This window comes from Siccibacter turicensis LMG 23730, from assembly GCF_000463155.2.
Classification (GTDB): Bacteria; Pseudomonadota; Gammaproteobacteria; order Enterobacterales; family Enterobacteriaceae; genus Siccibacter; species Siccibacter turicensis.
Window position 1 is genome coordinate 197,596 of record NZ_AWFZ01000030.1, and the last position, 57,671, is coordinate 255,266.

General features: G+C 59.0%; 47 protein-coding genes (1 of these 47 running past the window's edge). 13 read left to right on the forward strand and 34 right to left on the reverse strand.

The window, feature by feature from the left end; all coding sequences use genetic code 11:
• Nucleotides 1-329, forward strand: a 329-nt coding sequence (locus DW58_RS21375; RefSeq protein ID WP_235810695.1) for an STAS domain-containing protein, incomplete at its 5' end; no start/stop codon positions are given.
• Between the two features lie 88 nt (nucleotides 330-417).
• Here the strand turns inward: DW58_RS21375 and DW58_RS10530 are convergent.
• The 5 genes from DW58_RS10530 to DW58_RS10550 form a co-directional block, all read right to left on the reverse strand.
• Nucleotides 418-2,064, reverse strand: coding sequence for a multidrug ABC transporter permease/ATP-binding protein (locus tag DW58_RS10530; protein ID WP_024562559.1), 1,647 nt, complete (start codon nucleotides 2,062-2,064; stop codon nucleotides 418-420).
• Nucleotides 2,065-2,135: 71 nt separating this feature from the next.
• Nucleotides 2,136-2,792, reverse strand: a complete 657-nt coding sequence (alkB, locus tag DW58_RS10535; protein WP_024562558.1) for a DNA oxidative demethylase AlkB — start codon at nucleotides 2,790-2,792, stop codon at nucleotides 2,136-2,138.
• A complete protein-coding gene (gene ada / locus DW58_RS10540) occupies nucleotides 2,792-3,859 on the reverse strand; it encodes a bifunctional DNA-binding transcriptional regulator/O6-methylguanine-DNA methyltransferase Ada (RefSeq protein ID WP_024548238.1) in 1,068 nt (355 codons plus the stop codon). Before ada ends, alkB begins: the two co-directional genes overlap by 1 nt.
• A gap of 72 nt (nucleotides 3,860-3,931) precedes the next feature.
• Entirely contained in the window at nucleotides 3,932-4,969 is a 1,038-nt protein-coding gene (gene apbE, locus DW58_RS10545) for an FAD:protein FMN transferase ApbE (protein WP_024548239.1), read from the reverse strand.
• Nucleotides 4,970-5,072: 103 nt separating this feature from the next.
• Complete coding sequence (locus tag DW58_RS10550; RefSeq protein ID WP_024548240.1) at nucleotides 5,073-6,206, reverse strand: porin OmpC; 1,134 nt, start codon at nucleotides 6,204-6,206, stop codon at nucleotides 5,073-5,075.
• Nucleotides 6,207-7,046: 840 nt separating this feature from the next.
• Here DW58_RS10550 and rcsD point away from each other — a divergent pair.
• Nucleotides 7,047-9,716: a phosphotransferase RcsD gene (gene rcsD, locus DW58_RS10555; RefSeq protein WP_024548241.1), complete on the forward strand. Its 2,670-nt coding sequence runs from the start codon at nucleotides 7,047-7,049 to the stop codon at nucleotides 9,714-9,716.
• Between the two features lie 16 nt (nucleotides 9,717-9,732).
• Nucleotides 9,733-10,383, forward strand: a complete 651-nt coding sequence (rcsB, locus tag DW58_RS10560) for a response regulator transcription factor RcsB (RefSeq protein WP_024548242.1) — start codon at nucleotides 9,733-9,735, stop codon at nucleotides 10,381-10,383.
• Between the two features lie 48 nt (nucleotides 10,384-10,431).
• Here the strand turns inward: rcsB and rcsC are convergent, their stop codons facing one another.
• Together rcsC and gyrA are read right to left on the reverse strand one after the other, a co-directional pair.
• Nucleotides 10,432-13,281 (reverse strand): two-component system sensor histidine kinase RcsC, encoded by a 2,850-nt coding sequence (rcsC, locus tag DW58_RS10565; RefSeq protein WP_024548243.1) that lies wholly within the window; start codon nucleotides 13,279-13,281, stop codon nucleotides 10,432-10,434.
• A gap of 160 nt (nucleotides 13,282-13,441) precedes the next feature.
• Complete coding sequence (gene gyrA, locus DW58_RS10570; protein WP_024548244.1) at nucleotides 13,442-16,078, reverse strand: DNA topoisomerase (ATP-hydrolyzing) subunit A; 2,637 nt, start codon at nucleotides 16,076-16,078, stop codon at nucleotides 13,442-13,444.
• A gap of 235 nt (nucleotides 16,079-16,313) precedes the next feature.
• On the opposite strand from gyrA, the gene ubiG reads away from it, so the two are divergent.
• From ubiG to yfaE, 4 genes are all read left to right on the forward strand, one after another.
• Entirely contained in the window at nucleotides 16,314-17,042 is a 729-nt protein-coding gene (ubiG, locus tag DW58_RS10575) for a bifunctional 2-polyprenyl-6-hydroxyphenol methylase/3-demethylubiquinol 3-O-methyltransferase UbiG (RefSeq protein ID WP_024548245.1), read from the forward strand.
• 351 nt (nucleotides 17,043-17,393) lie between these two features.
• On the forward strand, nucleotides 17,394-19,679 hold the full coding sequence (nrdA, locus tag DW58_RS10580) for a class 1a ribonucleoside-diphosphate reductase subunit alpha (RefSeq protein WP_024548246.1): 2,286 nt from the start codon (nucleotides 17,394-17,396) through the stop codon (nucleotides 19,677-19,679).
• Nucleotides 19,680-19,837: 158 nt separating this feature from the next.
• Nucleotides 19,838-20,968, forward strand: coding sequence for a class Ia ribonucleoside-diphosphate reductase subunit beta (gene nrdB / locus DW58_RS10585; protein WP_024548247.1), 1,131 nt, complete (start codon nucleotides 19,838-19,840; stop codon nucleotides 20,966-20,968).
• Between the two features lie 6 nt (nucleotides 20,969-20,974).
• On the forward strand, nucleotides 20,975-21,229 hold the full coding sequence (yfaE, locus tag DW58_RS10590; RefSeq protein WP_024548248.1) for a class I ribonucleotide reductase maintenance protein YfaE: 255 nt from the start codon (nucleotides 20,975-20,977) through the stop codon (nucleotides 21,227-21,229).
• Nucleotides 21,230-21,261: 32 nt separating this feature from the next.
• Here the strand turns inward: yfaE and glpT are convergent, their stop codons facing one another.
• From glpT to DW58_RS20915, 4 genes are all read right to left on the reverse strand, one after another.
• Nucleotides 21,262-22,614 carry a glycerol-3-phosphate transporter gene (glpT, locus tag DW58_RS10595; protein ID WP_024548249.1) on the reverse strand — a complete coding sequence of 451 codons (1,353 nt, stop codon included), beginning with the start codon at nucleotides 22,612-22,614 and terminating at the stop codon, nucleotides 21,262-21,264.
• Between the two features lie 281 nt (nucleotides 22,615-22,895).
• Entirely contained in the window at nucleotides 22,896-24,092 is a 1,197-nt protein-coding gene (locus DW58_RS10600; RefSeq protein WP_024548250.1) for a nicotinamide mononucleotide deamidase-related protein YfaY, read from the reverse strand.
• 92 nt (nucleotides 24,093-24,184) lie between these two features.
• Nucleotides 24,185-24,727 (reverse strand): YfaZ family outer membrane protein, encoded by a 543-nt coding sequence (locus tag DW58_RS10605; protein WP_024548251.1) that lies wholly within the window; start codon nucleotides 24,725-24,727, stop codon nucleotides 24,185-24,187.
• Nucleotides 24,724-24,909 (reverse strand): hypothetical protein, encoded by a 186-nt coding sequence (locus DW58_RS20915; protein WP_146145003.1) that lies wholly within the window; start codon nucleotides 24,907-24,909, stop codon nucleotides 24,724-24,726. The genes DW58_RS10605 and DW58_RS20915 overlap by 4 nt, the downstream gene beginning before the upstream one ends.
• 82 nt (nucleotides 24,910-24,991) lie before the next feature.
• Between DW58_RS20915 and katA the strand changes: the two genes are divergently transcribed.
• Nucleotides 24,992-26,443 carry a catalase KatA gene (gene katA / locus DW58_RS10610; protein WP_409371856.1) on the forward strand — a complete coding sequence of 484 codons (1,452 nt, stop codon included), beginning with the start codon at nucleotides 24,992-24,994 and terminating at the stop codon, nucleotides 26,441-26,443.
• A gap of 45 nt (nucleotides 26,444-26,488) precedes the next feature.
• On the opposite strand, the gene DW58_RS10615 is transcribed toward katA, so the two are convergent.
• Nucleotides 26,489-27,904 carry a sensor histidine kinase gene (locus DW58_RS10615; protein ID WP_024548253.1) on the reverse strand — a complete coding sequence of 472 codons (1,416 nt, stop codon included), beginning with the start codon at nucleotides 27,902-27,904 and terminating at the stop codon, nucleotides 26,489-26,491.
• Complete coding sequence (gene tctD, locus DW58_RS10620) at nucleotides 27,891-28,565, reverse strand: transcriptional regulator TctD (RefSeq protein WP_024548254.1); 675 nt, start codon at nucleotides 28,563-28,565, stop codon at nucleotides 27,891-27,893. Before tctD ends, DW58_RS10615 begins: the two co-directional genes overlap by 14 nt.
• A 178-nt stretch (nucleotides 28,566-28,743) precedes the next feature.
• On the opposite strand from tctD, the gene DW58_RS10625 reads away from it, so the two are divergent.
• Genes DW58_RS10625 through DW58_RS10635 form a run of 3 tightly spaced genes read left to right on the forward strand, consistent with a single transcriptional unit; the run spans nucleotide 28,744 to nucleotide 31,691 of the window.
• Complete coding sequence (locus DW58_RS10625; RefSeq protein ID WP_024548255.1) at nucleotides 28,744-29,724, forward strand: Bug family tripartite tricarboxylate transporter substrate binding protein; 981 nt, start codon at nucleotides 28,744-28,746, stop codon at nucleotides 29,722-29,724.
• 11 nt (nucleotides 29,725-29,735) lie between these two features.
• Nucleotides 29,736-30,167, forward strand: coding sequence for a tripartite tricarboxylate transporter TctB family protein (locus DW58_RS10630; protein WP_024548256.1), 432 nt, complete (start codon nucleotides 29,736-29,738; stop codon nucleotides 30,165-30,167).
• A 12-nt stretch (nucleotides 30,168-30,179) separates the two neighbouring features.
• Nucleotides 30,180-31,691 carry a tripartite tricarboxylate transporter permease gene (locus tag DW58_RS10635; RefSeq protein WP_024548257.1) on the forward strand — a complete coding sequence of 504 codons (1,512 nt, stop codon included), beginning with the start codon at nucleotides 30,180-30,182 and terminating at the stop codon, nucleotides 31,689-31,691.
• A 2-nt stretch (nucleotides 31,692-31,693) separates the two neighbouring features.
• Here DW58_RS10635 and menE read toward each other — a convergent pair whose 3' ends face one another.
• The 7 genes from menE to DW58_RS10670 all read right to left on the reverse strand — a co-directional run bounded on the left by menE (nucleotide 31,694) and on the right by DW58_RS10670 (nucleotide 38,319).
• Complete coding sequence (gene menE, locus DW58_RS10640) at nucleotides 31,694-33,061, reverse strand: o-succinylbenzoate--CoA ligase (protein WP_029592878.1); 1,368 nt, start codon at nucleotides 33,059-33,061, stop codon at nucleotides 31,694-31,696.
• Complete coding sequence (gene menC / locus DW58_RS10645) at nucleotides 33,058-34,023, reverse strand: o-succinylbenzoate synthase (RefSeq protein ID WP_024549254.1); 966 nt, start codon at nucleotides 34,021-34,023, stop codon at nucleotides 33,058-33,060. Before menC ends, menE begins: the two co-directional genes overlap by 4 nt.
• On the reverse strand, nucleotides 34,023-34,880 hold the full coding sequence (menB, locus tag DW58_RS10650; RefSeq protein WP_024549255.1) for a 1,4-dihydroxy-2-naphthoyl-CoA synthase: 858 nt from the start codon (nucleotides 34,878-34,880) through the stop codon (nucleotides 34,023-34,025). Before menB ends, menC begins: the two co-directional genes overlap by 1 nt.
• Nucleotides 34,877-35,650 (reverse strand): 2-succinyl-6-hydroxy-2,4-cyclohexadiene-1-carboxylate synthase, encoded by a 774-nt coding sequence (gene menH / locus DW58_RS10655; protein WP_024549256.1) that lies wholly within the window; start codon nucleotides 35,648-35,650, stop codon nucleotides 34,877-34,879. The genes menB and menH overlap by 4 nt, the downstream gene beginning before the upstream one ends.
• Nucleotides 35,647-37,317 carry a 2-succinyl-5-enolpyruvyl-6-hydroxy-3-cyclohexene-1-carboxylic-acid synthase gene (gene menD / locus DW58_RS10660; protein WP_024549257.1) on the reverse strand — a complete coding sequence of 557 codons (1,671 nt, stop codon included), beginning with the start codon at nucleotides 37,315-37,317 and terminating at the stop codon, nucleotides 35,647-35,649. The genes menH and menD overlap by 4 nt, the downstream gene beginning before the upstream one ends.
• Nucleotides 37,318-37,489: 172 nt before the next feature.
• Nucleotides 37,490-37,792, reverse strand: a complete 303-nt coding sequence (gene elaB, locus DW58_RS10665) for a stress response protein ElaB (protein WP_409371868.1) — start codon at nucleotides 37,790-37,792, stop codon at nucleotides 37,490-37,492.
• A 77-nt stretch (nucleotides 37,793-37,869) separates the two neighbouring features.
• Nucleotides 37,870-38,319, reverse strand: coding sequence for a GNAT family N-acetyltransferase (locus DW58_RS10670; RefSeq protein WP_024549259.1), 450 nt, complete (start codon nucleotides 38,317-38,319; stop codon nucleotides 37,870-37,872).
• A gap of 71 nt (nucleotides 38,320-38,390) precedes the next feature.
• On the opposite strand from DW58_RS10670, the gene rnz reads away from it, so the two are divergent.
• A complete protein-coding gene (gene rnz, locus DW58_RS10675) occupies nucleotides 38,391-39,305 on the forward strand; it encodes a ribonuclease Z (protein WP_024549260.1) in 915 nt (304 codons plus the stop codon).
• 49 nt (nucleotides 39,306-39,354) lie between these two features.
• Here rnz and nuoN read toward each other — a convergent pair whose 3' ends face one another.
• From nuoN to lrhA, 14 genes are all read right to left on the reverse strand, one after another.
• Nucleotides 39,355-40,812, reverse strand: coding sequence for an NADH-quinone oxidoreductase subunit NuoN (nuoN, locus tag DW58_RS10680; RefSeq protein WP_024549261.1), 1,458 nt, complete (start codon nucleotides 40,810-40,812; stop codon nucleotides 39,355-39,357).
• Nucleotides 40,813-40,819: 7 nt separating this feature from the next.
• Complete coding sequence (gene nuoM, locus DW58_RS10685; RefSeq protein WP_024549262.1) at nucleotides 40,820-42,349, reverse strand: NADH-quinone oxidoreductase subunit M; 1,530 nt, start codon at nucleotides 42,347-42,349, stop codon at nucleotides 40,820-40,822.
• 237 nt (nucleotides 42,350-42,586) lie between these two features.
• Nucleotides 42,587-44,428 (reverse strand): NADH-quinone oxidoreductase subunit L, encoded by a 1,842-nt coding sequence (gene nuoL / locus DW58_RS10690; RefSeq protein ID WP_024549263.1) that lies wholly within the window; start codon nucleotides 44,426-44,428, stop codon nucleotides 42,587-42,589.
• Complete coding sequence (nuoK, locus tag DW58_RS10695) at nucleotides 44,425-44,727, reverse strand: NADH-quinone oxidoreductase subunit NuoK (RefSeq protein ID WP_024549264.1); 303 nt, start codon at nucleotides 44,725-44,727, stop codon at nucleotides 44,425-44,427. The genes nuoL and nuoK overlap by 4 nt, the downstream gene beginning before the upstream one ends.
• Nucleotides 44,724-45,278 carry an NADH-quinone oxidoreductase subunit J gene (gene nuoJ, locus DW58_RS10700; RefSeq protein WP_024549265.1) on the reverse strand — a complete coding sequence of 185 codons (555 nt, stop codon included), beginning with the start codon at nucleotides 45,276-45,278 and terminating at the stop codon, nucleotides 44,724-44,726. Before nuoJ ends, nuoK begins: the two co-directional genes overlap by 4 nt.
• A gap of 10 nt (nucleotides 45,279-45,288) precedes the next feature.
• Nucleotides 45,289-45,831: an NADH-quinone oxidoreductase subunit NuoI gene (gene nuoI / locus DW58_RS10705; protein WP_024549266.1), complete on the reverse strand. Its 543-nt coding sequence runs from the start codon at nucleotides 45,829-45,831 to the stop codon at nucleotides 45,289-45,291.
• 14 nt (nucleotides 45,832-45,845) lie between these two features.
• Complete coding sequence (gene nuoH, locus DW58_RS10710; RefSeq protein ID WP_024549267.1) at nucleotides 45,846-46,823, reverse strand: NADH-quinone oxidoreductase subunit NuoH; 978 nt, start codon at nucleotides 46,821-46,823, stop codon at nucleotides 45,846-45,848.
• Nucleotides 46,820-49,546 (reverse strand): NADH-quinone oxidoreductase subunit NuoG, encoded by a 2,727-nt coding sequence (nuoG, locus tag DW58_RS10715; RefSeq protein WP_024549268.1) that lies wholly within the window; start codon nucleotides 49,544-49,546, stop codon nucleotides 46,820-46,822. Before nuoG ends, nuoH begins: the two co-directional genes overlap by 4 nt.
• Nucleotides 49,547-49,694: 148 nt before the next feature.
• On the reverse strand, nucleotides 49,695-51,032 hold the full coding sequence (nuoF, locus tag DW58_RS10720) for an NADH-quinone oxidoreductase subunit NuoF (RefSeq protein ID WP_024549269.1): 1,338 nt from the start codon (nucleotides 51,030-51,032) through the stop codon (nucleotides 49,695-49,697).
• Nucleotides 51,029-51,529, reverse strand: coding sequence for an NADH-quinone oxidoreductase subunit NuoE (gene nuoE / locus DW58_RS10725; RefSeq protein ID WP_024549270.1), 501 nt, complete (start codon nucleotides 51,527-51,529; stop codon nucleotides 51,029-51,031). Before nuoE ends, nuoF begins: the two co-directional genes overlap by 4 nt.
• Before the next feature lie 2 nt (nucleotides 51,530-51,531).
• Nucleotides 51,532-53,343 carry an NADH-quinone oxidoreductase subunit C/D gene (gene nuoC / locus DW58_RS10730; protein ID WP_024549271.1) on the reverse strand — a complete coding sequence of 604 codons (1,812 nt, stop codon included), beginning with the start codon at nucleotides 53,341-53,343 and terminating at the stop codon, nucleotides 51,532-51,534.
• Between the two features lie 143 nt (nucleotides 53,344-53,486).
• Entirely contained in the window at nucleotides 53,487-54,161 is a 675-nt protein-coding gene (nuoB, locus tag DW58_RS10735; protein WP_024549272.1) for an NADH-quinone oxidoreductase subunit NuoB, read from the reverse strand.
• A gap of 15 nt (nucleotides 54,162-54,176) precedes the next feature.
• A complete protein-coding gene (nuoA, locus tag DW58_RS10740) occupies nucleotides 54,177-54,623 on the reverse strand; it encodes an NADH-quinone oxidoreductase subunit NuoA (RefSeq protein WP_024549273.1) in 447 nt (148 codons plus the stop codon).
• A gap of 634 nt (nucleotides 54,624-55,257) precedes the next feature.
• On the reverse strand, nucleotides 55,258-56,193 hold the full coding sequence (gene lrhA / locus DW58_RS10745) for a transcriptional regulator LrhA (protein ID WP_024549274.1): 936 nt from the start codon (nucleotides 56,191-56,193) through the stop codon (nucleotides 55,258-55,260).
• A gap of 966 nt (nucleotides 56,194-57,159) precedes the next feature.
• On the opposite strand from lrhA, the gene alaA reads away from it, so the two are divergent.
• A protein-coding gene (gene alaA, locus DW58_RS10750) for an alanine transaminase AlaA (RefSeq protein ID WP_024549275.1) crosses the window boundary here: on the forward strand, nucleotides 57,160-57,671 show its 5' end (the start). Its footprint extends 703 nt past the window's final position; the window shows 512 of its 1,215 coding nt (coding positions 1-512); the start codon lies at nucleotides 57,160-57,162; the stop codon falls past the right edge of the window.

Here is a 57,671-nt window from a genome sequence, read left to right on the forward strand (position 1 = left end):
GATTTGCGATGGTGCTGTTCGCACGCCGGGTGGCGCATGTGGTTCACGCTGAACGCGCGCTGGCTGCAGACGGGCAGAGCGTGCGTTACACGGTGCGCGGCCCGCTGTTTTTTGCCAGCAGCAACGATCTGTTTGAGCACTTCAACTATGCCGACGACCCGTCGCGGGTGATCATCGATTTGACGCATGCTCAGATCTGGGATGCGTCAACCGTGGCAATGCTGGATGCGATTGAAACCCGCTACGCGCGTCATGATGCAACGGTGACCATTGAAGGCCTCGACCTGCGCAGCCGCGACTTCCACGAGCGGTTGACGGGTAAAGTATAAAGATGGGGCGGGACGTTTACCCGCCCCGCCCGGCTGTAGCTGATGCCGCAGGGCGGGTAAGCGTAGCGCCCCCACCCTGTCGACAGGCTTAACTCCCGGTACGCGCCACCGCGTCGCGACTGGCGAGATCGCGCTCTTCGCCGTGCAGCTCGGACAGCTGTCCGCGGCGCATCTCCAGCAGACGATCGGCGTGCACAAAATAGTGATCGTCATGGCTGATGGCGAAAATGGTTTTTCCCATCTCCTGCATTAACGGCAGCAGCACCTGATAAAACTCGCGGCGGAAGTGCGGGTCCTGATCGGCGGCCCACTCGTCCAGCAGGATGATGTCGCGATCCTCGGCCAGCGCCAGCAGCAGCGCCACGCGTTTCTTTTGCCCTTTCGAGAGGTTGAGGTTGAGAATTTTGCCGTTCTCAAGGGCCAGCTTCTCGCTCATTTTCAGACGTGCCAGCCACGCGTCCACCAGCTCAGGCCGCGCCTGCTGACCGCCATGCCCGAGCAGCTGATCGAACAGCCACACATCGGTGAACACCGCCGAGAAACGCGCCCGGTAGTCATCCAGCGAGGCGTCAGTCACCGGTTCGCCATCCACCAGGATGGTGCCTGACACCGGCTGGTACAGCCCGGTCAGCAGCATCGCCAGCGTGGATTTCCCGCTGCCGTTACCGCCAATCAGGAACAGCAGTTCGCCGCGTCTGATGGTGAGGTTTATCGGCCCCACCGCAAAGCTGTTATCCGCATAGTGGAATACCACATCGCGCAGTTCGACCGTCTGCCAGTCGCTTTTTTCACGCACCGCCGGAAACGCGGCGTTGAACGGGGCCAGGTGGAACTTATTGAGCTTGTTGAACGCCACCTGGGCGGTGAGCAGCGTCGGGAGCGCGCCGACCGCCGAGAGCAGCGGCGTACGCAGGAACAGCAGCGTCAGGGAGTAAATCGCCGCCACGTTGGTGTCGGCCCAGCCGAGGCTGTTCGCCATCCAGAACACCAGGCCAATGGCACCGAGCATCATGATATTCGACCAGTTCACCGCGCTCAGGTGGAAAGTGTCGGCGCGAATAATGTGGTGACGATACTCTTTCGCATCCGGGGCGTAGGCATGGTCAAAAATCCAGGCGGCGCGCTCGCGGTTGAGGGTCAGCTCTTTGCGCCCCTCCAGCACCGTCTGATAATCCTTATACAGCTTGTCTTCGGTCTCACGCAGGATCGCCATATGCTTATAGACGCGCGACACCAGCACAAAGCCGCCCCAGATGGTGATCGCCAGCCAGACGGTGGTGACCAGCAGCATTTTGGTTGAGAGCAGCGCCAGGTAAGCGGCGCAGCCGATGCTGAGGATAATCCCCTGCACCAGTTCCGGAAGACGCACGAAGGCAATGGTGATATTACGAATATCGCTAGTAAGTCCGGCCAGCAGCGCGGCGCTGCCCAGCTGCTCGACGCGTTCAACCGGGGTATCCAGGATGCATTTGATAAATTCGCTGCGCAGGCGGTAGACGAAGTGGTGACCGAGCGTGGTGAGCGCAAGCTGCGACCCGAGCGTAATCGCCATCAGCAGCAGCAGCAGCCCGAGAAATTCCGGCAATACCGTCAACGACATATCAACGTTTTCAATCAGGCGCTGATTGATAAACGCAATCAGGCCAATCCCCAGCGCGGCGCTGAGCAGGCTCAGCAGCATCACCATCAAAAACGGCCAGCGGTACTGGCGCCAGACAAGCAGCAAAAGATCCATAAAGCAGGCTACCCAATGAGAAAAATCAGCCCGCAGTTTAAACGGCTCGCGTTCGACGGCAAGAATAATTCTTATTTATAGTCGTTTTTACCCGCGGCACGAAACGTGAGGTTGTAGCGGTACTCGCCGGTCAGCGGATGCACACCCGGCTTCAGCGGCTGAATGCCGTGATAGAACAGCCGCGACGGCCCGCCCCATACCACCACGTCGCCGTGCTCCAGCAGCAGGCGTTTTAGCGGGTCGTTGCGCCGCAGCCCACCAAACTGAAACACCGCCGGCAGCCCGAGCGAGACCGACACAATCGGCGCCCGCAGATCCGGCTCGTCTTTATCCTGATGCAGCGACAGCTTCGCCCCCGGCGCGTAGCGGTTGATCAGGCAGGCGTCCGGGGCGAAGCCTGCGTAGCCCGCGGCGGCGGATGCCGCATCGCTCAGGGCGCGGAACGCTGCGGGCATTGCCGGCCAGGGCTCGCCGGTCCGCGGATCGCGTCCCGCGTAAAGATAGCCGCGCTGGTCGGTAGCCCAGCCCAGCGTGCCGCAGTTGGTCATCGCCACCGACATGGTATGCCCACCCGGCGTCACCATATGCCGAAACGGTGACTGCTCGCTGACCTGCGCGATGCCCTCCATCAGCGCCCCGGCCTCGGCCAGCGCAAAGCGGCGCAGCACCACCGCGCCGTCGGTCAGCGGCTCCTGCCACGGCGCTTCGCCTTCAAACAGATCCAGCATTATGTCTCCTTAAAAAGTGACTCACGCGCCAGCAGGCTCGCTTTACGGTCGCTGCCCCAGCGGTAGCCCGCCAGCACCCCGCTGCTGCGCACTACCCGATGACAGGGGACGATCACCGCCAGACGGTTTGCGGCGCAGGCATTTGCCACCGCCCGCACCGCGTCAGGCTGGCCGATGCGCTGGGCCAGCTCGCGGTAACTCAGCGTATTCCCGGCGGGGACCGCCCGCAGCGCCTGCCAGACCCGCTGCTGAAATGCGGTGCCGCGGATATCGAGCGGCAGATCGCAGGCGGCATGCGGGGTATGAATGCAGGCCACAACCCGTGCGACCTGCTCATCAAAGGTCTTATCGTCCGTCAGCCGTTGGGCATGGGGAAACAGCCGCGCCAGCTCCGCCACCACCGCGTCGTCGTCATCGCCCAGCAGAATCGCGCAGATCCCGCGCTCGCTGCGCGCCACCAGGCAGCGGCCCAGTTCGCACGGCGCGACGCTGTAGCAGACCGCCATTTCACGCCCGCCGCGCCGGTACTGCCGGGGCGTCATCCCGAGTGCCGCATCGGCCTGATGATAGAAGCTGCTGCCGGTCTGAAAGCCCGCGTCCAGCGCCGCGCGCGTCACCGTCTCTCCCCCGTGCAGCGCGTCACGCACCCGCCGGGCGCGCAGCGCCTGCTGCCAGGCTTTCGGCGTCAGGCCGGTGACGGATTTAAACAGCCGGTGGAAGTGCCAGGGGCTCATCGCCACCTCGCGGGCAATGGCATCCAGCGTCAGCGGGGTATCGCTCGCCGCCATGATGCGGCACGCCGTCACTACCCGTCCGGCGCGCTGCTGGTCGGGATGAATCGTCGCCGGCTGGCAGCGCTTGCACGGGCGAAAGCCAGCGGTCTCGGCCGCGTCCGGGGTCGCAAAAAACAGCACGTTCTCCCGTCGCGCACGGCGCGAGCGACACGAAGGTCGACAGTAGATGCCCGTGGTAATCACTGCGAAGACAAAGCTGCCGTCCGCTGCGGTGTCGCGGTCCTGCACCGCCTGCCAGCGCTGCTGTGAGATAAGAGTTTCAGTGGTTTTCATAGCCGGCTCCTGATCAAAGGGTAGCCCTACTCTCGCAGGCTGCCCATCGACCGACACCCGAAATCTTGCGTTTTAATTTTTGCTGTCAACCAGGAAGCTTTTGAACTGGGGAGACATCCACACCGCGAAGCCATCTTGCTCTTTGGTAATCAGGTAAACCGCCAGCCCCTGCTCCAGCGCCACCGCCTTCGCTTTCTCAAGGCCGAGCACCATCAGGCCGGTGTCCCAGGTGTCGGCTTCCAGCGCCGTGGGGGCGATAACGGTCGCGGAAACCAGATTATGAGTAATGGGCTGGCCGGTTGCCGGGTCGATAACGTGCGACACGCGTTTCCCGTTGAGCTCATAGTAGTTGCGGTAGCTGCCCGAGGTACTGATCCCGTGGCCGTTGATATCCACCACCGCCTGCACCGCGTTTTCCCGGTCGGTGGGTTTCTGGATCGCCACGCGCCAGGGTTTCCCTTCCGCGTTCATGCCGCGGCTGGCCAGCGCGCCGCCCACCGATACCAGGTAGCGGCTGATGCCTTCGCGCTCCATCAACTGCGCCAGATGGTCGGCAGCGTACCCTTCGCCCACGGTGGAGAGATCGACAAACAGGTCGGGAATATCTTTTTGCAGCCATTGCGTGCTGGCCGCCGTAATCACCCGCAGATGCTGTAAACCGGTACGCGCGCGCGCGGCGGCAATCTGCCCGGCATCCGGCGTGACGGTTGGCTGCGCCTGCGGCCCGAATCCCCAGAGATTCACCAGCGGGCCGATGGTGATATCCATGGCGCCCTGGGTGTAATGCCCGATCCGCAGCGAGAGGGTCACGATATCCGCCATGGCGGCATCTACCGGCCAGGGATCGGTGCTGGACGAGTGATTAAACTGCATCAGCGCCGAGTCATCCTTCCAGGTGGAGAGCAGACGGTCGTCTTTATCAAGCTGCGCCTGGATTTTACCGCGCAGCTCTGCGCCGCGCCGCGCATCAACCCCGGCCAGGCTCACCCGCCATGAGGTTCCCATGGTTTTCCCTTCCAGCACCTGCGGCGCGTCGGCGTCCGGGCTATCGCACCCGACGAGTAACAGAAGCGAGGCCATCAGGCCGATCAGAGATAAGCGATATCGCATCGGTTTTCCTTATATAAACTGCGCGACAGGGTACACCATTTTTTTACGCCGCCAGAAAAACAAAAAAGGGGCCAGAGGCCCCTTTTTACTGCAACAAACGGGATTAGAACTGGTAAACCAGACCTACACCCACGATGTCGTCGGTACCGATGCCAGCGGCACGGGTAAAGTTGTTGTCGTCCAGCAGGTTGATTTTGTAATCAACGTAGGTGGACATGTTTTTGTTGAAGTAGTAGTAGGTGCCTACATCAACATACTTCACCAGGTCCTGGTCGCCATAGTTGATGGAGCCGTTGCTGATGTTTTTACCGCGAGACTGCAGGTAAGCGATGGACGGACGCAGGCCGAAGTCGAACTGGTACTGAGCAACCACTTCGAAATTCTGCGCTTTATCAGCGTAACCGAACGCGTCAGAACCGCTGTTGCCGCCGAAGCGGGTCGCGTTGTAAGTCTGGGTGTACTGCGCTGCCAGGTAGATGTCGTTCGCATCATATTTCACGCCGCCGCTGTAAACGTCAGCACGATCGCCGCTGCCGTAAATGGCATTCGCTTGACCCGCATTAAGGGTGTTCTGGTCATCGCTACGTTTGGAGCTGGCTGCCGCCGCACCGATGCTGAAGCCTTCGCCGATGTCATAGGTGACAGAACCGCCGAAGCCGTCGCCGTTCTGGTTCAGCACGCCACGACCGGTGTCATCTTCACCACGAGAGCTGCCGTTCTGACCCTGATACTGCAGGGCGAAGTTCAGGCCTTCTACCAGACCGAAGAAGTCGGTATTACGGTAGGTTGCCACGCCGTTAGCACGGGACTGCAGGAAGTTGTCTGCACCGTAGGTGTCGCCGCCGAACTCCGGCAGAACGTCGGTCCATGCGGTTACGTCGTAGATAACGCCGTAGTTACGACCGTAGTCGAAAGAGCCAGCGTCAGCAAATTTCAGACCGGCGAATGCCACACGAGTCCAGGAGTCGTTTTCGTTTTCAGCGGTGTTACCGTTGATCTGGTATTCCCACTGGCCGTAACCGGTCAGCTGATCGTTAACCTGGGTTTCGCCTTTGAAGCCGATACGCATGTAGGTTTTGTCGCCGTCATTACTTGAGTCGTCAGAGAAGTAGTGCAGGCCGTCGACTTTACCGAACAGATCCAGTTTGTTGCCGTCTTTGTTGTAAATTTCAGCCGCGTGAGCGGAGCCTGCTACCAGCAGTGCTGGTACCAGGAGGGACAGAACTTTAACTTTCATTATATTTAACCCTCTGTATATGCCTTTTTATATGCCTTTTTATGTGCCACTGCTTACTGATTAACCCTGCAATCAGTCGGCAAACCCAATTCTTATGAAATTCAGAGGACAAATCCAACGGGAATATGATACGAAAACTTTTAAGATGTTTCATACACTGCAAACGGTGTAACAAAAAGTTAATGGAAGGGAACTTCTTAAAGCACCAATTGCTAAAAATATGCGCACTAAATATCAAAAAATCTCAGTTAGTCATTAAAAACATAAAGATAGGTAGATTTACTGATTACCGCACTGATTGCCAAACCCGATCTCAGGACCGCGACTAGAATTACTCCCGCTATCATCATTAACTTTATTTATTACCGTCATTCATATCTGAATGTCTGTTTACCCCTATTTTGCTGCCGGATGCTTGCATCCGGTATTTTTTTGCCCTTCGCTTATTCCCGGTATTATTTCCCGTTGTAAATGAATTATTGTTAACCGTTTCATGACGATATTATTTCGCGCGCTGTGTTCTTTTTATTCAGCGTTATTTTTGTGCTGCGTGTGGTATTCATCCCGCAGGCTCAGGTTCATCGGCAACCGGTCTGTCCGTGAGAGGAGTAAGCGAGACGCCTGGCAAATCATTCATTTCGCTTTATACTCCTTTTTTTGCGATACTCGCGTAGTAGTACACCACGGTCATACCGCGGCGGACATGACGTCATACCACGGCGCGCCTGACGGTCGTTATCGCACTTGCTCAGGAAGAGCCTACAAAGGCAGCTTCAGCCGCCACATTCTGGTTGAATTCGTCTCTTTTTATGGCGTTGTCAAAGTGAGTTACACACAACAATGAGTCAATCTGACACAATGATCCCCAACAAGTTTTCACTGATGCCGGGTAGCATTACCCGTTTCTTTCTTTTGTTGATCATCGTTCTGCTGGTGACTATGGGGGTGATGGTACAGAGTGCCGTTAACGCCTGGCTAAAAGACAAGAGCTACCAGGTGGTGGATATCAGCAATGCGCTGCACAAGCGCGTTGATACCTGGCGCTACGCCACCTGGCAGATTTATGACAACATTGCGGCCACCACCAGCGGCGGCGCGGCGGGCGGCTTGCAGGAGACGCGCCTTAAGCAGGACGTCTACTATCTGGAAAAACCGCGCCGCAAAACCGAAGCGCTCATTTTTGGCTCCCATGACAGCGCCACGCTGGAGATGACCCAGCGGATCTCCAGCTACCTCGATACCCTGTGGGGTGCGGAAAGCGTGCCCTGGTCGATGTACTATCTGAACGGCCAGGATAACAGCATGATTCTGGTCTCTACCCTGCCGCTTAAAGATCTGGCGTCCGGCTTCAAGGAGTCGACGGTGAGCAACATCGTTGATTCACGCCGCGCCGAGATGCTCCAGCAGGCCAACGCCCTGGATGAACGTGAAAGCTTCTCGCCGCTGCGCAGTCTGGCCTGGCAGAACGGCCACTACTTCACGCTGCGCACCACCTTTAACCAGCCCGGCCATCTGGCTACCGTGGTGGCCTTCGATCTGCCGATCAACGACCTTATTCCGCCGGGCATGACCCTCGACAGCTTCCGTCTCGACCAGAGCGATACCCAGCCCGTTGGCGCGAGCGCGGAAAAGAGCGACCCGGACAGCGTGCGGATTCATTTCAACAGTTCGCGCATTGAGATCAGCTCCCAGGTCGACAGCACTGGCCTGCGCCTGGTGTGGGAAGTCCCGTTCGGCACGCTGCTGATGGATACCCTGCAAAACGTGCTGCTGCCGCTGCTGCTCAATATTGGCCTGCTGGCGCTGGCGATCTTTGGCTACACCACCTTCCGTCACCAGCCGGTGCGTCAGGCTGAGCTGCCGTCAACGATGGCGAACAATAACGAATTGCATCTGCTTCGCGCGCTCAACGAAGAGATTGTTGCCCTGCTGCCTATCGGGCTGCTGGTGCACGATCAGGAAGCCAACCGGACCATTATCAGCAACAAAATTGCCGATCACCTGCTGCCGCACCTTAACCTGCAGAACATTACCAGCATGGCGGATCAGCACCAGGGCGTGATTCAGGCGACGATCAACAACGAGCTGTATGAGATCCGTCAGTTCCGCAGCCAGATCCTGCCGCGCACCCAGATATTTATCATTCGCGATCAGGATCGCGAGATTCTGGTGAATAAGAAGCTCAAGCAGGCTCAGCGGCTCTACGAGAAGAACCAGCAGGGCCGCGCGGCCTTTATGCACCACATCGGCGACGCCCTGAAGCTGCCGGTGAAACAGCTCGCTGACGGCCTGAGCGCGCTCAATACTCCCCAGACCCAGGTGATGGCCCAGCAGGCTGACACGGTGGTACGCCTGGTGGATGAAATTCAGCTGTTGAACATGCTGGAAGATGAGAGCTGGAAAACCAGCCCGTCGAGCTTTGCGATTCAGGATCTGATCGATGAAGTGGTGCCGGAAGTGCTGCCGGTGATTAAGCGTAAAGGGCTGCAGCTCTTTATTAATAACCATCTGTCGCGCAACGAAGAGCGCCACGGCGATCGCGAGGCGCTGCGCAAAATCCTGCTGATGCTGATTCAGTACTCGGTCACCACTACGCACATCGGTAAAATTACCCTTGAGATCAGCGCCGACGAGTCCGCCAGCGACCGCCTCACCTTCCGCATTCTCGATACCGGCGACGGTATCAATAACAACGAGATCGATAATTTGCACTTCCCGTTCCTCAACGACACCAGCGAAGATCGCTACGGTCATGCGAACGGGTTGACCTTCTATCTCTGCAACCAGCTGGCGAGACGTCTTGGTGGGCATCTGAACATCAAATCGCGCCAGGAGCTGGGCACGCGCTATTCACTGCATGTGAAGATGAACGCCGAACCGCAGGATGAAGAGCAGGAAGAGCGCCTGCTGGATGATGTTGTCGCGATGGTTGACGTTACGTCGAATGAGGTACGCAATATCGTTATCCGCCAGCTTGAGCACTGGGGGGCCAGCTGCGTTACCCCTGATGAACGGTTATCAAGTCAAGCCTATGACATCTTTTTAACGGATAATCCGTCTAATCTTACTGCCTCAGGGTTGCTTTTAAGCGATGATGAGAACGGTGTACGTCGTATTGGCCCGGGCCAGCTACGGGTAAACTTCAATATCAGTAATGCCATGCAGGAAGCAGTGTTGCAGCTCATCGAAGAGCAGCTTGCCCAGGAAGCGCTTCCGGAATCCCCGCTCGGGGGTGACGAGAACGCCCAGCTCCACGCCAGCGGCTATTACGCGCTGTTTGTGGACACAGTACCGGACGATGTCAAGAGGCTGTATACTGAATCAGCAACGAGTGACTTTGCTGCGCTGGCACAGACGGCGCACCGCCTGAAAGGGGTGTTCGCCATGCTGAATCTGGTACCCGGCAAGCAGTTATGTGAAACACTGGAGCATCACATTCGTGAGAACGATGCTCCATCGACAGAAAAATACATCAGCGACATTGACGCTTACGTCAAAAGCTTGCTGTAGCAAGGTAGCCTAATACATGAACAATATGAACGTAATTATTGCCGACGACCATCCGATTGTTCTGTTCGGCATTCGCAAATCACTTGAGCAGATCGAGTGGGTGAATGTTGTCGGTGAGTTTGAAGATTCCACAGCGTTGATCAATAACCTCCCAAAACTTGATGCACATGTTCTGATTACCGACCTCTCCATGCCTGGCGACAAGTACGGCGACGGTATCACCCTGATTAAGTACATCAAGCGTCACTTCCCGGCTATCTCGATCATTGTTCTGACGATGAACAACAACCCGGCGATTCTGAGCGCCGTGCTGGATCTGGATATCGAAGGTATCGTGCTGAAACAGGGCGCACCAACCGACCTGCCGAAAGCGCTGGCGGCCCTGCAGAAAGGGAAGAAGTTTACCCCGGAAAGCGTATCGCGCCTGCTGGAGAAAATCAGCGCCGGTGGTTATGGCGACAAGCGCCTTTCGCCGAAAGAGAGCGAAGTGCTGCGCCTGTTTGCCGAAGGTTTCCTGGTTACCGAAATCGCCAAGAAGCTTAACCGCAGCATCAAGACCATCAGCAGCCAGAAGAAATCAGCGATGATGAAACTGGGCGTGGATAACGATATCGCCCTGCTGAACTACCTCTCCTCCGTAAGCCTGACGCCTGCGGATAAAGAGTAATGACTCACACCCCGCCAGGCATCCTTGCCGGCGGGGTTTTCTTTTCTGCTAGACCCGCGTTTTACGCACCCGCTCTGCATACACCGCCAGCGTCTGTCCCAGTACATCCAGCGTGACCGGCTTCGACAGACAGCTATCCATTCCCGACTCAATACAGCGCTGCTTCTCTTCCGCAAGGGCGTTCGCCGTCACCCCTACCACCGGCAGGGTCAGACCGAGCTGACGAATGCGCTGCGTCAGGCGATAGCCATCCATGTTCGGCATGTTCACGTCGCTCAGGACGATATCGATATGGTTCTTGCTCAGCACATTGAGCGCATCTACCCCGTCATTCGCGGTTTTGCAGTGGTAGCCCAATGACCCAAGCTGGTCGGCAAGCAGACGGCGGTTGATCGGATGGTCATCCACCACCAGGATCATCATGTCGTCATTCTGCGCGCCGGACGAGGCGTCTGAGGAGAGCGATGGCGTGCTGCCCGGCACATCCACATCAATGCGGTAGATGCGTCCCAGCAGGGTAATCAGCTCGTGCGGCGACGCCACGCTGTGCAGCCAAAGATTGTCTCCGCGCTCCACCGGCAGGCCGATGTGGCGACGCGAGAACAGGATCGCGGCTTTACCGCTCCAGGAGGTGAAGGCCTCGTCATCGGTGATCAGCACATCATCCTGATCCGGCACTTCGCCGTTGTAGCGCTGGGTGCGGATCCCGCTGCGCTCCAGCATGTTTTCCACAAAGCGCTGCAGCGAGGCGTTACGCACCGCCAGCCAGCAGCGTTTGTTCGCCAGACCGTCAACGTAAGGTTTGCTGCTTTCGCTCGCGCTGTAGAGCGGAATGCGGATGGTGAACTGGCTTCCCATACCCGGTTCGGTATCCACCGCGATGTCGCCGTCCATCATGCTGATCAGCTTCTCGCAGATCGCCAGCCCCAGTCCGGTACCCTGGAAGTTGCGCTGCACGCCGGTGCCCACCTGGAAGAACGGATCGAACAGCCGTACCACCTCTTTCGCCGGGATCCCTACCCCGGTGTCGCGCACCCGGAAGGAGAGATAATCCCCTTCGGTGGAGACATCAAGAATAATGCAGCCGCTGTCGGTGAACTTGATCGCGTTGCTCAGCAGGTTGGAGATCACCTGCTGGAGTCGCATCGGGTCGCCCTGCAGCGTCAGCGGGACGTCAGGCGAGATAAAGCAGTACAGGCCCAGCTGCTTGCGCACCACCAGCGGATGATAGTTGGCGGTGATGTGGCTCATCACTTCGCGCGGGGAAAACTCGCGCGGCTCAATCTTCAGCTGCTCGGACTCGATTTTTGAGAAGTCGAGGATGTCGCTGATGATTTTCAGCAGCAGGCTTGAGGAGTTGTTCATCGCCGTCACCAGGCGGTCCACCCCTTTCGGCAGCGCTTTGGTCTGCAGCAGGTCAAGGTTACCGATAATGCCGTAGAGCGGCGTGCGCAGCTCGTGGCTGACGGTGGCAAGGAACATGGATTTCGACTGACTCGCCTGCTCCGCCGCCTGGGCCATATCCTGCAACGACTCTTCCATCTTCACGCGCGCCGACACGTCCACCAGCACGCAGATCGCCACGTTTTCGTTGCGGTAGCGCGAGTGCACAAAGCTGATTTGCAGGTTGGTCTGGTTGCTGGTCAGCACGTCAACGAAGTTCACCTGCTGGCCGCAGATAATCTGCGTCAGCCGCTGGCGATCCTCATGGGTCAGCATGTTGAGGTAGTTATGCGCCAGTTCGTTACTGAGGATGTTGGTCCCGTCCTGGGTTCGCAGGATGCAGATTCCGACCGGGGCCGAGGCGACGATTTTACGGTTGAACTGCTCATGCTCTTCCAGACGCTGGGCGTCGTTTTCCGCCGGAATAAAGATCCGCCGCTCGTACATCCGCGCCAGGGTAAACAGCACCACGCCGACCAGCACGTTGAGCAGCACCGCATTGAGGATCAGCATGCGGATGCGCTCCAGCACCAGATCCACCGGTACCGAATAGACCACGCTGAGCGATGACGGCGGCAGGCCGCGCTTCAGCACCAGGTCGCGGAACCCGGAGGTGTAGCCAAACCAGGCGCGATCCTGGGTCCAGCGCGGGTCGGGTTCAATGCGCGACTCCGGGCCGGTCAGGGAGATCAGCGGATGGTTATTTTCATCCACGATGGTCACGCCCATCGGCAGGCTGCCCGGGGTGAAGAAGTTTTCCATGCGGATGGTCTGCTCGATACCGAGCAGCGCCTGCAGGCGATTGGCTAGATACACCGGGGTCAGCGTATAGAAGTAGCCCACGCCGGGACGCGGCCCCTGGCTTATCCAGAACAGGCTATTGCCCTGCTCTTCGCGCGGAGCGTTGCGGTATTTCAGGATGCGCTCGTGCAGCGCTTTCAGGGTCTTATCGTGCTCCACCGGCGCTTCACGCAGGCCGAAGTCAGCCATGCAGAGATTGTCGCTGCCAATGAGGAACACGCGGTTGAGATCGTAGGCGGCGGAGAAGTTGTCGCGCCAGTAACGCAAGAACCAGGCCAGGGACTGCAGCGAGTCGCGCCAGGTGTTGCCCAGCATGGAACAGTCAGAGTCGGGGAACAGCGGCTGAAACTCGGGAATGCCCACGCGGCTGTTGTTGCGCGCCAGTCCGGGCAGTACGCCGTTCTCGGCGGTCAGACGGTTTTCAGCAATATACTTCAGCTCTTTCATCACGTCCGACGTGCGCTGGATGTAACGCTGCGCCTGCTCGTAGCTCAGGTTGAACTCCTGACGGATCTCGGACTCTTTTTCATGCAGCGCATTGACGATATAAAACACGGAAAACAGCGCGATCAGCAGCCAGAGCAAAAGCGCCAGGGCGCGGAACAGATAGCGCGACACTTTAAGCGTGGTGCGAAAGGAGACGAAGTATTTCAAAATGACTGAGCCGTCAGCAGGTTAATAGAATGTGCTTTAAAGTAGCGGTAAACGTCAGCGCTCGCAACGTCGCAGCGGCAATAAAAAAGGGCGCACAAGCCGCCCTCTTTTTTGCCCTGCTTGCGGCTGCCCGATCCGGGGATCGAACAGCCCGCTGGCATTACTCTTCAGCGTCGTCCGCTGCGTCGTCATCGCTGTCCACTTCCGGGGCGATCTCGTCATCCCCTTCCGCGACAGTGCCGTCGATAGAGTCAAGCTCTTCATCATCAACCGGCTCTGCGACACGCTGCAGACCCACTACGTTTTCATCGTCCGCGGTACGGATGAGGATAACGCCCTGGGTGTTACGGCCCACAATGCTGATCTCTGATACGCGGGTGCGCACCAGGGTACCGGCATCGGTGATCATCATGATCTGATCGGCATCGTCGACCTGCACGGCGCCAACCACCGGACCGTTACGATCGGTCACCTTGATCGAGATAACCCCTTTAGTGGCACGGGACTTGGTCGGGTACTCTTCCGCTGCGGTACGTTTACCGTAACCGTTTTGCGTTACGGTGAGGATGGCTCCCTCGCCGCGCGGCACAATCAGCGATACCACGCTGTCGCCGTCCATCAGACGAATACCGCGCACGCCGGTCGCGGTACGACCCATGGCGCGCACCGCGCCGTCTTTGAAGCGCACCACTTTACCCTGCGCCGAGAACAGCATGACTTCGTCATCGCTGGTGGTCAGGTTAACGCCGATCAGCTCATCGCCCTCGTTGAGGTTAACCGCGATAATCCCCGCGGTACGCGGACGGCTGAACTCTTTGAGCGCGGTTTTCTTCACGGTACCGCTGGCGGTAGCCATAAAGACGTTAACGCCCTCTTCGTACTCGCGCACCGGCAGGATAGCGGTAATACGCTCGTTGGCTTCCAGCGGCAGCAGGTTAACGATAGGACGACCACGGGCGCCGCGGCTCGCTTCCGGCAGCTGATAGACCTTCATCCAGTAGAGACGACCCCGGCTGGAGAAGCACAGGATGGTGTCGTGGGTGTTGGCCACCAGCAGGCGGTCGATAAAGTCTTCTTCTTTAATGCGGGCGGCAGATTTCCCTTTCCCACCGCGGCGCTGCGCTTCGTAATCCGTCAGCGGCTGATACTTCACGTAGCCCTGATGCGACAGCGTTACCACAACGTCTTCCTGGTTGATCAGGTCTTCGATGTTGATATCCGCGGTGTTGGCGGTGATTTCGGTACGGCGCTCATCGCCGAACTGATCGCGTACCAGCTCCAGCTCTTCGCGGATCACTTCCATCAGACGCTCGGCGCTGCCGAGGATGTGCAGCAGCTCTGCGATCTGCGACAGCAGCTCTTTGTACTCGTCGAGCAGTTTTTCATGCTCAAGACCGGTCAGCTTCTGCAGACGCAGGTCGAGGATCGCCTGTGCCTGCTGTTCGGTCAGGTAGTATTTACCGTCACGCACGCCGAATTCCGGCTCCAGCCACTCCGGACGCGCCGCGTCGTCACCGGCACCGGCCAGCATTGCCGCCACGTTGCCGAGATCCCACGCCTGCGCCACTAGGCCCGCTTTCGCTTCGGCCGGGGTTGGCGCGCGACGAATCAGCTCGATAATCGGGTCGATGTTCGCCAGCGCAACCGCCAGCGCTTCAAGGATGTGCGCGCGATCGCGTGCTTTACGCAATTCGAAAATGGTACGGCGCGTCACCACTTCGCGGCGGTGGCGCACGAACGCAGAAAGAATGTCTTTCAGGTTCATGATTTTCGGCTGGCCGTGGTGCAGCGCGACCATGTTGATGCCGAAAGAAACCTGCAGCTGCGTCTGGGAGTAGAGGTTGTTCAGAACCACTTCGCCCACCGCATCGCGTTTGATTTCAATCACGATGCGCATCCCGTCTTTATCAGACTCGTCGCGCAGCGCGCTGATGCCTTCCACACGCTTATCTTTCACCAGCTCGGCGATTTTCTCGATAAGACGCGCTTTGTTCACCTGATACGGGATTTCGTGAACGATGATCGTTTCACGGCCGGTTTTGGCGTCGGCTTCCACTTCCGCGCGGGCGCGAATGTAGATTTTGCCGCGACCGGTGCGGTACGCCTCTTCAATGCCGCGACGGCCATTGATGATGGCGGCGGTCGGGAAATCCGGGCCAGGGATGTGCTCCATCAGACCTTCGACGCTGATGTCTTCATCGTCGATGTAGGCCAGGCAGCCGTTGATCACTTCCGTCATGTTGTGTGGCGGAATGTTGGTCGCCATGCCTACCGCGATGCCCGACGAGCCGTTAACCAGCAGGTTGGGGATTTTGGTCGGCATTACGTCAGGTATACGCTCGGTGCCGTCGTAGTTATCGACGAAATCCACGGTATCTTTTTCGAGATCGGCCATCAGCTCGTGCGCGATCTTCGACATACGGATTTCTGTATAACGCATCGCCGCGGCGGAGTCGCCGTCTACCGAACCAAAGTTACCCTGGCCATCGACCAGCATGTAGCGTAAGGAGAATGGCTGCGCCATACGGACGATGGTGTCATAGACAGCGGTATCACCGTGGGGATGGTATTTACCGATTACGTCACCAACGACACGGGCAGATTTTTTATAGGCTTTGTTCCAGTCATTGCCCAATACGTTCATGGCGTAAAGCACGCGACGGTGTACCGGTTTCAGGCCATCTCGGACATCCGGCAGCGCACGGCCAACAATGACCGACATCGCATAATCCAGATAGGAGCTCTTCAGCTCTTCCTCAATGTTGACCGGTGTAATTTCTCTCGCAAGGTCGCTCATCTAACCGCTATCCCTCTACTGTATCCCGGATTCAAAGGTCGCAAATTATAACACAAGCCTGCTCAGACCGGTAAGCCTTAAACCGTCCTGCGGGCAGGTTGTTTTGCCGCTTCAGGCCGCACAATCACGCACTTGCAGAAAACCGGCCCGCCGCGGCTAACCGGGAAACATCCTTTATTCGGACCGGCGGCCTGTTATACTTCTTTTTCTTACCAGACAAGGAGTAATCGCCCCCATGAACCCAGAGCAATCCCCGAAGCAGCACAACGTTGACCACAATGAGATCGCGAAGTTTGAAGCGGTAGCCTCGCGCTGGTGGGATCTCGACGGGGAGTTCAAGCCGTTGCACCGTATCAACCCGCTGCGCCTCGGGTATATCAGCGAACGCGCCGGCGGCCTGTTTGGTAAAACGGTGCTCGACGTCGGCTGCGGCGGCGGCATCCTTGCCGAAAGCATGGCCCGGGAAGGCGCGACCGTGACCGGTCTTGATATGGGCGCTGAGCCGTTACAGGTGGCGCGCCTGCACGCGCTGGAGAGCGGCGTGACGGTGGATTACGTGCAGCGCACCGTGGAAGAGCATGCCGCGCTGAACCCGGCGGGTTACGATGTGGTGACCTGTATGGAGATGCTGGAGCACGTGCCGGATCCGCAGTCGGTGGTGCGCGCCTGCGCCGCGCTGGTCAAACCCGGCGGGCACGTCTTTTTCTCTACCCTGAACCGCAACGCCAAATCCTGGCTGATGGCGGTGGTGGGCGCCGAGTACGTGCTGCGCATGGTGCCGAAGGGCACCCATGATGCGAAGAAGTTCATTAAGCCGTCGGAGCTGTTGGGCTGGGTGGACGAGACCTCGCTTCAGGAGCGTCACATGACCGGGCTGCACTACAACCCGCTGACCAACACATTCCGCCTCGCACCGGGCGTGGATGTTAACTATATGTTGCATACACAGGCCAAAAACGACTAACGCCATAGGTTTTTGCTATAAAGATTGCGCGGCGCTGACCGCGCAATTTTGTTGCGTCGTCGAAGAAATCAGCACTCGATCAAATTTTCATTTTTTTTTGCAACTTATTGACATCCCCTACAAGCCTTACGATACGAGGGCTTAGCAATCTGCCCCCTCCGCAAGACCTAAAAACAACGCAAAATCAACTCTTGTTATCAAATGATTCCCAACTAGAATACTCACCATATAGTGATGAACTTATCTCAAACCCCCTATATGTAGTATTTATCCACAGAGTTAGTCACAAAGGGACGGCTGTGTATAAGCGGGGGATATTTTTTCTATTTGTTACGGACGGGTATATTCCTCATGAATCAGAGTCTGCTGGTGACTAAGCGTGACGGCGCCAAAGAGCGCATTAACCTCGATAAAATCCATCGCGTGCTGGACTGGGCGGCGGAAGGGCTGGAAAACGTCTCTGTTTCGCAGGTTGAGTTACGCTCGCACATCCAGTTTTATGACGGCATCAAAACCTCTGATATTCATGAAACCATTATCAAGGCAGCTGCCGACCTTATCTCCCGCGATGCCCCGGATTATCAGTATCTGGCCGCACGCCTGGCGATTTTCCACCTGCGCAAAAAAGCCTACGGCCAGTTCGAGCCGCCGAAGCTGCACGACCATGTCGTGAAAATGGTTGAGCTGGGTAAATATGACAGACATCTGCTGGAAGACTACTCCGTGGAAGAGTTCGAGCAGATGGACGGTTTTATCGACCACTGGCGCGATATGAACTTCTCCTACGCCGCGGTGAAGCAGCTTGAAGGGAAATACCTGGTCCAGAACCGCGTCAGCGGTGAAATCTACGAGAGCGCGCAGTTCCTCTACATCCTGGTAGCGGCGTGCCTGTTCTCCGGCTACCCGCGCGAAACCCGTCTCGACTACGTGAAGCGTTTCTACGACGCGGTGTCGCTGTTTAAAATTTCGCTGCCGACCCCGATCATGTCCGGCGTGCGCACCCCGACCCGTCAGTTCAGCTCCTGTGTTCTGATCGAGTGCGGCGACAGCCTCGACTCCATCAACGCCACCTCCAGCGCGATCGTCAAGTACGTTTCTCAGCGCGCCGGTATCGGTATCAACGCCGGTCGCATCCGTGCGCTGGGTAGCCCGATCCGCGGCGGTGAAGCGTTCCACACCGGCTGCGTACCCTTCTACAAGCACTTCCAGACCGCGGTGAAATCCTGCTCTCAGGGCGGCGTGCGCGGTGGTGCTGCGACCCTGTTCTACCCGATGTGGCATCTGGAAGTGGAAAGCCTGCTGGTACTGAAAAACAACCGTGGTACCGATGCCAACCGCGTGCGTCACATGGACTACGGCGTGCAGATCAACAAGCTGATGTACACCCGCCTGCTGAAGGGCGAGGACATCACCCTGTTCAGCCCGTCTGACGTGCCTGGCCTGTACGACGCCTTCTTCGCGGATCAGGATGAGTTCGAACGCCTGTACGTGAAATACGAAAAAGACGACAGCATTCGCAAGCAGCGCGTGAAGGCCGTGGATCTCTTCTCCCTGATGATGCAGGAGCGTGCCTCCACCGGCCGTATCTACATTCAGAACGTTGACCACTGCAACACCCACAGCCCGTTCGACCCGGTGATTGCACCGGTACGCCAGTCCAACCTGTGCCTTGAGATCGCCCTGCCGACCAAGCCGCTGGACGACGTGAACGACGAAAACGGCGAAATCGCCCTGTGCACCCTCTCCGCCTTTAACCTCGGCGCGATTGAGAGCCTGGACGAACTCGAAGAGCTGGCTACCCTTGCGGTACGTGCGCTGGATGCTCTGCTGGACTACCAGGACTACCCGATCCTCGCCGCCAAACGCGGTGCGATGGGCCGTCGTACCCTGGGTATCGGCGTTATCAACTACGCCTACTACCTGGCGAAGCACGGCGTGCGTTACTCCGACGGCAGCGCCAACAACCTGACCCACAAAACCTTCGAAGCAATTCAGTATTACCTGCTGAAAGCCTCGAACGAGCTGGCAAAAGAGCAAGGCGCCTGCCCGTGGTTCAACGAAACCACCTACAGCAAAGGCATTCTGCCGATCGACACCTATAAAAAGGATCTCGACGCAATTGCCAACGAGCCGCTGCACTTTGACTGGGAAGCCCTGCGCGAATCCATCAAGACCCACGGCCTGCGCAACTCCACGCTCTCTGCCCTGATGCCGTCTGAGACCTCCTCGCAGATCTCTAACGCCACCAACGGCATCGAGCCGCCGCGCGGCCACGTCAGCATCAAGGCTTCCAAAGACGGCATCCTGCGTCAGGTGGTGCCAGAGTACGAGCGTCTGAAAGACCAGTACGAACTGCTGTGGGACATGCCGAACAACGACGGCTACCTGCAGCTGGTAGGTCTGATGCAGAAATTCATCGACCAGTCGATCTCGTCCAACACCAACTACGACCCGACGCGCTTTGCGTCAGGTAAGGTGCCGATGCAGCAGCTGCTTAAAGATCTGCTCACCGCCTATAAGTTTGGCGTGAAGACCCTCTACTACCAGAACACCCGTGACGGTGCAGAGGATGCCCAGGACGATCTGGCCCCGTCCATTCAGGACGACGGCTGCGAAAGCGGCGCATGTAAGATCTGATTATGCGGGGCGGGGAAACCCGCCCTGTTATTGTTAAGGCGGCAGGTGCGCTTCGCTTACCTGTCCTACGAGAATAATCGCAACATCAGGACGTAGGGTGGATAAACGAAGCGCATCCACCGTTAACGCAGAGTTGTTTGCAGACAGGATTCACTCCCATGGCTTACACCACCTTTTCACAGACCAAAAATGACCAGTTGCTCGAACCGATGTTCTTTGGTCAGTCGGTAAACGTGGCTCGCTACGATCAGCAAAAATACGACATCTTCGAAAAGCTCATCGAGAAACAGCTCTCCTTTTTCTGGCGTCCGGAAGAAGTGGACGTGTCCCGCGATCGCATCGATTATCAGGCGCTGCCGGAGCACGAAAAACACATCTTCATCAGCAACCTGAAATACCAGACGCTGCTGGACTCCATTCAGGGCCGCAGCCCGAACGTGGCGCTGCTGCCGCTGATTTCGATTCCGGAACTGGAAACCTGGGTTGAAACCTGGGCGTTCTCCGAGACCATCCACTCGCGCTCCTACACCCATATCATCCGCAACATCGTCAACGATCCGGCGGTGGTGTTCGATGACATTGTGAACAACGAGCAGATCCTCAAGCGCGCGGAAGGCATCGCCCACTACTACGACGATCTGATCGAGATGACCAGCTACTGGCATCTGCTGGGCGAAGGCACCCACAGCGTGAACGGCAAAACCGTTACCGTGAACCTGCACGAGCTGAAGAAGAAGCTCTACCTGTGCCTGATGAGCGTGAACGCGCTGGAAGCGATCCGCTTCTACGTCTCCTTCGCCTGCTCCTTTGCGTTCGCCGAGCGCGAACTGATGGAAGGCAACGCCAAAATTATCCGCCTCATCGCCCGCGACGAAGCGCTGCACCTGACCGGCACCCAGCATATGCTGAACCTGCTGCGCAGCGGCGTGGATGACCCGGAGATGGCGCAGATCGCCGAAGAGTGCAAGCAGGAGAGCTACGACCTGTTCGTGCTGGCCGCGCAGCAGGAGAAAGAGTGGGCGGAATACCTGTTCAAAGACGGGTCGATGATTGGCCTGAACAAGGACATTCTCTGCCAGTACGTCGAGTACATCACCAACATCCGTATGCAGGCGGTGGGCCTCGATCTGCCGTTCCAGACGCGCTCTAACCCGATTCCGTGGATCAACACCTGGCTGGTGTCCGATAACGTCCAGGTTGCGCCGCAGGAAGTGGAAGTGAGCTCCTATCTGGTGGGTCAGATTGACTCCGAAGTGAACACTGACGACCTCAGCGATTTCCAGCTCTGAGTCATGATTAACCGCATTACCTTACGCCTCTCCGGCGCGCAGCTTGAATGTCTGGAAGAGCACCCTTCCCTGCTGCTGGCGCTGGAATCTCATAAGGTGCCGGTGGAGTATCAGTGCCGCGAGGGATATTGCGGTTCGTGCCGCACGCGTCTGGTGTCGGGGGAAGTGACCTGGCTTAGCGAGCCGCTGGCGTTTATCGAACCGGGTGACATTCTTCCCTGCTGCTGTAAAGCGCAGGGCGATATCGAAATCGAACTGTAAAAAAAGGCGGACCTTAGGGTCCGCCTTTTTATTTAGCCGCGCTTCGCGGCAATCTCCTGATGGTGTCGGCGTTCGCCAATCATCACCACAATCAGCAGCAGCACCGCCAGCACGCTTCCGCCAATCATCACGATAAAGCCGCCGTCCCAGCCGAAGAAGTCAACGGTATAGCCGACGATAGCGCTGGCCGCGACCGAGCCACCAAGGTAGCCGAACAGACCGGTAAAGCCTGCCGCCGTCCCCGCCGCTTTCTTCGGTGCCAGCTCCAGCGCATGGAGGCCGATGAGCATGACCGGACCGTAGATCAGGAAGCCGATGACAATCATGCAGATCATGTCGACGTGCGGGTTGCCCGGCGGGTTCAGCCAGTACACCACAGTGGCGATGGTCACCAGCGTCATGAAGAACACTCCCGTCGCTCCACGGTTGCCGCGGAAGACTTTGTCCGACATCCAGCCGCACAGCAGGGTTCCTGGAATACCGGCGTACTCGTAGAGGAAGTAGGCCCAGGAGGATTTATCCAGCGCGAAGTGCTTCACTTCCTTCAGATAGGTCGGTGACCAGTCGAGAATGCCGTAGCGCAACAGATAGACAAACACGTTAGCAATGGCGATGTACCACAGCAGCTTGTTAGGCAGCACGTACTGCATGAAAATCTGCTTCGCCGTCAGCTCTTCTTCGTTTTTGTCGCTGTAATCGTCCGGATAGTCATTCTTATACTCTTCAATCGGCGGCAGGCCGCAGGATTGAGGGGTATCGCGCATCAGCGCAAAGGCGATCAGCGCGACCACAATGGCGGCAAACGCCGGCATGTAGAGCGCCGCTTTCCAGTCGTTAAACCAGGCCATACCGAGCAGGAACAGCAGAGGCGGAATACCGCCGCCGACGTTATGCGCACAGTTCCACACCGACACGATACCGCCGCGCTCTTTCTGCGACCACCAGTGCACCATGGTACGTCCGCATGGCGGCCACCCCATGCCCTGGAACCAGCCGCACAGGAACAGCAGCACGAACATCACCGCAATGCTGGACGTTGCCCAGGGCACAAAGCCCATGAACAGCATCACCGCTGCCGCGAGGATCAGCCCGGCCGGCAGGAAAACGCGCGGATTCGAGCGATCCGACACCGAGCCCATGATGAATTTGGAAAAACCGTACGCAATAGAGATACCCGACAGCGCAAAACCAAGATCGCCGCGCGAGAAGCCCTGCTCGATCAAATAAGGCATTGCCAGGGCAAAGTTTTTGCGTACCAGATAGTAGGCTGCATAGCCAAAGAAAATCCCCATGAAGATCTGCCAGCGCAGGCGACGGTAGAGCGGATCGACCTGTCCGTCTGGCAGTCGCGATTTATGGGGTGCAGGTTGAAAAATACCGATCATTAAGCCTCCGGGGCCATTGTTATTATCGTCAGCGAAAGCGCTCAGTAACACGTCGCTTTTGGTAAACAAAAGCAAGGCAATGTTAGCAAAAGTCAGCGAATGTTACTGTGAAATGACACGCGGAATGTTACATATTTAAGACAAAAGAACAAAAAAGCGCATCAGATCACGCTTTTTGCTCGTAAACGCGCATTAACGAAGGAGCATATGAAAGGAAAAAAGGCGGTAAAAAAGGGAATTGAGGGAATTTCCCGCGCCAGCGCGCGGGAATAGCGGCACGCTTAAAGCGCGAAACGCTCGATAACGCGCACCCAGCCGTGGCCCTGTGTGATGTCGTCGCCGTTGAGCAGGCGACGCAGCATGTTCTGCGCAATCATCGAGGCCACCGCCTGACGAACCGGCAAACGGTGATGGCCCAGGCTGAGCTGCACGCGAATCGCCCTGCTCCCCGCCTCGCTGTGGATCGCGAACAGCAGGGTCTCCTCCTGCTGGGCACCCACCACCAGCGCCAGCGCATCGTCGGCCCCTTCGGAGAGCGCTCGCGCCCGGGCGGCGATTTCCGGTAGGGTTTCGGTGCGCGCCGCCAGCACCTGCGAACTCTCAAGCGGCGCACCCGCCTGGTTCAGCTCCAGCGTCAGCATGCCGCCGGTAAACTGCTCGCTGACCACCAGACGCAGATCGCGCTCGCGCAGGCGGTCTGCCAGCTGCGCCGCCAGCCCTACGGTGCCCTCAAAAATCAGGCTCTCGCCCGCAACCTGACGGACTTCCGGCCATAGGGCCTCCATTTCTGCCCGTTTACTGGCAGGCCCGGTCAGCTTCAGCTCAATGATTGGCATCGACGAGCGGTAGCCCATGACCACGCCTTCAGGCAGGTCGAGGTGATTCAGGCTCTGGGCCAGATCGCTTTCCGACCGGCCAAAGGTGGTGAGACGCAGGCAGACTGGCGGCGCCGGCAGTTCAAAGCGCTGCTGAATACGCGGAAGGATCTCTTTCTCCACCATCACTTTGAACTCGGAAGGCACCCCCGGCGTGAAGAAAAAGGTGCAGCGGTTAAGCCGCAGCGCAAACCCGCAGGCGGTGCCCACCGGATTATCGAGCATCTCACTGCCCGCGGGGATCATCGCCTGCTTACGGTTGCTGGGTGCCATCACCCGACCGCGGCTTTCGAAGAAGCGCGTCATGTGCTCAAGCCAGGACGCCTGCAGCTCCAGCTCAACGCCGGCGGCACGGGCGGCGGCGAGTGCGCTGAGATCGTCGCTGGTAGGGCCAAGGCCGCCGTTGACGATCACCACATCGGCTTCGGTGCTGCGCTCCTGCAGAATGGTAATCAGGCTGTCGAGGGCATCACCGACGGTGTTGCGGCGCGTAAGGGGCAGGCCACGTTCGAACAGGAAATCGGCAAGCCATGCCGCGTTGGTGTCAACGATTTGCCCGTGCAGGACTTCATCGCCGGTGGAGAGCATTTCTACGGTTAACATCGACTTACTCCGCATAGAGTGAAGGCTCTACTATAGCGCAAGGCGACGTCGGGGAAAGGAGAAACCGGCGCGGGTTGCCGCGCCGGGGAAAATCAGAAGGAGACGCTGCCGCCGACATAGGGGCCGTCAGCCACGGCGTTGTCGCGATCGCCATCCTTGCCGGCGAGGTTGATATAGCGATAGCCCGCTTCGATGCTGATAGGACGCATCACGGTCCAGCGCACGCCCGCGTTAGCCTCTTCGTAATCCTTCACGCCGCTTGAGAGAGAATCCGGGGAGTAATAGTACTCGCCGAACAGGCGGAAGCTGTCGGTCAGCGGCCACTGCAGGCCCCCGCCCACCGCGGCGGCATAGCCTTCATCACCGGATTTCGGGTTCAGGTAGATGCCTTTTCCGCCCATGGTCGCCAGCAGCGGCCCCAGCGGCAGGTTCAGTCCCAGACCCAGACCCGCGATGTCGCCATCGTCATCGTTGTGCGCCCAGTTGCCGCTCAGCGCCAGCCCGGTGGTGTCGGTGCCAAAGCCCACGCCGATATTGGTGTACTCTTTGCCCGCCTGAGCATTCACGCTAAGTGCGCTGGCGTAGCCTGAAACAAACAGTAAGCTGGCGACACCAGCAAGCACGACTTTTTTCATTTGGATTCTCTTTTATAAAACTCACGATCAATGTGTGTCGGCATTGTACCGTTGCGCTTGTTCCTTTCAAGACGCGATAAGCGCACTTTACCCGGCGGATTGTAAGGAATTGAAACCTGCGGCTGCGTCTGAAAGGCGGCAGGCATTCCTGTAATAGAAAGAGCCAAATTGCCCTCGATCATGCGGAACGTTACCGTGCTGTGCATAAATTCAAACGGTTCACAGCACTGAGCGATGACGCTCCCTACTCTCCGTCGAGGAACAATGATGAATAAGAAAGGATTAACCACCGCCTCAGGCGCCCCGGTTGCGCATAACAATAACGTGGCAACCGCCGGCCCACGCGGCCCGATGCTGCTTCAGGACGTCTGGTTCCTGGAAAAGCTGGCGCATTTTGACCGGGAAGTGATTCCCGAGCGCCGTATGCATGCCAAAGGCTCTGCCGCCTACGGCACCTTTACCGTGACCCACGACATCACCGCCTGGACCCGGGCGAAGATCTTCTCTGAGGTGGGTAAGAAAACCGACCTGTTCCTGCGCTTCTCCACCGTGGCCGGTGAGCGCGGTGCCGCCGACGCCGAGCGCGATATCCGCGGCTTCTCCATCAAGTTCTATACCGAAGAGGGCAACTGGGATCTGGTGGGCAACAACACCCCGGTCTTCTACCTGCGCGATCCGCTGAAGTTCCCGGATCTCAACCACGTGGTAAAACGCGACCCGCGCACCAACCTGCGCAACCCGACGTATAAATGGGATTTCTTCTCGCACCTGCCGGAGTCACTGCACCAGCTGACCATTGACTTCAGCGACCGCGGCCTGCCGCGCTCGTACCGTCATATGCACGGCTTCGGCAGCCACACCTTCAGCTTTATCAACAGCGACAACGAGCGCTTCTGGGTGAAGTTCCACCTGAAGTCGGCGCAGGGCATTGCCAACCTGATGGATGACGAGGCGAAACGTCTGGTGGCTGAGGATCGCGAGAGCTCCCAGCGCGACCTGTTCGACAGCATCGAAAACGGCGACTTCCCGCGCTGGACCTTCTACGTGCAGATCATGCCGGAAGCGGACGCCTCCCGCGTGCCGTACAACCCGTTCGACCTGACCAAAGTCTGGCCGCACGGCGACTACCCGCTGATTGAAGTGGGCCAGCTGGAACTGAACCGCAACCCGGATAACTACTTTGCCGAAGTGGAACAGGTGGCGATGTCGCCGGCCAACATCGTGCCGGGTATCGGCTTCTCGCCGGACCGCATGCTGCAGGGGCGTCTGTTCTCCTACGGGGACGCGCACCGCTACCGTCTCGGCGTTAATCATCATCAGATCCCGGTGAACAAACCGCGCTGCCCGTTCCATAACTATCACCGCGACGGCGCAATGCGCGTGGACGGGAACAGCGGCAACGGCCCAACCTACGAGCCGAACAGCTTCGGCGTGTTCCAGGAGCAGCCGGACTACAGCGAGCCGCCGCTGTCGCTGGAAGGGGCTGCCGACCACTGGAACCACCGGGAAGACACCGACTACTTCAGCCAGCCGCGTAAGCTGTTTGCGCTGATTGGTGAGGAGGAGCGTCAGCGTATGTACCGCCGCATCGCCGATGATATGAAGTCGATTCCTGAGTTTATTCAGCAGCGTCAGATCGGCCTGTTCAGCGAAGTGGATCCGGCCTACGGCGCCGGGATTGCCGCGGCGCTGGACGCGATTAAAAACGCCCGATAACGGCGAGTGTGACCCGACGGCATGACCGTCGGGTTTTTCTTGTTGTCATCCGCCCGGATAGAGGGCGACACGTACCCGCAATCCCCCCAGCGTCTCGCTTTTAAGCAGCTCAGGCCGCGTGCGGTGCCAGCGCGCAATATCGTTGACCAGCGCCAGCCCCAGGCCAGCACCCGGCTGCTCAATGCCGGTTTCAAGCCGCTGAAACGGCTGCAGTGCCTGCTGCGACAGGGCGCTGTCAATACCAGGCCCGCTGTCTTCAATTTCAAGCCACACCCGCGTGCGATCCGAGGTGACGCGCAGCGTGATGGTTCCCCCCGGCGGCGTGTATTTCAGCGCGTTATCCAGCAGATTGGCGCACAGCTCAGCCAGCAGGATCGGATCGCCCTCCACCATCACCGCCCCGCTCTCGCCTTCATACCCCGCATCAATCCTTTTTCCACGCGCCTCGGCGAAACGTGAGAAGCAGCACTCCCGCGCCAGCGCCGCGATATCCACCGCGACAAACTGCCGCTCCCCCTGCTCTTTCCCCTTAAGCTGCGCCAGCAGCAGCAGGCGCTCGGTCAGCGCGACGGTATGGTCCAGCGTGCGGCTGATGGCGCTCAGGCTCTCGCGCCACTGGGCGGGATCCGGACTGGCCAGCGCCACCGCGGTCTGCATCCTGAGCACCGCCAGCGGCGTTTTCAGCTGGTGTGAGGCATCGGCGCTGAACCGCTCCTGACGGGCGATAAGGGCGCGCAGCCGGTCGATATAGCGATTGAATGCCACCACCAGCAAACGGGTTTCAGACCAGGGCAGCAGGTGATCCGGCAGCGGAGTAAGCACGCCCGGATCGCGGCGCACCATTATCCCGGAGAGCTGCCGCATCGGTTTTAACACCCGTCGCAGTAGCCAGCCTGCCAGCAGCAGCGTGATCAGCACCAGTCCCCCCTGGCTCACCGCCGATGAGAAGAGCAGATGCTGGGCCAGCAGGTGGCGGGACTGCAGCGTTTCCGCGACGGTGATCTCAACCATGCCGGTCACGCTCCCGCTGTTGACCGGCTGGAGCAGGCGGGCAACGCGTATCGCCTGTCCGCGGTAGGTGGCGTGGTAAAACCAGGCCAGCGCCGGGTAGAGCGCGGTGCGCGGCGTGCCGGGCGGCAGCGCGGGCAAATCGTCATACCCGGAAATCACCCGGCCGTTGATGTCCGTCACTTTGTAGTAGAGGCGGTCATTCATATTGAGCTCGACGCTGTCGAGCACCACCCAGGGCACCTCAACCAGAATCTGCTGGTTACGCACCACCAGCCGCTCGGCAACCATCCGCGCCGAGGTCAGCAGGGTTCGGTCGTAGGCCTGGGTGGCGGCCTGCATCGCGCTGAAATAGCTGGTGAAGGCGGAAAACAGCCACAGCAGCAGCAGCGGCAGCCCCAGAAACAGCAGCAGGCGAGAAAAGAGGGACGGCGGCGGCCTATTGCGTTTCATCGCCGCACTCCAGCGCGTAGCCCAGCCCGCGAAGCGTGGTGATGCGCACATTGCTGGCGTGTAGCTTTTTGCGCAGCCGGTGGACGTAAAGCTCGATGCTTTCCGGGCTGGCCTCATCCGACAGATTAAATACCTGATCGAACAGGTGCTGGCGCGATACCGGGCGGCCGCGGCGGTACATCAGCACCGTGAGCAGCGCGCACTCGCGCGGCGTCAGCGCCAGCGGCTTACCGGCCAGCTCAAAGTAGCCTTCATCATGAAACGCCAGATCGCCTAAGCGCTGGGTCTCCTGAATCTGCCCTTCGCTGCGCCTGAGCAGCGCGCGCAGCCGGGCATCAAGCTCCTCCAGCTGGAACGGCTTGGGCAGATAGTCATCCGCGCCCGCATTAAGCCCCTTTACCCGCTCCGCAACCTCGCTGCGCGCCGTGAGCAGCAGCACTGGCAGATGCTGACCGCGCTGGCGCAGACGCTGCACCACCTGTAGCCCATCCATGCGCGGCATGCCGATATCGAGTACCGCCATGGCGTAGCGCTCGCTTTGCAGCAGGTGGTCCGCCGCCTGACCGTCGAACACGCAGTCCACGGCAAACCCATGCTGCACTAGCGCTTTTTCCAGCCAGTGGGCCAGCTCACGATTATCTTCCGCCAGTAAGAGACGCATATCACATCCTGTAAAGTTTCTGTCGCGGTGAAAGGGAAATGAAAGGTTAACGTTTTAACAATCATGCAACCGAATCGCTACAAGGCGGTTCACATAATGAGAAAAACCTCTGCAGGCGCGCTATAAAGCAACGAAAATCGGGCGCGCCCACGTCACTTACCCGTACCGTGAGGACCTTATGAGCACACGTTTCTGTCGTACCTGCATCGCCGCCACCCTGCTGCTGACCGCCTCCCCGCTGCTGGCGGCGGAGCCCCCTTCCCGCACCGAGTGTATTGCGCCCGCCAAACCCGGCGGCGGCTTCGACCTGACCTGCAAGCTGATTCAGGTCAGCCTCCAGGAGACGCACGTGATTGAGAAACCGATGCGCGTCACCTACATGCCCGGTGGCGTAGGGGCCGTCGCCTATAACGCTATCGTGGCCCAGCGTCCTGCGGAGCCGGGTACCGTGGTGGCGTTCTCCGGCGGTTCGCTGCTGAACCTGTCCCAGGGCAAGTTTGGCCGCTACAACGTCAACGATGTGCGCTGGCTTGCCAGCGTTGGTACCGATTACGGGATGATTGCCGTGCGCGCTGATTCGCCGTGGAAAAACCTCAAGGATCTGATGGGCGCGCTGGAGAAAAATCCGGAGAGCGTGGTGTTCGGCGCCGGGGCGTCTATCGGCAGCCAGGACTGGATGAAGACGGCGCTGCTGGCGAAGCAGGCCAACGTTGACCCGCGCAAGATGCGCTACGTCGCGTTTGAAGGCGGCGGCGAGCCGGTGACCGCGCTGATGGGCAACCATGTGCAGGCGGTGTCCGGCGACATGAGCGAAATGGTGCCGTACCTCAAGGGCGACAAGCTGCGTGTGCTGGCGGTATTTTCAGCCGAACGTCTGCCGGGCGCGCTTGCCGATGTCCCGACCGCCAAAGAGCAGGGTTACGATCTGGTCTGGCCCATCATTCGCGGCTTCTTTGTCGGCCCGAAGGTCAGCGACGCGGAGTACCAGTGGTGGGTGGATACCTTCCAGAAGCTTCAGCAGACCGAGGTGTTCAAGCAGCAGCGCGATCTGCGCGGCCTGTTTGAGTTCAACAAAAACGGCAAAGAGCTGGATGCGTACGTGAAGCAGCAGGTAGAAGCCTACCATAAACAGGCCCAGGCCTTTGGCCTGGCGAACTGAGGAGAGGCGCCATGAGCGATCGTATTTTCGCCAGTATATGGATCCTGCTCTGCCTCGGCGGCCTGGTGGTCGCCTGGCAAATTCACAGCGAATACAGCTACGAACCCGTTGGCCCGCGTCCGTTTCCGGTGGGCATTCTGGCCCTGATGCTGCTGTGCGCCGTGCTGCTGCTGTTGCGCCATCCGGATCTGGTGGAGTGGCCGCATAAAACGGTGCTCCAGCGGCTGCTGATCATGGTCATCGCCCTGACGCTCTACGCCTGGGGTTTCGAATGGCTGGGCTTCCCGCTGGCCACCGCGCTGCTGACCGCCGTGTTCGGCATGCTGTTTGGCGCCACCCTTCCCGCCGCGCTGGTTGCCGGGGCGCTGATGGGCGTCACGTTCTGGTATGCCTTTGACTCACTACTTGACGTCACGCTGCCCCTCGGCGCCTGGCTAGGTTAACGGAGAACGATTATGGATACCTGGTTATACCTCTCGCAGGGCTTTGCGGTAGCGCTCACCCCGGAAAACCTGATGATCGCCCTGATCGGCTGCTTCGCCGGCACCATCGTCGGCCTGCTGCCGGGCCTTGGCCCTATCAACGGGGTCGCGATCCTGCTGCCGCTGGCGTTTGCCATGCATCTTCCGGCCACCTCAGCGCTGATCCTGCTGGCCACGGTCTACATCGGCTGTGAATATGGCGGGCGCATCTCCTCCATTCTGTTAAACGTGCCCGGTGACGCCGCAGCGATCATGACCGCTCTCGACGGCTATCCCATGGCTAAACAGGGGCGCGGCGGCGTGGCGCTATCCATCTCCGCCGTCAGCTCCTTTGTCGGGTCAATGATCGCCATTGGCGGCATTATTCTCTTCGCCCCCACCCTGGCGCAGTGGTCGCTGGCGTTTGGGCCGGCCGAGTATTTTGCGCTGATGGTGTTCGCGATTGCCTGTCTGGGCAGCATGATGGCGCAGAACCCGCTCAAGTCATTTCTCTCGGCGCTGCTGGGCCTCGGGCTGGCGACGGTCGGCGTGGATGCCAATACCGGGGTCTATCGCTTCACCTTCGACAGCGTGCACCTCTCCGACGGCATCCAGTTTATCGTGGTGGTGATTGGGCTGTTCTCGGTGTCGGAGATCCTGCTGATGCTGGAGAGCACCAGCAGCGGCCAGACGCTGGTGCGCAAGACCGGACGGATGATGTTCAACGTCAAAGAGGCGGTAAGCTGTACCGGCGCGACCCTGCGCTCGTCGGTCATCGGCTTCTTTGTCGGCATTCTGCCCGGTGCCGGGGCCACCATCGCCAGCGCCATTACCTATATGACCGAGAAAAAGCTCAGCGGTGATAAAGGGACATTTGGCAACGGCGATATCCGGGGCGTTGCCGCGCCGGAAGCGGCTAATAACGCCTCGGCGTGCGGTTCGTTTATCCCGATGCTGACACTGGGGGTGCCGGGTTCAGGTACCACAGCGGTGATGATGGGCGCGCTGACGCTCTATAACATCACGCCGGGTCCGGGGATGTTTACCGAGCAGCCCGATATAGTCTGGGGACTGATTGCCGCCCTGCTTATCGCCAACGTCATGCTGCTTATCATGAACATTCCGCTCATCGGCCTGTTCACCCGTATGCTGACCATTCCGATGTGGTTCCTGGCACCGGCGATTGCAGCCGTCTCGGCGGTGGGGGTCTATGCGGTACACAGCACCACCTTCGATCTGGTGTTAATGGTGGCGCTTGGCGTGCTGGGCTATCTGCTGCGCAAAATGCACTTCCCGATGTCGCCGTTGATTTTAGGCTTCGTGCTGGGGGAGATGCTGGAGCAAAACCTGCGACGCGCGCTCTCGATCAGTAACGGCAACCTGGCGATCCTGTGGGAGAGCGGCGTAACGAAATCCCTGCTGACGCTGGCCGTCGTGGTGGTGGTGGTCCCGCCGCTGGTCAAACTGCTGCGCAAACGCCGCAAGACGGCGCTGGAAGCTGGCTGATATCAGGCCAGCACGCTGGCAACCCACTCCTGAAGCTGACGGCGGGAGATCTTAATCCCGCCGGTTTTCAGCGTCTCCGGCAGCGTCAGCCAGTGCACCGGCTGCTGAAAACGGGCCAGCTGCTCTTTCACCCAGCTGGCCAGACGCTCCGGGATCACCTCGTCGGCGTACTCCACCACCGCCACCGGCCGCTGGCCGAACTCCACGTCCTTCACCGGCACCACGAACACCTGGCTTATCCCCGGCAGTCGGGCAATCACGCGCTCCACCTCTTCGGGCTGAATGCCCTCGCCAGCGCTGAAGAACAGGTTATCGAGCCGCCCCTGCACCGTCAGCCTGCCGTCGGCGATATAGCCCCGGTCACGAGTGGCAAACCAGCCCTCGGCATTGGTCACCGGACGCAGTGCGCCGTCAAGCCAGTAGCCGCTGGCCATGCTGGCCGCGCGGATCCACACCTCATTGTCGACCACTCTCACCTCGCGGCCTGCCAGCGGCGCGCCGACATCCGGCAGCCCGTCGGCGGCTTTCCCACACACCGTTGAGGCCAGCTCGGTCATACCGTAGCCGCAGAAGCAGGAGATGCCGCGCTGCTGGGCCGCGTGGGTTAACTCCACCGGTATTGTCGCCCCGCCCAGCAGCACGGCGCGCAGCCGTTCCGGCACGCCATCGTCGTTGAGCAGTCGCCACAGCTGGGTCGGGACCAGCGAGGCGTGACTGCACCCGGCCAGCGCCCCGGAGAGGCCCATCCCGTCATACACGGCCAGTTGCGCGCCGGCCAGCAGCCAGCGCCAGAGGATCCCCTGGCCCGAGACATGAAACAGCGGCAGCGACAGCAGCCAGCGGTCTTCGCCGCTGAAGGGGATCATCGCCAGTACCCCGGCGGCACTGGCGAGATGCGCCTGCGCCGTATGCACGGCCGCTTTCGGCATTCCCGACGAACCGGAGGTGAGCGTCATGGTGGCGAGCCGCTGGGGATCCCAGGCCGCCGCGCCGTCGCCGGTGGCGTATTGCAGACTCAGCGCGCGCAGGTGAGTGTCGGGCAGCATGCCATCCAGCGTCAGCGAAAAGCGCAGCGTCATGCCGGGCAGCAGCGTTTCCAGCTGGACGGCGGGCAGCGTCGGATTGAGCGGCAGCAGGCGCACGCCACACTGCAACAGCGCAAGCCAGGCAAGCAGCGTATCTGCGCGATTACGGGCACACAGCGCCACGCCATCGCCTTCGCGCACGCCCTGCTGATAAAACCCCGCCGCGAGGGCGTCGATACGCCCGCACAGTTCATGCCAGCTCAGCGGCGTACCGTCGAGCACCAGGGCAACTGCGTCCGGCTGTTCGCGCTGCCAGTGCCGCCAGGGCCAGTCAGTAAACGTCATAGCACCGCCTCCAGCCGTTCGACGCCATACAGAGGGAGCGTGCTGCCGGGCCAGGGGCGGAGCAGCTGGGCCTGCATCAGGGTGAGCGTGTCCAGGCCCGGCACCACGTCAGGCGTGAGCCAGGCGGCGATGCGCGCCAGCTGGGTCAGTCCGAGGCTGGATTCAATGGACGAGCTAATCACCGCCTGCAGCCCGGCGGCATGGGCGGCCTCTACCTGCTCGCGAACCTGTTGCAGGCTGCCGGTCAGCGTCGGTTTGATCACCACCGCCGCGACGCCCGGTTCGGCAACAAAGCGAAAATCCGCTTCGCGAAGGCTTTCGTCCCAGGCAATGGCGATGCCGTACTGCTGCGCAAACGCACGCGATTCGTCCCGGGTGCGGCAGGGCTCTTCGATAAACGCAATGCGATCGCGCCACTGCGGGTTAACGTAGCGGGCAAACTGTTCGGCTTTCAGCGGCGTCCACGCCCGGTTGGCGTCCAGCCGCAGGCGAAGACCCGGCACCGCTTCCAGCAGCAGATTGACCATCATCCCATCGCGCACCGCTTCGTAGAGGCCCACTTTGACCTTGGCGATCTTCTCACCGGGCAGAGCACTTAACATGGCGAACAGCTCGTCGGGATCGCCGGTGCACAGCGGTGCGGCGCGATAATCCGCCGCCCCAGGCAGGCTTTGCTCCAGCTCGGCGCAGGCGCAGCTCAGCCCGAACGCGATGCTCGGATAGCCCGGCAGCGCGGCGTCGTCCCCCTGCTGCCAGCCGTGTAACCACGCCGTTGCCGCCTGCTGGCACGCCTCAAGAGATTCCTGACTGAAGCCCGCCAGCGGGGCGATCTCGCCCCAGCCTTCGCGCCCGTCCTGATTAAGACACACCAGCAGCCCGTCGCGGGTTTTCAGGCGCTGATTGCGCAGCACCACCCCGGCATCCAGGGGCAGCTGATAGCGAAAAAGCCGTGCGCGACGCATTACGGGTTCCGTTTAAACTTGCTGAAATCGGGCTGACGTTTCTGGTTGAAGGCGTTGCGTCCCTCCTGCCCCTCTTCCGTCATGTAGAACAGCATGGTGGCGTTGCCCGCCAGTTCCTGCAGCCCTGCCTGGCCGTCGCAGTCGGCGTTGAGCGCAGCTTTCAGGCAGCGCAGCGCCATCGGGCTGTTCTGCAACATTTCGCGGCACCAGCGCACGGTCTCTTTTTCCAGATCGGCCAGCGGCACCACGGTGTTAACGAGGCCCATATCCAGCGCGGCCTGTGCATCATACTGGCGGCACAGGAACCAGATTTCGCGCGCTTTTTTCTGCCCGACGATACGCGCCATGTAGGCCGCGCCCCAGCCGCCATCAAACGAACCAACTTTCGGGCCGGTCTGACCAAAAATCGCGTTATCCGCGGCAATGGTCAGATCGCACATCATGTGCAGTACATGACCGCCGCCGATGGAATACCCGGCGACCATCGCCACCACGGGCTTCGGGCAGGTACGGATCTGACGCTGAAAATCGAGCACGTTGAGGTGATGCACCCCGGAGTCATCCTGATAGCCGCCGTAGTCGCCGCGGACTTTTTGGTCGCCGCCGGCGCAGAAGGCTTTCTCCCCTTCGCCGGTCAGAATGATGGTGCCGATGCTGTCGTCATAGCGCGCATCCGCCAGCGCCTGAATCATCTCTTTCACCGTCAGCGGACGAAACGCGTTGCGCACTTCCGGGCGGTTAATGGTGATTTTTGCTATGCCGTCGGTGGATTTCTGGTAGCGGATATCGCTGAAACCCTGTGAACAATCGAGCCATTCAACCGGGGCGTAGAGCTGCGTTTCATCGGGATAGATCATAGGTTTTCCTCAGAGGAAGCGTGCAAAATGGAGGTCAGGCAGGCGCAAAACGCCTGCGGGTTCTCCCGGTGGGCATTGTGCCCGGCATCAGGAAGGGTATGGCAGCGCGCGGCGATGGACTGCGCGATAGCCTGAAAGCGGGTATCGCGTTCGCCGCACAGAAAATGGAACGGCACCGGCAGCTTCGCCAGGCGAGCACGCAAATCCGGCTGACGTGCCAGGGAGGTAGCCGTGAGCATCGCGCTGAGTGCCGCCGGATGGTTATCCCGGCGAAGCGCGATAAACCGCTGGCGCTGCGCTTCAGACAGCGAGGCAAACACCGGCTGGCGATACCACTCATCCAGCACCCTCTCCAGCGGCTGGTGCGTAAAGCGCGCCGCCCAGTGGTGGTCCGACGCACGGCGTTCGTCGCGCTCGCGGCCAGTGGTTAGCCCCGGATGCGCACCCTCGGCAATCAGCCCGCGCAGTCCCTCTGGCTGCCTGCAGGCGTGATACATGGCGACGCGGCCGCCGAGGGAGTACCCCACCAGCCAGTAGCTCAGTATGTTGTAATTAATTAGGGTGTTTTGCAGCAGCCGCTGGGTTTGCGCAAAGCCGCTCGTTGATACCGCGTGCGACGCGCCGTGGCCGGGCAGGTCGATCAGCAGCTGGGGGTTGGCGAAGGCGGAGGTTATCTCCTGCCAGTCGCTACCGGCACCAAGAAACCCGTGCAGCCAGACGATCCACGGCAGCGCGCGCTTCCCCGGTATCACCACCGCGTGCAGGCTCACAGCTGGCTGACCTCAGCGAGCAGCTTGCGCAGCGTGTCCACCCCGCCGGTCTCGCTGACCACGGCTTCAACGACGGTGGCGCGCGGCGTCTGCCACGCCTCGTCCAGCGCCGTGCGTAAGGCGGCCAGATCGGCGGGTTGCTGGTACCCCAGACCAAACAGGGCTGCGGCATGGCGAAACTCGACGTGCTGCGGCATGCAGTAGAACCGCTCGCGCACGGCGCTGTCTGTGGGCAACAGCGAGAAAATTTGCCCGCCGTTGTTGTTGATGATCAGCAGCACAAAGGGGGCGCTAACCTCGCGCAGCAGCGCCAGGGCATTGAGATCGTAGAGCGCGGAGAGATCGCCGATAATCGCCAGCGTCGCCCGGCCGGTGGCGCGCTGCACCCCGGCCGCGGTGGAAATCAGGCCATCAATGCCGCTCGCGCCTCGGTTACTGTAGACCGGATAACCGGCCGGAAGCTGCGCCAGGGCATCGATAAGCCGCACCACCAGGCTGTTGCCGAGGAAAAGCTGGCCCTGTTTCGGGAGCAGGCCGGGAAGACGGTGGGCGATCTGCGCCTCGCCGAATGCTGACGTGGCGGCTTCGACCCGATGCTGCGCCTCGCCTGCCAGCAACGCCAGCCGGGGTGCCCAGGGTGAACGCGCCGTTGCCGGGTGCGCGCCAAGCCAGGCGCTGACAGTGGCCACCAGACGGCGACCGCGATGGTGCCCGGGATCGAGCCGCCCCGGCAGGCTATCAATCAGCCAGTAAGCCTGTGGCGTACAGCTGGCCTGCCACTGAAGCAGGCGTTTACCCGTCAGGCTGCTGCCGAACTGCACCACGATTTCCGCGCAGGCCAGCTCACGCTGCGCCTGCGAATGGCTCAGCCACAGGTCGGCACAGGGCAGCGGTTGCCCGGTCTGAGAGAGCGCATCGCCAATCAGCGGCCAGCCAAGCGTCTGCGCCCAGTCGGCCACCTGCTGCCCTTCATCCACGCTCAGACGTCCGGCAATCACCACCCCACGCTTTTCACGCCAGGCTGGCCAGTCCGGCTCCACGCTTACGCCCGACGACTGCCCGGCGCGAAGCCACGGCGTGCGCTCCTGCCACCAGCTGCCGGCCGCCTGAAGCCAGGCTTCGCCGGTGGCGTCCATATCGCCATAGAGCGGTTCGGCGAACGGGCAGTTGATATGTACCGCCCCGCCGTTGTGCGTATTGAGCAGGTTATCAATGGCGGAGAGCAGCCAGCTAACCGGAATATCCGGGGTGGGCCGTGGCAGAGAGAGCGCGGCGGCGGGATGCGTGGCGAAGATGTCGGTCTGGCGAATCGCCTGGTTTGCGCCGCAGTCGATCATCTCCGGCGGGCGGTCCGCGGTGAGCAGAATCAATTTTTCACCGGTCAACCCTGCCTCAATCACCGCCGGATAGAGGTTCGCCACCGCCGTGCCGGAGGTGACAATCACCGCGACCGGCTGCCCGCTGGCTTTTGCCAGACCCAGCGCAAGATGCCCCAGCCCACGCTCGTCGAAGTGGGTGTGGTGGGTCAAGCCTGGATGAGCGGCGGCCGCAAGGGTAAGCGGCGTCGAGCGGGAGCCAGGAGCAATACAGACGTGCTGTACGCCGTGGCGGGTGACCGCTTCGAGGATGGCCGTTGCCCAGCGTCGGTTGAAAGCGCTTATCGACATGATGTTGTCCGGTATCAAATTCACCGGGTCATTATAAGGATCGTGCCAGGGGCTGTTTTGACGTGGGTCGGTATTGTGACTTTCCGGAGGAAATTAGCGGTGCAGACGTACGAGGGAAATGCAGGGTGAAACACGCGGCATCATGCCCTGCGCGGTGCGCAGGGCACAAGGCTTAGCGACGAAGCAGTAAACCCAGTACCAGGCCTGCTGCGGCACCAATACCAATCCCCTGCCACGGTTTTTCGTGCACGTATTCATCAGCACGGTAAGCCGCTTTTTTGGCACGGAAATAGTAGTTGTCGGACGCATGGCTGACGCGATTTTTCACATCGTGCAGCGCCTGCTCTGCGCGGGCTTTCAGCTCGATATACTTCTGGTCAGCCGGGTCGCCGGATGCGCGTAACACTTCTTCAAGCGTATCGCTCAGCAGGGTCAGGTCGTCATCCAGTCGCGGTTCGTAAGGTTGTTCATTCATTGACATAATGGTTCTCCGTTTTCAAACGTTTACTGGTTCGCTAACTATAGACAACATCCCGCCATCCTGCGTAACCGCTATTCGCGCGCCATACCGACGTGCGGGATGCCATCTTCGTCGTAAACGGGCGTCACCGGCTGAAAACCAAACCCGGCGTAGAAAGGTTGCAGATGGGCCTGCGCGCTGAGGTACAGCGCCTTCTGCGGCCAGTGCTGCTGGCAACTGGCCAGCGCACGCGTCATCAGCTGAGCACCCAGTTTTTCACCTCGTACCGACCCCTCGACAATCACCCGGCCAATGCTGACCGGCTCCGGATCGGGCCCATTTTTCAGAATCCTCGCATAAGCAATCAGCCTTCCATCGCGCCAACCGAGGATGTGGCGGTTTTCGCCCACCAGATCCTCGCCGTCGATATCCAGATAGGGACAGGTTTGCTCGACAACAAACACCTCGCAGCGCAGTTGAAGCAGGGCGTACAGCGTCGGGACATCAAGCTCTGAGTGGTGCAGGTCTTGCCAATGAATCATGAGATGCTCCTGTACATGCGTTATCGCCGTTATACTAAAGGCTTTTCCTTCAGACAGGGGATCACTTTCGTATGGAACTGACCTTTTTAGGTACGTCAGCGGGCGTGCCCACCCGAACGCGTAATGTGACGGCTATTACCCTGACTCCGCTTGAGAATAAACCGGATCTTTGGCTGTTCGACTGCGGTGAAGGTACCCAGCAGCAGATGCTGCATACCCAGATCAACCCGGGCAAGCTGACGCGTATCTTCATCACCCATCTTCATGGCGACCACATTTTTGGCCTGCCCGGCCTGCTGTGCAGCCGCTCGATGGCCGGCAGCCAGGTGCCGCTGACCGTTTACGGCCCGGCCGGCATTCGGCGGTTTATTGAGATGTCGCTGGCGCTGAGCGGGTCCTGGACCAGCTATCCGCTGGAGATTATCGAAATCGACGGCGGCGTGGTGCTGGACGATGCCGACGTGCGGGTGACGGCCTACCCGCTGACCCACCCGGTCGAGTGCTACGGCTACCGCATCGAGCAGCACGATAAACCCGGCACGCTCGACGCGGCCCGTCTTATCGCTGCGGGCGTCACCCCAGGCCCGCTGTTCCAGCGGCTCAAAAAGGGGGAAACCCTTGAGCTTGAGGACGGCCGCATGATTCGCGGTGCAGACTTTCTCGGGGAGACGCGTAAAGGAAAAACGCTGGCCATCTTTGGCGATACGGCGCCAACGCCGGCGGGAATGGCGCTGGCCAGCGACGCCGACGTGATGGTCCACGAGACTACCCTGGAGGCGGCGATGGCGGAAAAAGCCAACGGCCGCGGGCACAGCACCACGGTTCAGGCGGCAGAGCTTGCTCGCGCCGCCGGGGTGAAACGGATGATCGCCACCCACCTCAGCTCTCGCTACGATGCCGTGGCGTGCCAGGCGCTGCTGGAGGAGTGCCGGGCGGTGTTTCCGGCCAGCGAACTGGCCCGCGACTTCCTCACTGTGACGGTGTAAGGCAAAAAAAACCGCCCGAGGGCGGTTTTTTTAGTCCAGTCGGGCTGGATTACATCAGCGGCTGCGCCATCTGCACCAGCGTAATCAGCGGCTGTGGCCATACGCCCAGCACCAGCACCAGCAGCGCGGAGATCAGTACCACCACACCACCTGCGCTCCATGCCCAGTCGGACGGCGCATCGCGGTTAAGCTGCTGCGGGGCAGTCAGGTAGAGGCTCACCGCCACGCGCAGATAGTAGTAGAGACCAATCGCGGAACCCACCACCACTGCTGCAGTCAGCCACCACATGTTGCTCTGTACACCCACCGCCAGCACATAGAATTTACCGATAAAGCCAAGCGTCATCGGGATCCCCGCCAGCGACAGCATCATCACCGTCATGACCGCAGAGAGGATCGGACGGTGCCAGAACAGCCCCCGGTAGGAGTAAAGCGAATCGGCGTCCGGCCCGCGGTACGGGCTGGACATCAGGCTCACTACGCCAAAGGCGCCGAGGCTGCTGAACAGGTAGCCCGCGAGGTATACCCCGACGGTTTCCATCGCCAGCTCGCCGCTTTGCAGGGCGATCAGCGCCACCAGCAGATAACCCAGGTGTGAGATGGATGAGTAGCCCAGCAGACGTTTGATGTTGCTCTGGCTCAGCGCCATCAGGTTACCGAACAGGATTGAAGCCACCGCGATAATCCCGAGCACCATACGCACCGCCTCGCTATCGCCTACCGGCGCATAGAGGAACAGGCGCATCACCACACCGAAGATCGCAATTTTGCTCGCGGTCGCCAGGAAGGTCGACACCGGTGCCGGCGCGCCCTGGTAAACGTCCGGCGTCCACAGATGGAACGGTACCAGCGACAGCTTGAAGCCCAGACCCACGATCATCAGACCCAGACCCGCCAGCAGCAGCGGTTCATGCATCATGTTGTCGGCAAGGCTCTTGCCCAGCGCCACGAAGGAGAGATTCCCCGACTGCGCATATACCAGTGCCATACCAAACAGCAGGAACGACGAGGCGGACGCGGAAAGGATGGTGTATTTGATCGCCGCTTCCAGAGAGCGCTTCTGCCGGAAGGCGTATCCCACCAGCCCGAACAGCGGCAGCGAGATCAGCTCAATCCCGAGGAACAGCGCCGCCAGATGGTTGGCGTTCGCCAGAAGGATGCCACCCAGCGCGGCGATTAACACCAGCAGGTAGAACTCTTCCTGGTTATCCGTATAGCCCTGGAGCCACGGATAGGCGAAGGTGCAGGTCGCGAGGCTCGCCAGCAGCACAAGGCCGGTGTAGAGCATCGCAAAACCGTCAACCCGCATCAGCGGGGTGACGTCCATAGGGCCAGCCTGGCCAACAAACCACAGTGAAACCAGTGCAGCATTAAGGCCAATCACCGACAGCGTGGCATTGAGGAAGTGGTCGCGTCGCCATGCAATAGACAGCATCACAACCACTACCGTCAAACCGACGATCAGCAGCGGAAGCAGCGCGATCAGATGTTGAGGAGTTATAGTCATGAGCGAATTACGGCCTTGTAGTAGAAGCAGAATTAACAAACCACTGCTGGATATTGCTCATCGCGGAGTGCGAGGTATCCAGAATCGGCTGCGGATAGATGCCAAGCAGCACCAGAAGCGCTACCAGCAACAGAATGATGAACAGCTCGCGCGCTGACATGCCGCGGATGTCCTGCTTCGCCGCTTCGCTCTTCGCCTGACCGAAGTAGGCGCGGTGGAGCATTGCCAGCGAGTAGACCGAGGCGAACACCAGACCGAAGGTGGAGATAACGGTAATCACCGGTACCACCTGGAAGCTGCCGAACAGGATCATGAATTCACCGACGAAGTTACCGGTGCCCGGCATCCCCAGCGTAGCCACGGCGAAGAACATCGACATTGCCGGTAACCATTTGATCTTGCTCCACAGGCCGCCCATCTGACGCATATCACGCGTATGCAGACGCTCGTAAAGCTGACCGCAGAGAATGAACAGACCCGCTGCTGACAGACCGTGGGCAATCATCTGAATAACCGCGCCCTGGTACGCCAGCTGGCTGCCGGTGTAGATGGCAATCAGCACGAAGCCCATGTGCGATACCGAGGTATAGGCAATCAGACGCTTGATGTCGTACTGGGTAAAGGCCATCCACGCGCCGTAGAAAATACCGATAACACCCAGCCACATGGCAATCGGGGCGAACTCGGCAGAGGCGTTCGGGAACAGCGGCAGCGAGAAGCGCAGCAGACCGTAGGCTGCGGTTTTCAGCAGAATCCCTGCCAGGTCAACGGAACCGGCGGTCGGTGCCTGTGAGTGCGCGTCCGGAAGCCAGCCGTGAAGCGGAACCACCGGCATTTTTACCGCGAAGGCGATAAAGAAGCCCAGCATCAGCAGCCACTCCACGCCATGAGACATCGGCGTGTTCAGCAGCAGTTCATAGTTGAAGGTCCACTGCCCTGTCGCGTTGTAGTGCACAAACACCAGCGCCAGGATGGCGATCAGCATCACCAGACCGCTCGCCTGGGTATAGATGAAGAACTTGGTGGCCGCGGTGATACGCGTCTTCCCATCAGAGGCTTTATGACCCCAGAGCGCGATGAGGAAGTACATCGGCACCAGCATCATCTCCCAGAAGAAGAAGAACAGGAACATGTCGATGGCAAGGAACACACCGATTACGCCGCCGAGGATCCACATCAGGTTCAGGTGGAAGAAGCCCTGATATTTTTCGATTTCGTTCCAGGAGCAGAGTACCGCCAGCACCCCGAGGAAACCGGTCAGCACCACCATCAGCAGTGAGAGGCCGTCCAGCGCCAGGTGAATGGTGATGCCAAAGCGCGGGATCCACTGCATCACAAACTCAGACTGCCACTGCGGAATGCCGGCTGCCTGCGTTAAGGAGTAGCCGCCCTGCAACCAGAGTTGCAGACCGAGCGCCAGCGTCAGCCCCATCGTGATCAGCGCAATCCAGCGTGGAACCTTGACGCCAAAGCGTTCGGTCTGCCAGCAAAGGAAGCCGCCGATGAAGGGGATTAGTATTAACCAGGGTAATAACATAGCTAAGTATGTCCCTTATATTTACTCCTGCTCAGGCTATCTTACTCGCCAGCCGCATCCCGACAGTGCTCGCAATCCTCACGTATTTCACTACGATCCGGTTGCGGTGCGCTGGCGGTATCCGGTCTGACTTCGCCGATGATGCCTGTACTTCAGGAACAGTTACCTAAAATTAATTCTTCGTTAACAGGCCCGGTAAACCTACTGCTACCGGGCGTATTGACTAAGCCAACAAACTCAACGCAATACCATCAACAGGCCCAGCACGACGACCGCGCCGATGCTCATTGAGGCGACATACCAGCGCAGGTAGCCGTTTTCGCTGAACACCAGCCCGCGGCCCGCAAGGCGCGACAGAATGGCCGGCGTGTTCATCACCGAATTCAACGGATCGCGCTTGATAAGCCAGGCAATGCCGAGGAACGGCTTGACGAACACCTTGTCATACAGCCAGTCGAAGCCCCAGGCATGGAACCACCAGGTGCCGAAGAAACGGCCCGGCGCGCTTTTCGCCACGGCGCTGACCAGCGAGCGTTTGCCCAGCCACAGCCATGCGGCGATCAGGATGCCCGCAATCGCGACAACGCCTGAGGTAATCTCCAGCGTCAGTACGCGGTCGTGCGCAAGTTCGGTGGTATCCGGCAGTACGCCCTGCAGCGGCGGCACAATCATCGCACCGACGAAGGTAGAGAGGATCAGCAGCACGATAAGCGGCAGGTGATGGGTAATGCCCTTGCCTGCGTGAGCGTGAATTTGCTCTTTGCCATGGAAGACGATGAAAATCATACGGAAGGTATAAAGGGATGTCATAAACGCCCCGACCAGACCCGCGACCATCAGATTCATGTGACCGTTCGCCATCGCCCCGGCAAGGATTTCGTCCTTACTGAAGAAGCCTGCGGTGATAAGCGGCAGGGCCGACAGCGCGGCGCCCCCTACCAGGAAGCAGGCGTAGACCAGCGGAATCGACTTACGCAGCCCACCCATTTTGAAGATGTTCTGCTCGTGGTGGCAGGCGAGGATCACCGAACCGGACGCGAGGAACAGCAGCGCTTTGAAGAAAGCGTGGGTCATCAGATGGAAAATAGCGGCGTCCCATGCCTGAACGCCCAGCGCCAGGAACATGTAGCCGATCTGGCTCATGGTGGAGTAGGCCAGCACGCGTTTGATGTCGGTCTGTACCAGCGCGGCGAAACCGGCCATCAGCAGCGTAACCGCACCAACGATGCCAACCAGATGCAGCACTTCCGGCGTCATCAGGAACAGACCGTGGGTGCGCGCGATAAGGTACACGCCCGCTGTAACCATGGTTGCGGCGTGGATCAGCGCGGAGACCGGGGTCGGGCCCGCCATCGCATCGGCAAGCCAGGTCTGGAGCGGCAGCTGCGCGGATTTACCCACGGCACCACCCAGCAGCATCAGCGTAGCCCACATCAGCATGTCGTTGCCGGCGGCGAAGTGCGCCGGTGCCAGTTCAACCATTTCGCGGAAGTTCAGCGTGCCGAGCTCGTTGTAGAGGATGAACAGCGCGAACGCCAGGAAGACGTCACCCACACGGGTCACCACGAAGGCTTTCATCGCCGCCGCGCCGTTCTTCGGATCGGTGTAGTAGAAACCAATCAGCAGGTACGAGCACAGCCCCACGCCTTCCCAGCCGAGGTACATCAGCAGCAGGTTATCGGCCAGTACCAGCACCACCATGCTTGCGATGAACAGGTTGGTATAGGCGAAGAAGCGGGAGTAACCCTCTTCACCGCGCATGTACCAGGAGGCGAACATATGGATGAAGAAGCCCACGCCGGTGACCACCGAGAGCATGGTCAGCGACAGGCCGTCCAGCACCAGGTTAATGCCGATATTGAAATCGCCAACCGCCATCCAGGTCCACAGCGGCTGGGTGTAAGGCTGCAAGCCCTGGCTGAAGAAATCAAACCCGACGAATACCGTGGTCAGCGCGGACAGCCCCACTGAACCCATACCGATAGCGGCGGAGAGGTTCTCCGACCAGCGACCGCGGGAAAATGCCAACAGAACGAAGCCAATCAATGGCCATAAAATGGTTAACGCGAGCATGTTCATCCACGCATCTCACTTACTGAATCGATATTCAGATTCTGGCGACGACGATGGAGCTGCAGCAGCAGTGCGAGGCCGATACTGGCTTCCGCGGCGGCTAAGCTAATCGCCAGGATATACATCACCTGACCATCGGTCTGGCCCCAGTAGCTGCCCGCAACGACAAATGCCAGCGCGGCGGCGTTGATCATGATCTCAAGGCCAATCAGCATAAACAGCAGGTTGCGGCGGATCACCACGCCCGTCAGTCCGAGGACAAACAGAATGGCAGCGAGGATCAGTCCATGTTGTAACGGGATCATGCGTGCTCCTCCGGTTTTCTTTTCACGCTTTCAGCCGGGCGGTTGCTCAGCACTTCCCCCGGACGCTCTTCGCGACCGATATGGAAGGCGACCACCAGGCCTGCCAGCAGCAGCATTGATGCCAGTTCGACCGCCAGTACGTAAGGCCCGAACAGGGTAATCCCGACGGCTTTAGCACTGATTGGCGTACCGTCGATGCCCTGGTCATTGATGCCCAGAATGGCGTAAACGATCACCGCCAGCAGGATGGCGGACAAAATGCCCGGGCCAATCCAGATTTGCGGCTTCAGCCACTGACGCTCCTGCTCAATCTCGGAGCCGCCAAGGTTCAGCATCATCACCACGAACACGAACAGCACCATAATGGCGCCCGCGTAAACGATGATCTCCAGCGCGCCCGCGAAGTGCGCGCCGATAGAGAAGAACACGCCGGCAATCGCCAACAGGGAGATGATCAGGTACAGCAGCGCATGTACCGGATTGGTGTGTGTGATCACCCTCAGGGTGGTCAGGACTGCCACAAGGGCACAACTATAAAACGCGAATTCCATTCCTGACTCCTTAAGGTAACAGGCCTTTGACGTCGATAGGCTTCGCTTCGTTTTCCGCTTCGCCTTTATCTTTGCCGTCGATTGCCATACCCGCCATCCGGTAGAAATTGTACTCCGGATATTTACCCGGGCCGGAAATCAGCAGGTCCTCTTTTTCGTACACCAGATCCTGACGCTTGTACTCGCCCAGTTCAAAGTCCGGGGTCAGCTGAATCGCCGTGGTCGGGCACGCTTCTTCACACATGCCGCAGAAGATGCAGCGTGAGAAGTTGATGCGGAAAAACTCCGGATACCAGCGGCCATCTTTGGTTTCTGCTTTTTGCAGAGAGATACAGCCTACCGGGCAGGCTACCGCACACAGGTTACAGGCTACGCAGCGCTCTTCGCCGTCCGGATCGCGCGTCAGCACAATACGGCCGCGGTAGCGCGGTGCCAGGTAAACCGGCTCTTCCGGATACATGCGCGTTTCGCGTTTTGCGAACGCGTGCAGGCCGATCATCCAGATACTGCGAACCTGGGTGCCGAACCCTACCAATAATTGTTTTAAGGTCATGGTCAATTCGCCCCTTATTGCGCCTGCCAGAGAATGACAGCCGCCGTTACCAGCAAGTTGATCAGCGTCAGCGGCAGGCACACTTTCCAGCCGAAGGACATTACCTGGTCATAACGTGGACGCGGTAATGCTGCGCGGATCAGAATAAACATCATCATGAAGAACGCGGTTTTCAGCGCGAACCAGACGAATGGCGGTAACCACGGGCCGTGCCAGCCACCGAAGAACAGGGTGACAATCAGCGCCGAAACGGTAACGATCGCGACGTACTCCCCGACAAAGAACAGACCGAACTTCATGCCGGAATATTCGATGTGGTAACCGTCAGCCAGCTCCTGCTCTGCTTCCGGCTGGTCGAACGGGTGACGGTGACACACCGCAACGCCCGCGATAGCGAAGGTCAGGAAGCCAAAGAACTGCGGAATGACGTTCCAGAGATCGGCCTGGTTGTTGACGATGTCGGTCATATTGAAGGAACCGGCCTGCGCAACCACGCCCATCAAAGACAATCCGAGGAACACCTCATAGCTGAGCGTCTGGGCCGAGGCGCGCATGGCACCCAACAGCGAGTATTTGTTGTTACTCGCCCAGCCCGCAAACAGCACTGCATACACGGCCAGACCCGCCATCATCAGGAAGAACAGAATCCCGATGTTCAGGTCGGCCACCACCCAGGTCGGACTGACCGGGACGATGGCGAACGCCAGCAGCAGCGAGGTGAACGCGATCATCGGCGCAAGGGTGAAGATCATGCGGTCGGTGAAGCGCGGTACCCAGTCCTCTTTAAAGAACATCTTGATCATGTCAGCAACGAGCTGGAGTGAACCACCCCAGCCGACACGGTTTGGTCCATAGCGGTTCTGGAACAGGCCGAGCAGACGACGCTCGCCAAAGCTCATGAACGCGCCGCACACCACCACGACCAGCAGAATGACGATCGCCTTGAGGATGCTCAGCAGGATCTCGATAAGTTCCGGTGTAAACCAGGTCATGCGCGAGCCTCCTGCAGATTTTCAAGACGTGCGCCGGCCAGTACCGGTGCAATACCTGGCATACCCATCGGCAGACCCACCTGCCCTGCCACCAGACCTTCAGAGATAACCAGCGGCAGGCTGATTGTCTGACCTTCATAGCTAAAGGAGATGGTCGCCCCGGCGTTAACGCCAAGCTTCGCGGCATCGGCCGGATTGAGCTTGATGTACGGCTCAGGCATACGGCTCTGGAACACCGGTGAGCGCTGGGACATCTCGTCGCTACCGAACAGATGGTAGTACGGCGCGATTAACCATTTTCCATCCTGCGCTTCGAAGCGCGCCGGCACTTGGGTGAAGTAATCGAGGCCGCCTTCGGAGGCTTCAATTAACCGCACGCCCGGATCGCCGTGACGCAGTGAACCACCCACTTCCGCCTGGAACTTGTTCCATGCCTGCGGGGAGTTCCAGCCTGGTGCCCAGGCAAACGGGATCTGCGAGCGCGGCGCTGACGGCTGGTTGTTCCCTTCCATCGAGAAGGCGAACATGGTGTCTTTGTCCTGCGGCTGGCGCGGTTCGTGCACGCTGATATTGGCACGCATGGCGGTACGACCGCTGTAGCGATGCGGTTCACGGGCCAGTTTCTGCCCGCGGATGCGGAACGAGGCTTCCGGCGCGGCATCTTTGATACCCGCCAGCTGCGGCAGCGCGGCGATGGTCGCATCGATCACGTGATCGAGCTGCGTCCAGTCCACCTCACGGTGATTCAGCGTGCTGTGCAGGGAGTGCAGCCAGCGCCAGCTTTCCAGCATGATAGCGTTGCTGTCGTAGTACGCCGGGTCATACACCTGGAAGAAGCGCTGCGCGCGGCCTTCGTTGTTGATGACCGTACCATCACTTTCCGCGAAGCTGGCAGTTGAGAGCACCAGATGCGCGTGATCCATGATGGCGGTACGCTGATGATCGATAACCAGTACCAGCGGCGCTTTCGCCAGGGCGGCGTCAACGCGGGCCGCGCTGGCGTGACGGTGCAGATCGTTCTCCAGCACCACCACCGCATCGGCTGCGCCGGTTTCCAGTTCGGTTAACGCTTCATCCAGCGAGCCGCCGCCGATCATCCCCAGGCCTACGCTGTTTACCGCGCGGGCAATCATGGTGATACCGACATCGGCACCGCGGCCTTTCAGGGCTTTCGCGACGTTTGCCGCGGCCTGAAGCATCTCCACGCTACTGGCGTTGGTGCCAGAGATAATCAGCGGTTTCTTCGCACCGGCCAGCGCCTGTACGATGACGTCCACTTTATTTTGCAGATCGCTGCTCAGGCCTTCGACCGCCGGTGCGCTGTTGTCCAGCGCGTGTGCTACGGCAAAGCCGAGACGCGCCTGGTCTTCAACCGGAGCCCGGTAGGTCCAGGCGGCGATGTCGTCCATGCGGGTGCTGTCGACGTTGGTCACGAACAGCGGATGTTTGGCATGCTGGCCAATGTTGAGGATGGCGGCAATCTGCCAGTCGGCCACTTTCTGGGCCGCGGCCATTTCACGCGCTTTCCCCTTCACCGCCTGGCGAACGGCCAGCGCGACGCGTGCGCCGGTCTGGGTGATGTCTTCGCCCAGCACCAGCACGGCGTCGTAGGACTCAATCTCACGCAGTGCCGGCGTGTGGATACCGCTCTCGCGCAGCAGCGTAAGCATCAGCTGCAGACGCTCCTGCTCACCCGCCGCGATACCGGTATAGAAGTTCTCGGCACCCACCAGCTCGCGCAGCGCAAAGTTGCTTTCGACGCTGGCGCGCGGGGAACCGATACCGATCACTTTCTTAGACTGACGCAGAATATCCGCCGCACCCTGCATCGCCTGCTCGGCGTTGAGGGCAATCAGATCGTCACCGCGACGCTGAACCGGCTGACGCGGACGGTCTTTCAGGTTGACATAGCCATAGCCGAAACGACCGCGGTCGCACAGGAAATAGTGGTTTACCGTGCCGTTATAGCGATTTTCGATGCGGCGCAGTTCGCCATAGCGCTCGCCAGGGCTGGTGTTACAGCCCAGGGAACACTGCTGGCAGATGCTTGGCGCAAACTGCATGTCCCACTTACGGTTGTAGCGTTCGGAGTGCGTTTTGTCGGTGAAGACGCCGGTCGGGCAGATTTCCACCAGGTTACCGGAGAACTCGCTCTCCAGCACGCCGTCTTCCGGGCGGCCGAAGTAGACGTTGTCATGCGCGCCGTAAACGCCCAGGTCTTTACCGTCAGCGTAATCTTTGTAGTAGCGCACACAGCGATAGCAGGCGATGCAGCGGTTCATTTCGTGCGAGATGAACGGCCCCAGATCCTGATTGCGGTGGGTACGCTTGGTAAAGCGGTAGCGACGGAAGCTGTGACCGGTCATTACGGTCATATCCTGAAGGTGGCAGTTACCGCCCTCTTCACATACCGGGCAGTCGTGCGGGTGGTTAGTCATTAACCACTCCACCACGCTTTCACGGAACTGCTTCGCTTCGCTATCGTCGATAGAGATAAAGGTCCCGTCAGATGCCGGTGTCATACAGGACATCACCAGGCGGCCGCGGGTATCTTCTGCGTTCTGATATTGCTTGACCGCGCACTGGCGGCAGGCGCCTACGCTTCCCAGCGCCGGGTGCCAGCAAAAATAGGGAATATCAAGGCCAAGGGAGAGACACGCCTGTAGCAGGTTGTCCGCCCCGTTCACCTCATATTCTTTGCCGTCTACATGAATCGTAGCCATTAGCATGCTTCCAGTTGGCTCAGCTCTACGCTGAGCGTTAATCAAAATTCTTTCGTGGTTTCTGAACCCTTATCCAGCGCGTTTCCCTGAGAGGAAAACCGCCGCCCCTCGCCCTTCGGGAGGGGTCAGGATAAAGGTGAAAAAACGATCACCAGCGTGCTTTTAACAGGTTAGGCTGAATCCCGTTGATGTGACGGGTATTGCTGAAGTCCTGCTTGATGCCCGCTTCGAATTCTTCACGGAAATATTTAATTGCGCTTTGCAGCGGCTCTACGGCGCCTGGCGCATGGGCACAGAAGGTTTTACCCGGTCCGAGGAAGCGACACAGCTGCTCAAGCGTCTCAATATCCCCCGGCTGCCCTTCCCCACGCTCAAGCGCGCGCAGGATTTTTACGCTCCACGGCAGCCCGTCGCGGCATGGCGTACACCAGCCACAGGACTCACGCGCAAAGAACTCTTCCAGGTTACGCACCAGCGGCACCATGCCAATTTCATGGTCAACCGCCATTGCCAGCGCGGTACCCAGACGGCTGCCTGCTTTACCAATGCTTTCGAACTCCATCGGTAAATCGAGGTGCGATTCGGTGAGGAAGTCGGTACCCGCCCCGCCCGGCTGCCAGGCTTTGAAATTCAGGCCGTCACGCATACCGCCCGCGTAATCTTCCAGGATCTCACGCGCGGTGGTGCCGAACGGCAGCTCCCAGACGCCAGGATTTTTCACCCGGCCGGAGAAGCCCATCAGCTTGGTGCCAGCATCTTTGCTGGTGGAGATGTTCTGATACCACTCAACGCCGTTGGCGAGAATAGCCGGCACGTTGCACAGGGTTTCAACGTTGTTAACGCAGGTCGGTTTACCCCACACGCCGCTGCTCGCCGGGAACGGCGGCTTGGAGCGCGGGTTGGCGCGACGCCCTTCGAGGGAGTTAATCAGTGCGGTCTCTTCCCCGCAGATATAACGCCCTGCGCCGGTGTGTACGATAAGTTCGAAATCAAAGCCGGTGCCGAGGATATTTTTACCCAGCCAGCCCGCTTCGGTCGCTTCCGCGATAGCGCGACGCAGACGTTCAGCAGCCTCGATATACTCACCGCGCAGGAAGATATAACCGCGGTAGGCTTTGAGGGCGAACGCGGAAATCAGCATGCCTTCCACCAGCAGGTGCGGCAGCTGCTCCATCAGCAGGCGGTCTTTATAGGTGCCCGGCTCCATTTCATCGGCGTTACACAGCAGGTAACGGATGTTCATGGATTCGTCTTTCGGCATCAGGCTCCACTTAAGACCGGTGGAGAAGCCTGCGCCGCCGCGGCCTTTCAGCCCGGCGTCTTTCACCGCGTTGACGATCTCATCCGGTGCCATGCCGGTCAGCGCTTTGCGGGCGCCTTCGTAACCGTTTTTGCTGCGGTACTCGTCCAGCCATACCGGCTGCTTATCGTCACGCAGGCGCCAGGTAAGCGGATGGGTCTCGGCAGTACGAATTATTGTCTTCATTTATACTGCTCCAGCAGGTTGGGGATCCCCTCCGGCGTCAGATAACTGTGAGTATCCTCGTCAATCATCATGGTCGGACCGCGGTCGCAGTTGCCAAGGCAGCAGGTCGGCAGCAGCGTGAAGCGCCCGTCGAACGTCGTCTGCCCGGGCTTAATGCTCAGGTGTTTTTCAATCGCCGACTGGATGCCCTGATAACCGGTGATGTGGCACACCACGCTGTCGCAGTAGCGAATAACGTGACGGCCTACCGGCTGACGGAAGATCTGGCTATAGAACGTCGCCACGCCTTCTACGTCGCTTGCCGGAATACCCAGCACATCGGCGATGGCGTAGATCGCGCCATCCGGCACCCAGCCACGCTGTTTCTGTACGATTTTCAGCGCTTCAATGGACGCCGCACGCGGGTCTTCGTAGTGGTGCTTTTCGTGCTCAATCGCATCACGCTCTGCCGCACTCAGCTCAAAAGCCTCGGTTTGTGGTTGTTGATTCTCGTGCATAATTAGCGGTCCACATCTGACATAACAAAATCGATACTACCCAGATAGACAATCAGGTCGGACACCAGGCTGCCGCGAATAACAGACGGAATCTGTTGCAGGTGCGGGAAGCTCGGGGTACGGACACGCGTACGGTAGCTCATGGTGCTGCCGTCGCTGGTCAGGTAGTAACTGTTGATCCCTTTGGTCGCCTCAATCATCTGGAAGGATTCGTTGGCCGGCATCACCGGGCCCCAGGAAACCTGCAAGAAGTGAGTGATCAGGGTTTCGATATGCTGCAGCGTGCGTTCTTTCGGCGGCGGCGTGGTCAGCGGGTGATCCGCTTTGAACGGGCCTTCCGGCATGTTGTTGAGGCACTGCTCAAGAATGCGCAGGCTCTGGCGCAGCTCTTCTACTTTCAGCATCACGCGGGTGTACGCGTCGCTGACGCCACCGCCCACCGGAATTTCAAAGTCGAAGTTTTCATAGCCAGAGTAAGGACGCGCCTTACGCACGTCGAAATCGATCCCGGTTGCGCGCAGGCCAGCACCGGTGGTGCCCCACTCCAGCGCCTCTTTAGCGCCGTAGGCGGCAACGCCCTGAGAACGGCCTTTCAGAATGGTGTTGCGCAGCGCGGCTTTCTCGTAGGAATCCAGACGTTTCGGCATCCACTCGAGGAACTCACGCAGCAGGCGATCCCATCCGCGCGGCAGATCGTGCGCGACACCGCCGATGCGGAACCACGCCGGGTGCATACGGAAACCGGTGATCGCTTCCACCAGATCGTAGATTTTCTGACGATCGGTAAAGGCGAAGAACACCGGGGTCATGGCGCCGACGTCCTGAATAAAGGTCGAGATGTAGAGCAGATGGCTGTTGATACGGAACAGTTCAGAGAGCATGACGCGAATCACGTTCACGCGCTCCGGCACCACAATACCCGCCAGTTTTTCGACCGCCAGCACGTACGGCATCTCATTCACGCAGCCGCCGAGGTACTCGACACGGTCGGTATAGGGAATGTAGCTATGCCAGGACTGACGCTCGCCCATCTTCTCAGCGCCACGGTGGTGATAGCCGATATCCGGTACGCAGTCGACAATCTCTTCGCCATCCAGCTGAAGAACAATACGGAACGCACCGTGCGCAGACGGGTGGTTAGGACCGAGGTTGAGGAACATAAAGTCCTCGTTGTCGGTGCCGCGCTTCATGCCCCAGTCTTCCGGCTTGAAGGTCAGCGCTTCCATCTCCAGATCCTGTTTCTGCTTAGTCAGCTCAAACGGATCGAATTCGGTAGCGCGCGCCGGATAGTCTTTACGCAGCGGGTGGCCTTCCCAGGTCGGCGGCATCATGATGCGCGTCAGGTGCGGGTGGCCATTGAAGGTGATGCCAAACATTTCCCAGGTTTCACGCTCATACCAGTTGGCGTTCGGGAACAGTTTGGTGAAGGTCGGCACGTTCAGATCGTTTTCGCTCAGCGCCACCTTGAGCATGATATCGCGGTTGCGATCCAGAGACATCAGGTGATAGAAAACGGAAAAATCCGCGGCAGGTAACCCGGCGCGGTGAGTGCGGAGACGTTCGTCCATGCCATGCAGGTCAAACAGCATGACATAGGGTTTAGGGAGTTTCTTTAAGAAATCGCCAACTTCCAGTAATTGTTCACGCTTGACCCAGACCACCGGAACGCCGGTGCGGGTTGCCTGAACAGTAAAGGCATCCGGCCCAAAACGGTTACGCAGTTCGCCGATAACCGGATCGTCCAGATGATCGCGGGTATGCCAGAAAGGCAAAGCGGCGTCTTGCGCAGTTAAATCGGTCATAATGTTCACCATGTCAAATGGTTCAGTAGTGACTGGCGGCTCGTGGCTTCGCATTATTCTGTAGTAATGTGCGAAGTGTTATCCCTGATGTTCAGCCTCCGGCGGTGCCGGCTGCGGCCAATACGGTCGGGTCATCCACGCCCCGCAAGCGCAAATTAAATTTCGTCCGGCGTACGCAGGTTGGTCACGGCAATGCGCTCGCCGCGTTTACGTTCACGCTCTGACTGCATATTGGCGCGATATACGCCCTGATCGCCGACAACCCACGACAGCGGGCGACGCTCTTTGCCGATGGACTCCTGTAGCAGCATCAACGCCTGCATGTAGGCCTCCGGACGCGGCGGGCATCCCGGGATATACACATCAACCGGAAGGAACTTATCCACGCCCTGCACGACGGAATAGATGTCGTACATACCGCCGGAGTTCGCGCACGCGCCCATGGAGATGACCCATTTCGGTTCCAGCATCTGATCGTAGAGACGCTGGATCACCGGGGCCATTTTGGTAAACGGCGTACCGGCAATCACCATCAGGTCAGCCTGACGCGGCGATGCACGCAGTACTTCTGCACCAAAACGCGCAACGTCGTGTACCGCAGTAAACGATGTCACCATTTCCACATAGCAGCATGAAAGGCCGAAGTTATAAGGCCAGATTGAGTTTTTACGGCCCCAGTTCACCATGCCGTGCAGGACATCTTCCAGTTTGCCCATAAACACGCTGCGGTTAACGTCCTGCTCCAGGGGGTCGGTTACGATCTCCTGTTTTTGCAGGGGGTAACGGTCGTTCTCACCGTTAGGATCTATGCGGGTGAGCGTATAATCCATCTTATTGCCTCGCTGTTACTGCGTATGACGACTAGTGTTGTTCTCGGTTTCCGGGTTGATACGACTGCGGCGCGAGGCAGCAGGCGTCCAGTCCAGCGCGCCAATACGCACCAGATAAACCAGACCGGCCAGTAACACTAAAATGAAAATTGCGGCTTCTACGAAGCCGACCCATCCGCTTTCACGAACCGATGTCGACCACGCGAAAAGATAAAGGGCTTCGACGTCGAAGATGACGAAGAACATCGCCACGAGGTAGAACTTAGCGGACAGGCGTAAGCGCGCTGAGCCAACGGAGTCGATACCCGACTCGAAAGGCGTGTTTTTGTGCCGGGCCCTGGCGCGACCACCGAGGAACCAGGCCCCGAGCAGCATCAAGCAGCACAGGCCGATGGCGACAATAAGAAAGATTGCGAATGCCCAGTGATGAGCGATGACTTCAGTGGATGTTGACATACTCATTGCTTACTCATCAAAAGTGATGCTGAAAACCTCTGCTCTTACTGGCAGATGAGCAACACATCGATTCATGGGGAGGAACAAAGAAACCGTACAATCAATGCCAGAAAACGTGACTTAGGCAGCAAATTGATGGGGTTTTTTACTCCTTTCTATAACCTTTTGTCAACTTTAACAAAAGTATCCTCACATTAATTTACATCGGCCCCATTTCATTAACATTTCATGCCCTTTTTGCTCCAGCCGGAGCAACATACTGACGGAATCCATGTTGTTGAATCGTGTCCGTTGCGCGAGGAAATAAAAATAACCCCTCTATTTTGGCAGGAAATCTCAACTATTCATCCCCCTATATAGGGGTATTTTCTTGATCTGAGACACGCTTTTGTTAATTCTTTCAAAAAAGCAGCAACAAACTGGCGCATTTTTTAACAATATGTGCGGGGTTTGTGTGGGGCGAAACCGCATGAAAAAGTGTGAAAATGGGATTGGGAAGTCCCTACAGACCATAGGGGCGGGGCTTTGCGCCGGGCAGCGCATTTTTGAACATACAAAAAAATGCGCCCCTGAAATCTAAAATCTTTTCAGGGGCCTGTTTTTTGCAATTAACAAATTGTTACTATTCCCTGGACTAAATTCAGCCCAGGCTACCGTCTACCAGCACGCTGTCGTCATCCCCTTCGACCGGTGCCGTATAGCGCCACGGTTTCTGGAAGCTCTCCATCGCATCAAAAATGACGTCAGCCAGTTCATTCTGGCTCTGGGGATTGCGGCACAGATGGTACTCCGTTTCCGCAAGCGCAGGCAGGCCGTCAGACTGGCCCAGCACCCGCAGGTCTGAACTCATCATCTCTACCGGTCGTGCGGTAATGCCCAGACCGGCTTTTACGGCCGCACGCATGGCGGGCAGCGTGGAAGCCACATACACCACACGCCACGTCAGGCCTACTTCACTGAGTTTCGCCAGCAGCATTTCGCGGCACGGGCTGGGATCGTCCAGCAGCACCAGCGGAATCGGCTCGCCCGGCTGCAGCGTGTAGTCAGCCGCGCAGAACCACAGGGTGGGCGAAGTGCGCAGTACCAGGCTTTCACCCGGCAGCGTGCGGTGCGTCGTCACCACCAGATCCACTTCCTGCTGCGCCAGCATATCCGCCATGAACGGATTGGGTTTAACGCGCACATCCAACGCAAGTTTCGGATAAACCGAACCGATGCGGCTCAGGACAAACGGCAAAATGGTATCAGCGGTTTCGTCGGTCGCGCCCAGGGTGAGCACGCCCTGCAGATCGCTAAACATTAGTGACATGCATGCTTCATCATTGAAGCGCAAAATCTTTCTGGCGTAGCTGAGAAGCTGGATACCGTGTTCGGTCAGAAGCTTATTGCGGCCGTGTCGGGCAAAGAGTTCTTTACCGACCAGCTGTTCCAGACGCTGCATCTGTTGACTTACGGCAGACTGGGTACGACAGACCGCCACAGCAGCGGCAGCAAAGGTATTAAGATCCGCGACTGCAACAAAGGTTCTCAGCAGATCGAGGTCGAGATTGAGTATCGGACGATTTGCATTAATCATATTGTTATTCACTATCAGGTCGCTCGTCTGGAGCTGCCCCGGTTCAATTGCTATGTGTTATCGGAAAAAGGAAGTAATTCCATTTGAAAAGAGCGTCCAGGGGGTAAACGGGTCCGCCGGGTCGATAAGTTGGTTATTTATATAAATTTGCATTAAAGCCGCGCCCGGCAAGGGCAAGGCCGTCAACATATTAAACCCGGGCTACAACATACAAACTTTCAGGTGGTTATACCAGTCTAACGATAAAACTCATTAGCGATGACAATGAGCGTTAGCGGATACCGGTTTGCGAAGCAGGTCACGTTTCACTTGCCCCTTCGTGGCTGAAAGCCCCGTCCCGTAAGGAATGGCCGGGAAAGCAGGCGGCAAGCGCACCACGTCATTCGTCAGATACGTTTCCTGAACAGGCTGCCCTGTAACGTGCTCATTTCCCTATCTTAACCTAAATCCACCTTTTTTATAAGCGTATACGCGGCGGTTATCGCCATTTTCTGCTGATGAAAATGCGATCCATTCTATTTTACAGGCTTATTATGCGCAGGTTTGCCTTACCATAATAAAATATCTCTTATTAATTCTTTTGCGCTTCAATTAACAGCGTCGTTACCCGCGAAAAGCATTTAATTATTAGTCACCGAACATTTAACGGAGATAGTTAGAGAATTGATTCATTTTTTCTGAATTATTACCTGGTTTACTTTTAGCCGATTCAGGATAAACGCGGGCGCAACGCCGGGTGTTGCAGGGAAATCCTCTACACCAGCACGGGCCGCTGGTACGACGCTCTGACAGACTATTTCACTGCCCTACAAACCTCTCAAAGCGTTATATAAGCCAATCTCGCCCTGGAAAAAATTAAATGCTTTTCAACGCATCGGTGGACTTCAAAACCGCCGACGTGAAGAGTACATTGTCGCCATCTCGCTTCCACGGCAGGAAGCGTCGCAACAGTTACAGGCCAGAGTTATGTCACCTATCGAAAAATCCAGCAAGCTTGATAATGTCTGTTATGACATTCGCGGGCCGGTTCTCAAAGAGGCGAAACGCCTTGAAGAAGAAGGCAATAAAGTCCTCAAACTCAACATCGGCAACCCGGCGCCCTTTGGCTTTGATGCCCCGGACGAAATCCTGGTTGATGTGATTCGCAATCTGCCGACGGCGCAGGGATATTCTGACTCCAAAGGCCTCTACTCCGCCCGCAAAGCCATCATGCAGCACTATCAGGCGCGCGATATGCGCGATGTGACTGTCGAAGATATCTACATTGGCAACGGCGTATCCGAGCTGATTGTCCAGTCGATGCAGGCGCTGCTGAACAGCGGCGATGAGATGCTGGTTCCGGCTCCGGATTACCCGTTATGGACGGCGGCGGTGTCGCTCTCCAGCGGCAAAGCGGTGCACTACCTGTGCGATGAGTCCTCTGACTGGTTCCCCGACCTCGACGATATCCGCGCGAAAATCACGCCGCGCACCCGTGG

Bases quoted from the DNA above. Each gene is read 5' to 3' on its own strand.
- DW58_RS10530 (WP_024562559.1), bottom strand. From the start codon at position 2,064: ATGGATCTTTTGCTGCTTGTCTGGCGCCAGTACCGCTGGCCGTTTTTG.
- alkB (WP_024562558.1), bottom strand. From the start codon at position 2,792: ATGCTGGATCTGTTTGAAGGCGAAGCGCCGTGGCAGGAGCCGCTGACC.
- ada (WP_024548238.1), bottom strand. From the start codon at position 3,859: ATGAAAACCACTGAAACTCTTATCTCACAGCAGCGCTGGCAGGCGGTG.
- apbE (WP_024548239.1), bottom strand. From the start codon at position 4,969: ATGCGATATCGCTTATCTCTGATCGGCCTGATGGCCTCGCTTCTGTTA.
- DW58_RS10550 (WP_024548240.1), bottom strand. From the start codon at position 6,206: ATGAAAGTTAAAGTTCTGTCCCTCCTGGTACCAGCACTGCTGGTAGCA.
- rcsD (WP_024548241.1), top strand. From the start codon at position 7,047: ATGAGTCAATCTGACACAATGATCCCCAACAAGTTTTCACTGATGCCG.
- rcsB (WP_024548242.1), top strand. From the start codon at position 9,733: ATGAACAATATGAACGTAATTATTGCCGACGACCATCCGATTGTTCTG.
- gyrA (WP_024548244.1), bottom strand. From the start codon at position 16,078: ATGAGCGACCTTGCGAGAGAAATTACACCGGTCAACATTGAGGAAGAG.
- ubiG (WP_024548245.1), top strand. From the start codon at position 16,314: ATGAACCCAGAGCAATCCCCGAAGCAGCACAACGTTGACCACAATGAG.
- nrdA (WP_024548246.1), top strand. From the start codon at position 17,394: ATGAATCAGAGTCTGCTGGTGACTAAGCGTGACGGCGCCAAAGAGCGC.
- nrdB (WP_024548247.1), top strand. From the start codon at position 19,838: ATGGCTTACACCACCTTTTCACAGACCAAAAATGACCAGTTGCTCGAA.
- glpT (WP_024548249.1), bottom strand. From the start codon at position 22,614: ATGATCGGTATTTTTCAACCTGCACCCCATAAATCGCGACTGCCAGAC.
- DW58_RS10600 (WP_024548250.1), bottom strand. From the start codon at position 24,092: ATGTTAACCGTAGAAATGCTCTCCACCGGCGATGAAGTCCTGCACGGG.
- DW58_RS10605 (WP_024548251.1), bottom strand. From the start codon at position 24,727: ATGAAAAAAGTCGTGCTTGCTGGTGTCGCCAGCTTACTGTTTGTTTCA.
- DW58_RS20915 (WP_146145003.1), bottom strand. From the start codon at position 24,909: ATGATCGAGGGCAATTTGGCTCTTTCTATTACAGGAATGCCTGCCGCC.
- katA (WP_409371856.1), top strand. From the start codon at position 24,992: ATGATGAATAAGAAAGGATTAACCACCGCCTCAGGCGCCCCGGTTGCG.
- DW58_RS10615 (WP_024548253.1), bottom strand. From the start codon at position 27,904: ATGAAACGCAATAGGCCGCCGCCGTCCCTCTTTTCTCGCCTGCTGCTG.
- tctD (WP_024548254.1), bottom strand. From the start codon at position 28,565: ATGCGTCTCTTACTGGCGGAAGATAATCGTGAGCTGGCCCACTGGCTG.
- DW58_RS10625 (WP_024548255.1), top strand. From the start codon at position 28,744: ATGAGCACACGTTTCTGTCGTACCTGCATCGCCGCCACCCTGCTGCTG.
- DW58_RS10630 (WP_024548256.1), top strand. From the start codon at position 29,736: ATGAGCGATCGTATTTTCGCCAGTATATGGATCCTGCTCTGCCTCGGC.
- DW58_RS10635 (WP_024548257.1), top strand. From the start codon at position 30,180: ATGGATACCTGGTTATACCTCTCGCAGGGCTTTGCGGTAGCGCTCACC.
- menE (WP_029592878.1), bottom strand. From the start codon at position 33,061: ATGACGTTTACTGACTGGCCCTGGCGGCACTGGCAGCGCGAACAGCCG.
- menC (WP_024549254.1), bottom strand. From the start codon at position 34,023: ATGCGTCGCGCACGGCTTTTTCGCTATCAGCTGCCCCTGGATGCCGGG.
- menB (WP_024549255.1), bottom strand. From the start codon at position 34,880: ATGATCTATCCCGATGAAACGCAGCTCTACGCCCCGGTTGAATGGCTC.
- menD (WP_024549257.1), bottom strand. From the start codon at position 37,317: ATGTCGATAAGCGCTTTCAACCGACGCTGGGCAACGGCCATCCTCGAA.
- elaB (WP_409371868.1), bottom strand. From the start codon at position 37,792: ATGAATGAACAACCTTACGAACCGCGACTGGATGACGACCTGACCCTG.
- DW58_RS10670 (WP_024549259.1), bottom strand. From the start codon at position 38,319: ATGATTCATTGGCAAGACCTGCACCACTCAGAGCTTGATGTCCCGACG.
- rnz (WP_024549260.1), top strand. From the start codon at position 38,391: ATGGAACTGACCTTTTTAGGTACGTCAGCGGGCGTGCCCACCCGAACG.
- nuoN (WP_024549261.1), bottom strand. From the start codon at position 40,812: ATGACTATAACTCCTCAACATCTGATCGCGCTGCTTCCGCTGCTGATC.
- nuoM (WP_024549262.1), bottom strand. From the start codon at position 42,349: ATGTTATTACCCTGGTTAATACTAATCCCCTTCATCGGCGGCTTCCTT.
- nuoL (WP_024549263.1), bottom strand. From the start codon at position 44,428: ATGAACATGCTCGCGTTAACCATTTTATGGCCATTGATTGGCTTCGTT.
- nuoK (WP_024549264.1), bottom strand. From the start codon at position 44,727: ATGATCCCGTTACAACATGGACTGATCCTCGCTGCCATTCTGTTTGTC.
- nuoJ (WP_024549265.1), bottom strand. From the start codon at position 45,278: ATGGAATTCGCGTTTTATAGTTGTGCCCTTGTGGCAGTCCTGACCACC.
- nuoI (WP_024549266.1), bottom strand. From the start codon at position 45,831: ATGACCTTAAAACAATTATTGGTAGGGTTCGGCACCCAGGTTCGCAGT.
- nuoH (WP_024549267.1), bottom strand. From the start codon at position 46,823: ATGACCTGGTTTACACCGGAACTTATCGAGATCCTGCTGAGCATCCTC.
- nuoG (WP_024549268.1), bottom strand. From the start codon at position 49,546: ATGGCTACGATTCATGTAGACGGCAAAGAATATGAGGTGAACGGGGCG.
- nuoF (WP_024549269.1), bottom strand. From the start codon at position 51,032: ATGAAGACAATAATTCGTACTGCCGAGACCCATCCGCTTACCTGGCGC.
- nuoE (WP_024549270.1), bottom strand. From the start codon at position 51,529: ATGCACGAGAATCAACAACCACAAACCGAGGCTTTTGAGCTGAGTGCG.
- nuoC (WP_024549271.1), bottom strand. From the start codon at position 53,343: ATGGTGAACATTATGACCGATTTAACTGCGCAAGACGCCGCTTTGCCT.
- nuoB (WP_024549272.1), bottom strand. From the start codon at position 54,161: ATGGATTATACGCTCACCCGCATAGATCCTAACGGTGAGAACGACCGT.
- nuoA (WP_024549273.1), bottom strand. From the start codon at position 54,623: ATGAGTATGTCAACATCCACTGAAGTCATCGCTCATCACTGGGCATTC.
- lrhA (WP_024549274.1), bottom strand. From the start codon at position 56,193: ATGATTAATGCAAATCGTCCGATACTCAATCTCGACCTCGATCTGCTG.